49 protein-coding genes and 1 pseudogene (1 of these 50 only partly in view) are annotated in these 57,671 nt (G+C 32.5%); 34 read left to right on the top strand and 16 right to left on the bottom strand.

Annotated elements, in window-relative coordinates; genetic code table 11:
- Window positions 1–95: 95 nt before the first annotated feature.
- Window positions 96–1,298 carry a THUMP domain-containing class I SAM-dependent RNA methyltransferase gene (locus AC4PRO_RS00505; RefSeq protein WP_074723149.1) on the bottom strand — a complete coding sequence of 401 codons (1,203 nt, stop codon included), beginning with the start codon at window positions 1,296–1,298 and terminating at the stop codon, window positions 96–98.
- 162 nt (window positions 1,299–1,460) lie between these two features.
- Here AC4PRO_RS00505 and AC4PRO_RS00500 point away from each other — a divergent pair, with 162 nt between their 5' ends.
- Both AC4PRO_RS00500 and AC4PRO_RS00495 read left to right on the top strand, forming a co-directional pair.
- Window positions 1,461–2,225, top strand: a complete 765-nt coding sequence (locus AC4PRO_RS00500) for an SAM-dependent methyltransferase (protein ID WP_074723150.1) — start codon at window positions 1,461–1,463, stop codon at window positions 2,223–2,225.
- Between the two features lie 87 nt (window positions 2,226–2,312).
- Window positions 2,313–2,981: a ZIP family metal transporter gene (locus AC4PRO_RS00495; RefSeq protein WP_074723151.1), complete on the top strand. Its 669-nt coding sequence runs from the start codon at window positions 2,313–2,315 to the stop codon at window positions 2,979–2,981.
- Between the two features lie 57 nt (window positions 2,982–3,038).
- Here the strand turns inward: AC4PRO_RS00495 and AC4PRO_RS00490 are convergent, their stop codons facing one another.
- Entirely contained in the window at window positions 3,039–5,429 is a 2,391-nt protein-coding gene (locus AC4PRO_RS00490; RefSeq protein ID WP_492115889.1) for a TonB-dependent receptor, read from the bottom strand.
- A gap of 156 nt (window positions 5,430–5,585) precedes the next feature.
- A complete protein-coding gene (locus AC4PRO_RS00485; RefSeq protein ID WP_492115888.1) occupies window positions 5,586–6,728 on the bottom strand; it encodes a helix-turn-helix domain-containing protein in 1,143 nt (380 codons plus the stop codon).
- 213 nt (window positions 6,729–6,941) lie between these two features.
- Here AC4PRO_RS00485 and murQ point away from each other — a divergent pair, with 213 nt between their 5' ends.
- The 5 genes from murQ (at window position 6,942) to AC4PRO_RS00460 (ending at window position 9,827) form a co-directional block, all read left to right on the top strand.
- Window positions 6,942–7,754 carry an N-acetylmuramic acid 6-phosphate etherase gene (murQ, locus tag AC4PRO_RS00480; protein ID WP_492115887.1) on the top strand — a complete coding sequence of 271 codons (813 nt, stop codon included), beginning with the start codon at window positions 6,942–6,944 and terminating at the stop codon, window positions 7,752–7,754.
- Window positions 7,755–7,834: 80 nt separating this feature from the next.
- Window positions 7,835–8,056, top strand: a complete 222-nt coding sequence (locus tag AC4PRO_RS00475; RefSeq protein WP_492115886.1) for a DUF6095 family protein — start codon at window positions 7,835–7,837, stop codon at window positions 8,054–8,056.
- Entirely contained in the window at window positions 8,056–8,631 is a 576-nt protein-coding gene (locus tag AC4PRO_RS00470) for a pentapeptide repeat-containing protein (RefSeq protein ID WP_492115885.1), read from the top strand. Before AC4PRO_RS00475 ends, AC4PRO_RS00470 begins: the two co-directional genes overlap by 1 nt.
- 2 nt (window positions 8,632–8,633) lie before the next feature.
- Window positions 8,634–9,008, top strand: coding sequence for a DNA topoisomerase IV (locus AC4PRO_RS00465; protein WP_074723155.1), 375 nt, complete (start codon window positions 8,634–8,636; stop codon window positions 9,006–9,008).
- Between the two features lie 48 nt (window positions 9,009–9,056).
- Window positions 9,057–9,827 (top strand): TerC family protein, encoded by a 771-nt coding sequence (locus AC4PRO_RS00460; RefSeq protein ID WP_492115884.1) that lies wholly within the window; start codon window positions 9,057–9,059, stop codon window positions 9,825–9,827.
- Between the two features lie 60 nt (window positions 9,828–9,887).
- Here AC4PRO_RS00460 and AC4PRO_RS00455 read toward each other — a convergent pair whose 3' ends face one another.
- The 4 genes from AC4PRO_RS00455 to ychF all read right to left on the bottom strand — a co-directional run bounded on the left by AC4PRO_RS00455 (window position 9,888) and on the right by ychF (window position 16,534).
- Window positions 9,888–12,521 (bottom strand): DNA gyrase/topoisomerase IV subunit A, encoded by a 2,634-nt coding sequence (locus AC4PRO_RS00455; RefSeq protein ID WP_492115883.1) that lies wholly within the window; start codon window positions 12,519–12,521, stop codon window positions 9,888–9,890.
- Between the two features lie 52 nt (window positions 12,522–12,573).
- On the bottom strand, window positions 12,574–14,436 hold the full coding sequence (locus AC4PRO_RS00450) for a DNA topoisomerase IV subunit B (RefSeq protein ID WP_492115882.1): 1,863 nt from the start codon (window positions 14,434–14,436) through the stop codon (window positions 12,574–12,576).
- A 126-nt stretch (window positions 14,437–14,562) separates the two neighbouring features.
- Entirely contained in the window at window positions 14,563–15,090 is a 528-nt protein-coding gene (locus tag AC4PRO_RS00445) for an NADPH-dependent FMN reductase (protein WP_492115881.1), read from the bottom strand.
- A gap of 349 nt (window positions 15,091–15,439) precedes the next feature.
- The gene (ychF, locus tag AC4PRO_RS00440) at window positions 15,440–16,534 is read right to left on the bottom strand and encodes a redox-regulated ATPase YchF (RefSeq protein WP_074723224.1); all 1,095 of its coding nucleotides are present in this window, start codon (window positions 16,532–16,534) and stop codon (window positions 15,440–15,442) included.
- A gap of 225 nt (window positions 16,535–16,759) precedes the next feature.
- Here ychF and AC4PRO_RS00435 point away from each other — a divergent pair, with 225 nt between their 5' ends.
- The 3 genes from AC4PRO_RS00435 (at window position 16,760) to AC4PRO_RS00425 (ending at window position 21,044) form a co-directional block, all read left to right on the top strand.
- On the top strand, window positions 16,760–19,519 hold the full coding sequence (locus AC4PRO_RS00435) for a TonB-dependent receptor (RefSeq protein WP_492115880.1): 2,760 nt from the start codon (window positions 16,760–16,762) through the stop codon (window positions 19,517–19,519).
- Between the two features lie 158 nt (window positions 19,520–19,677).
- Window positions 19,678–20,421: a class I SAM-dependent DNA methyltransferase gene (locus AC4PRO_RS00430; protein ID WP_492115879.1), complete on the top strand. Its 744-nt coding sequence runs from the start codon at window positions 19,678–19,680 to the stop codon at window positions 20,419–20,421.
- 89 nt (window positions 20,422–20,510) lie between these two features.
- Entirely contained in the window at window positions 20,511–21,044 is a 534-nt protein-coding gene (locus AC4PRO_RS00425; protein WP_492115878.1) for a hypothetical protein, read from the top strand.
- A 99-nt stretch (window positions 21,045–21,143) separates the two neighbouring features.
- On the opposite strand, the gene AC4PRO_RS00420 is transcribed toward AC4PRO_RS00425, so the two are convergent.
- A complete protein-coding gene (locus AC4PRO_RS00420) occupies window positions 21,144–22,307 on the bottom strand; it encodes a hypothetical protein (protein ID WP_492115877.1) in 1,164 nt (387 codons plus the stop codon).
- A gap of 180 nt (window positions 22,308–22,487) precedes the next feature.
- Window positions 22,488–22,838 carry a 4Fe-4S dicluster domain-containing protein gene (locus AC4PRO_RS00415; protein ID WP_074723164.1) on the bottom strand — a complete coding sequence of 117 codons (351 nt, stop codon included), beginning with the start codon at window positions 22,836–22,838 and terminating at the stop codon, window positions 22,488–22,490.
- Window positions 22,839–22,973: 135 nt separating this feature from the next.
- On the opposite strand from AC4PRO_RS00415, the gene AC4PRO_RS00410 reads away from it, so the two are divergent.
- From AC4PRO_RS00410 to AC4PRO_RS00390, 5 genes are all read left to right on the top strand, one after another.
- Entirely contained in the window at window positions 22,974–24,032 is a 1,059-nt protein-coding gene (locus tag AC4PRO_RS00410) for an acyl-CoA reductase (protein WP_492115876.1), read from the top strand.
- A gap of 93 nt (window positions 24,033–24,125) precedes the next feature.
- Window positions 24,126–25,196 carry a 3-phosphoserine/phosphohydroxythreonine transaminase gene (serC, locus tag AC4PRO_RS00405; protein WP_492115875.1) on the top strand — a complete coding sequence of 357 codons (1,071 nt, stop codon included), beginning with the start codon at window positions 24,126–24,128 and terminating at the stop codon, window positions 25,194–25,196.
- Between the two features lie 171 nt (window positions 25,197–25,367).
- A complete protein-coding gene (locus AC4PRO_RS00400; protein ID WP_074723167.1) occupies window positions 25,368–26,318 on the top strand; it encodes a D-2-hydroxyacid dehydrogenase in 951 nt (316 codons plus the stop codon).
- Between the two features lie 121 nt (window positions 26,319–26,439).
- Window positions 26,440–26,874, top strand: a complete 435-nt coding sequence (locus AC4PRO_RS00395) for a DUF6146 family protein (protein WP_492115874.1) — start codon at window positions 26,440–26,442, stop codon at window positions 26,872–26,874.
- A gap of 32 nt (window positions 26,875–26,906) precedes the next feature.
- On the top strand, window positions 26,907–27,209 hold the full coding sequence (locus AC4PRO_RS00390; RefSeq protein ID WP_492115873.1) for a DUF6787 family protein: 303 nt from the start codon (window positions 26,907–26,909) through the stop codon (window positions 27,207–27,209).
- 6 nt (window positions 27,210–27,215) lie between these two features.
- Here AC4PRO_RS00390 and AC4PRO_RS00385 read toward each other — a convergent pair whose 3' ends face one another.
- A complete protein-coding gene (locus AC4PRO_RS00385) occupies window positions 27,216–27,515 on the bottom strand; it encodes a hypothetical protein (protein WP_074723170.1) in 300 nt (99 codons plus the stop codon).
- Window positions 27,515–28,063, bottom strand: coding sequence for a peptide-methionine (S)-S-oxide reductase MsrA (msrA, locus tag AC4PRO_RS00380; protein WP_074723171.1), 549 nt, complete (start codon window positions 28,061–28,063; stop codon window positions 27,515–27,517). Before msrA ends, AC4PRO_RS00385 begins: the two co-directional genes overlap by 1 nt.
- A 247-nt stretch (window positions 28,064–28,310) precedes the next feature.
- Between msrA and AC4PRO_RS00375 the strand changes: the two genes are divergently transcribed.
- Together AC4PRO_RS00375 and AC4PRO_RS00370 are read left to right on the top strand one after the other, a co-directional pair.
- Complete coding sequence (locus AC4PRO_RS00375) at window positions 28,311–28,973, top strand: ABC transporter ATP-binding protein (protein WP_074723172.1); 663 nt, start codon at window positions 28,311–28,313, stop codon at window positions 28,971–28,973.
- 159 nt (window positions 28,974–29,132) lie between these two features.
- Window positions 29,133–29,648 (top strand): annotated as a pseudogene (locus AC4PRO_RS00370) (DUF2400 domain-containing protein); the annotation flags it as partial.
- Window positions 29,649–29,663: 15 nt separating this feature from the next.
- Here the strand turns inward: AC4PRO_RS00370 and AC4PRO_RS00365 are convergent.
- The 5 genes from AC4PRO_RS00365 to AC4PRO_RS00345 all read right to left on the bottom strand — a co-directional run bounded on the left by AC4PRO_RS00365 (window position 29,664) and on the right by AC4PRO_RS00345 (window position 37,429).
- The gene (locus AC4PRO_RS00365; protein ID WP_492115872.1) at window positions 29,664–31,454 is read right to left on the bottom strand and encodes a recombinase family protein; all 1,791 of its coding nucleotides are present in this window, start codon (window positions 31,452–31,454) and stop codon (window positions 29,664–29,666) included.
- Between the two features lie 140 nt (window positions 31,455–31,594).
- Window positions 31,595–31,858, bottom strand: coding sequence for a winged helix-turn-helix domain-containing protein (locus AC4PRO_RS00360; protein WP_492115871.1), 264 nt, complete (start codon window positions 31,856–31,858; stop codon window positions 31,595–31,597).
- 20 nt (window positions 31,859–31,878) lie between these two features.
- Window positions 31,879–34,563 (bottom strand): hypothetical protein, encoded by a 2,685-nt coding sequence (locus AC4PRO_RS00355; RefSeq protein WP_492115870.1) that lies wholly within the window; start codon window positions 34,561–34,563, stop codon window positions 31,879–31,881.
- 469 nt (window positions 34,564–35,032) lie between these two features.
- On the bottom strand, window positions 35,033–35,614 hold the full coding sequence (locus AC4PRO_RS00350; protein ID WP_492115869.1) for a hypothetical protein: 582 nt from the start codon (window positions 35,612–35,614) through the stop codon (window positions 35,033–35,035).
- Window positions 35,615–37,162: 1,548 nt separating this feature from the next.
- Entirely contained in the window at window positions 37,163–37,429 is a 267-nt protein-coding gene (locus tag AC4PRO_RS00345) for a helix-turn-helix domain-containing protein (RefSeq protein ID WP_492115868.1), read from the bottom strand.
- Between the two features lie 282 nt (window positions 37,430–37,711).
- On the opposite strand from AC4PRO_RS00345, the gene AC4PRO_RS00340 reads away from it, so the two are divergent.
- From AC4PRO_RS00340 to AC4PRO_RS00260, 17 genes are all read left to right on the top strand, one after another.
- Window positions 37,712–39,904, top strand: a complete 2,193-nt coding sequence (locus AC4PRO_RS00340; RefSeq protein ID WP_492115867.1) for a toxin-antitoxin system YwqK family antitoxin — start codon at window positions 37,712–37,714, stop codon at window positions 39,902–39,904.
- A gap of 162 nt (window positions 39,905–40,066) precedes the next feature.
- Window positions 40,067–41,629 (top strand): type I restriction-modification system subunit M, encoded by a 1,563-nt coding sequence (locus AC4PRO_RS00335; RefSeq protein WP_492115866.1) that lies wholly within the window; start codon window positions 40,067–40,069, stop codon window positions 41,627–41,629.
- The gene (locus tag AC4PRO_RS00330) at window positions 41,626–42,867 is read left to right on the top strand and encodes a restriction endonuclease subunit S (protein ID WP_492115865.1); all 1,242 of its coding nucleotides are present in this window, start codon (window positions 41,626–41,628) and stop codon (window positions 42,865–42,867) included. Before AC4PRO_RS00335 ends, AC4PRO_RS00330 begins: the two co-directional genes overlap by 4 nt.
- A gap of 4 nt (window positions 42,868–42,871) precedes the next feature.
- Window positions 42,872–43,624 carry a PDDEXK-like family protein gene (locus AC4PRO_RS00325; RefSeq protein ID WP_492115864.1) on the top strand — a complete coding sequence of 251 codons (753 nt, stop codon included), beginning with the start codon at window positions 42,872–42,874 and terminating at the stop codon, window positions 43,622–43,624.
- A gap of 1 nt (window position 43,625) precedes the next feature.
- Complete coding sequence (locus AC4PRO_RS00320; RefSeq protein WP_492115863.1) at window positions 43,626–44,186, top strand: hypothetical protein; 561 nt, start codon at window positions 43,626–43,628, stop codon at window positions 44,184–44,186.
- Between the two features lies 1 nt (window position 44,187).
- Window positions 44,188–47,373: a type I restriction endonuclease subunit R gene (locus AC4PRO_RS00315; RefSeq protein WP_492115862.1), complete on the top strand. Its 3,186-nt coding sequence runs from the start codon at window positions 44,188–44,190 to the stop codon at window positions 47,371–47,373.
- A complete protein-coding gene (locus AC4PRO_RS00310; RefSeq protein WP_492115861.1) occupies window positions 47,366–48,058 on the top strand; it encodes a M48 family metallopeptidase in 693 nt (230 codons plus the stop codon). Before AC4PRO_RS00315 ends, AC4PRO_RS00310 begins: the two co-directional genes overlap by 8 nt.
- A 159-nt stretch (window positions 48,059–48,217) precedes the next feature.
- On the top strand, window positions 48,218–48,973 hold the full coding sequence (locus AC4PRO_RS00305; protein ID WP_492115860.1) for a LytR/AlgR family response regulator transcription factor: 756 nt from the start codon (window positions 48,218–48,220) through the stop codon (window positions 48,971–48,973).
- Window positions 48,951–51,980 (top strand): sensor histidine kinase, encoded by a 3,030-nt coding sequence (locus AC4PRO_RS00300; RefSeq protein WP_492115859.1) that lies wholly within the window; start codon window positions 48,951–48,953, stop codon window positions 51,978–51,980. Before AC4PRO_RS00305 ends, AC4PRO_RS00300 begins: the two co-directional genes overlap by 23 nt.
- A 96-nt stretch (window positions 51,981–52,076) precedes the next feature.
- On the top strand, window positions 52,077–52,640 hold the full coding sequence (locus AC4PRO_RS00295) for a hypothetical protein (protein WP_492115858.1): 564 nt from the start codon (window positions 52,077–52,079) through the stop codon (window positions 52,638–52,640).
- Between the two features lie 278 nt (window positions 52,641–52,918).
- Window positions 52,919–53,395, top strand: a complete 477-nt coding sequence (locus tag AC4PRO_RS00290; protein ID WP_492115857.1) for a hypothetical protein — start codon at window positions 52,919–52,921, stop codon at window positions 53,393–53,395.
- A gap of 298 nt (window positions 53,396–53,693) precedes the next feature.
- Window positions 53,694–54,251, top strand: coding sequence for a hypothetical protein (locus AC4PRO_RS00285; protein ID WP_492115856.1), 558 nt, complete (start codon window positions 53,694–53,696; stop codon window positions 54,249–54,251).
- A 142-nt stretch (window positions 54,252–54,393) separates the two neighbouring features.
- Window positions 54,394–54,678: a 7(1) septoil knot domain-containing protein gene (locus tag AC4PRO_RS00280; RefSeq protein WP_492115855.1), complete on the top strand. Its 285-nt coding sequence runs from the start codon at window positions 54,394–54,396 to the stop codon at window positions 54,676–54,678.
- A 158-nt stretch (window positions 54,679–54,836) separates the two neighbouring features.
- Window positions 54,837–55,151 carry a hypothetical protein gene (locus AC4PRO_RS00275; protein WP_492115854.1) on the top strand — a complete coding sequence of 105 codons (315 nt, stop codon included), beginning with the start codon at window positions 54,837–54,839 and terminating at the stop codon, window positions 55,149–55,151.
- Between the two features lie 653 nt (window positions 55,152–55,804).
- Window positions 55,805–56,287 (top strand): hypothetical protein, encoded by a 483-nt coding sequence (locus AC4PRO_RS00270; protein WP_492115853.1) that lies wholly within the window; start codon window positions 55,805–55,807, stop codon window positions 56,285–56,287.
- A gap of 4 nt (window positions 56,288–56,291) precedes the next feature.
- On the top strand, window positions 56,292–56,669 hold the full coding sequence (locus AC4PRO_RS00265; RefSeq protein WP_492115852.1) for a hypothetical protein: 378 nt from the start codon (window positions 56,292–56,294) through the stop codon (window positions 56,667–56,669).
- Window positions 56,670–56,805: 136 nt separating this feature from the next.
- A protein-coding gene (locus AC4PRO_RS00260; protein WP_492115851.1) for an XAC2610-related protein crosses the window boundary here: on the top strand, window positions 56,806–57,671 show its 5' portion. Its footprint extends 241 nt past the window's final position; 866 of the gene's 1,107 nt are visible here — the first part of the coding sequence; the start codon lies at window positions 56,806–56,808; its stop codon lies beyond the right edge, outside the window.

Raw genomic sequence — 57,671 nt, 5'->3', positions numbered from 1 at the left:
GAGTTTTATTGTCTCAATTTTTTGTTCTAACTGATATACTCTTTATTGTTCTAAAACTGTTCACTGTAAACCTATCACTTACTACTGCAAACTGATTACTGATCACTATTGTCTGAAATAGCCGCAGTATTATCTGGTTCCTGAGTCTGAAATTTTGTTCTTTTACTTCCTTCGTACATTTCGTATTTAACCAATCGCGCTTCAATACTAGCGTTGAAAAGTTTGATTTTTCTTGAAGGTTTTAATCCTACAAATTTCAATGCATCTAGATTTCCTGTGATGAACCAAGCATTAGTTCCAGGATAATTTTTCTTCAAAGTATCGCCAATATTTTTGTAGAATTCTTCCATATGAATATCCAATCGCTCATCATAAGGAGGGTTAAATACCATGTGTAATTTTCCTTGTGTCGTTTTCTCAGTGTCAAAGAAATTTTTCTCTTCAATGGTGATATATTCTTCTAAATTGGCATTCTTAATATTGTCTTTTGCTTTGCTTACCGCAGATGGCGCTTTGTCAAAACCTTTTATGGTGTAATGAAATTCTCTTACTCTTTTCAATAAACTGTCTGTGATATTGTCAAACAAATCATTGTCCCAGTCATGCCATTTTTCGAATGCAAATTCTTTACGGTTAATGTTTGCCGGAATATTACAAGCAATCATAGCTGCTTCAGCCAAGAAAGTACCTGAACCACACATTGGATCCAAGAAATCACCTTGCCCGTCCCAACCTGAAAGCAATAAAACACCTGCTGCCAATACCTCATTTATAGGAGCAATATTGGTTGCTGTTCTATATCCACGTTGATGCAATGAGTTTCCTGAAGTATCTAATGCAACAGAAACTTGGTCTTTGTCGATATGAATGTTGATTCTTAAATCTGGGTGTATTTTATCAATACTTGGACGTTGTCCTGTACGTTCTCTAAATTGATCTACAATCGCATCCTTACATTTTTGAGATACAAATTCAGAGTGATTGAAATTATCTGAATGCACTGTAGCATCAATCACAAAAGTTTGATTGGCATTGATGTATCTTGACCAGTTTACGCCAGAAATTCCTTTATATAAAGCTTGTTCATTGTTTGCCTTAAAAAAATAAATAGGCTTCAAAATTTTTAAAGCGGTACGTAATGACAAATTCGCTTTGTACATAAACCCTTTATCCCCTTTAAAACTTACCATTCTTACTCCCTGTTCCACATCTTGTGCGCCCAACATTTGTAATTCCTTTGCTAATATTTCCTCAAAACCAAAAAAGGTTTTGGCAACCATCTTAAAATTATTTTCCATTTGTGTGTATCAATTAAAACAGACCTTTTTCTGCTTTATGTTTAATCCGTGATCAAAATTAAAGGTTTCTCAACGAGAATCTTAGTGTATCTGCACGGTTTCGTTATTTTTCAGCAAAAATACACTAAATTTGCGGGACTTGAATTAATTGAAAAAGAATAAATGTCTGAAGAACAAAAACCAGCGAATATAAATCCAGAACAACCAACAGAAACTTGGTTCAGTTCATGGTTCGATACACCTTACTATCATATCCTTTACAAAGAGCGAAACGATACCGAAGCGCAGCTTTTTATGGACAACATAACGAACTACCTCAATCTTCCTGAAAACGCCAAAGTACTTGACTTGGCTTGCGGCAAAGGCCGTCACTCGATCTATTTGAACCAATTAGGCTTTGATGTTTTGGGAGCTGATTTATCTGAAAACAGTATTGTCGAAGCTAGTAAAAATACAAATGACACTTTGCATTTTAAAGTGCATGACATGAGAGAGCCTTTTGAAGAGAAATACGACGCCATTTTTAATTTGTTTACCAGTTTTGGTTATTTCGAAAAAGACGAAGACAATCTTACGACTCTAATAGCGATCAAAGAAAGCTTATCTGAATATGGTTTTGCCGTGATTGACTTCATGAATGTGAACCAAGTGCTTAATACGCTAGTTCCAGAAGAAACAAAAACGGTCGAAGGAATTCATTTTCATTTAAAGCGCTATTTAAAAGACGGACATATCTATAAAGAAATTGACTTTGAAGACAAAGGACAAAAATTTCATTTCACCGAAAAAGTAAAAGCCCTAACACTGCAAGACTTTGAAGCATTAATGGAAGAAGCCGGAATCTATCTTTTAGACACTTTTGGAGACTATAAATTGAAAAAGTTCTATAGAAATGAAAGCGAGAGATTAATAATGATTTTTAAATAATCTATTCGGCAATTCGTAAATTTATATAGTCGCCCCTATAAAGGAACGATTCGGGACTGCACCAAAACAACAATTCAACAACTAAGTATGAATTACCTTTTACCTTTACTCTCAGTACTACTAGGATATGGGATCGCTTTGTTTTTAAAACCTAATAACAAAACCAACCTAAAGTTACTATTGGCTTTTAGTGGCGCTTTTCTATTATCTTTAACTGTGATGCACTTGTTGCCAGATGTTTATGAAAGTAAAAATCCAAATATAGGAATTTGCATAATGCTTGGAATTCTATTCCAGATTATACTCGAATTTTTCTCAAAAGGTGCAGAACATGGACATACGCACGGGCACGTAAACATGGCCCACATTCCATGGTTGCTGTTCATCAGTCTTTGCATACATGCCTTTCTGGAAGGTTTTCCGGTAAGTCATCACCACGATTTAGCGGTTGGTATTGCTATCCACCATTTACCGATAGCGATTATCCTAACCACTTTTTTCATTAATTCACATCTGCACAAAAAAGCGATTTTTGGCTTCATGCTCACCTTTGCATTAATGACTCCTTTGGGGACGTTAGCATCTGATTATCTGCCATTACTAAATGATTATTACACTGAAATCACAGCCGTTGTCATCGGGATATTATTTCATATCTCCTCCACTATCATTTTTGAAAGTAGTGAAGGACATAAATTCAATATTGCCAAAGTTTCCATGATTGTTTTGGGAATTGCATTGGCTTATTTTTTATAAATTTATAAAGCTAGGAAACAGAAATAAAGAGGTTTCTGTTTCCCAGCTTTCAATTTTCTAATTACCTCCAGTCCTTTTATTCTCCTCCTTATTTCCAAAATCACGCTGTTGTACATTGATTTTTTTGTTTCCAAAATTATAAACCACAGATAAACGTACAAATCGATTACTTTGTTTCTCCTCATATACCTGTTTTACACCGTTTATAACTGAAGTAAAATCTTTTAAATAAGAGGTATTAAAAATATCATTTGCCAAAAATGCAATCTGCATGGTTTTATTAAACAAATCCTGTTTGAAACCAATATCAAAACTTGAGGCATATCCTACTTCATATAAACCGGATTTAAAAGGGTTTGTATACGTAAAATCGATTTGCAATTTTGTCATTTTACCTAATGAAAAAGTATTATTTGTCGAAAAATCAATTTGTAAACTGTTTGATGGAGTAGCATTGATAGCTGCAATAAATTCTGTTTTTGCTCCCAAAAGGTACAATGAATTTTCACTAGACCACCAATCTGCAAGACTTGTCGAATAACTTTCCCCTATTCCATAATTTAAGTTTTTAAAATAATTCTCACGGGTTACAATTTGTGTATTAGTTTCCGGATTTGAGGTAAACAAAACTCCATAACCGTTTGTGATTGCATTTACAAAAACACTTGTTCTCAAAATTTCTTTATAAGAATGTACCAACTCGAAATTATCACTAAATGAAGGCCTTAAAAACGGATTTCCTTCGGAATAACTATTGCTGTTGATGTAAATTCTGAACGGATTCAATAAATTAAAACGTGGCCTGTTGATTCTTTTTCCGTAATTCAAACTAAAAGTATTGTTTTCGTTTTTCTTGTAAGAAGCATAAAACGTTGGAAATAATTTCAAATAATTATTTTCTGTTTCCTGATTCATTGTTTCAGAAAATCCATTTGTTTGAATGTTCTCCAATCGTAATCCCATTTGGAAATTCCATTTTTCATTTAGTTTTTTATCCACATTTACATAAACCGCCTGATTGTTTTCAGTGTATTTAAATCGATTGGATTGATTCAGATCTAATTCCGGAGTTCCTGTAATTGTATTATAATAGACTACATCACTTACACTATTTGTAAAACTCATTTTTGCGCCATAAGACAAATTCAATGCTTGAAGCGGATGTTCCATATCTGCCTTAAAACTCCAATTGTCAATATCCTGATTCGAAATGTTTCTTCCCGACTGATTTACTTCTATAAATGACATATCTGGCGTGTAATTATTAGCGACAAAATTCCTATTGAATTTTGAACTGTAATTAAAATAATCCACATCAAAAGATAACTTCCTTTTTAAGGGATCTAGTTTGGCAATCAAATGTGCATTATACGTTTGATTTTTTGATCCTTTGTCAGTGAAGCTATTGTTCAGTGTAACATTATCCAATTCATTTTGAGAGTTGTAATTCTCAATTCTAATATCCGATTTAAAATCAGGGTTATTTCTATCGTTTAAATATTGAAATCCAATAGTAGTGCGTCCTGAAAGATCATAATCTAAAGCCAATTTACCGGAAAGATTTTCAGTTTTTACCTTTGTTACACTTTTCAACTTGGAAAGTCCATCAGGAAAATACATCTCTAAATTATCAGTAGCATTTAAATAACCTGTTTTCGCATTAACACTCGCAGAAAACCTAAACTTGTTTTTATTGTAAAAAAGGTTGTCTCTTAGAGTGTAGATACTGTATTTATTTTGATCATAAGAAACCGTAGTTGTGTTTTTCCAAGAATCACGAACTCCTTTTTTCATAATGATATTAATCAATCCACCCAATCCTTCAGCATCATATTTCGCCGGCGGATTGCTGATAATTTCAATATTTTTAATATCACTAGCCGAAATTGATTTCAAAAAATTATTCAGTTCCTCACCTACTAATTCAATCATTCGTCCATCTATCATTACACGGGAAGTTCCTTTCCCTAATATATTAATTATATTATTCTGAACGACAACTCCGGGAGCTGTATTAATCGCACTTAAAGCGTCTCCACCAACTGTTGTAACATTGTTTTCAAGATTATAAACCAAACGATCGGTTTTTTGTTCGATTGTTTTCTTTTTAGATTCAATGACAACCTCATTTAAATTGGTTGTGCTTTCTTTTAAAATGATTGTTCCTAAATCAGCATCATTCTCTATTGTAATCTCTTTATCATAATCTGTATATCCCAAAAGACTGATTCCTATTTTATAGGATCCTTTTTTAAGGTTGATTTCAAAAATACCACTTTGTTTAGATATTGTTCCGTCTATAATTTTTCCTTCTGAATTCGATATGGAAACATCTGCCCATTCTAATGGAATTGTTTCGTTTGCTATTTTTCCTTTTACTTTGAATGATGTTTGTGCTAAACAAAATAAAGGCAATACTAAAAAAATAAGGAGAGTCGCTTTTTTCATGATTTCTAATTTTAAAACTTGTTTTGATTAATTTGAAACAAAGTTGCCTTAGAAATTTTCAGAATTCGACCGACAAAAAAAAGTCGAACCAATTTCTAATCAGAAAATCAGTTCGACTTTATCAGGTATGAAGTACGACTTTTTACAAACTCCTTATTACAAGGCGTTTCTGTAAGATGTAGGTGTTAAATTGGTGTGTTTTTTAAAAGAGGTATTAAAAGAAGATTTGGAGTTAAAACCAACTTCGTATAAAATTTCTAGGACGGTAAGCTGACTTCTAGATTGATCTTTTAAAATACCCATCGCTTTTTGGATGCGATATTCATTTACAAAATCAAAAAAGTGCTGATCCATATGATGATTAATTAAAACCGATAACTCCCGAACCGGAATATCAATTTGATTTGCGAGTTCCTGAATAGTAAGTGACGGATCAAGAAAAGGTTCTTCTTCATTCATATATTTTTTCAATTTCGAAATTTGACTGAAAATCGTATCGTCTTGAACATCTTTAGATTCCATTTTTTCTTCGACTTCCGGCAGAATATATTTTGCTAATTTCAATTTAGAATTAACACCTCTAAAAAGTTCGGGATGATTGAGCGCTTTCATGATAAACCAGCATGTTATAAGCAAAGCTATAGCTCCTACAAGTACATTTGTCCAAAGAAAAATCTCTCTAAAACCACTATAACGCAATATATTTTTTAATCCCACAATAGAATGTGCGATAAGGAAAACAGTAGTTATCTGAAAAAGCCATTTATAAGTAGCAGTACTCGAATCAGCGTAATTTTCTAAATAGATTTCTCTATATTTTTTCAAAATCAAAAAAACACTGACGATATAAAATACATATTGAAATTCAATTAAAATCTGAATCAGGTATATCTCTGGCATTTGATTGAGTGTTGCCGCAAAACTATCTTTATCTATGTTTGTGCTAAGATAAATCCTTGGAATAAAAACCAAATTTATCAATAAAAAAGGAAGCAAATGCACTAAGTGTTTCCACTTTAATTTAAAATCAGAATAACAGACCGCCAGTACAAAAAGATAAAATAAAGGCATTCCAAACAAACAGGCTGTAGATCTAAAAATCTCTAAATTCAACTCATTACGAGTACCAGCGTCAATAAAAAATCCGCTAAGATCGATAGCAGAGAAAATAAAAAACCAGGCAAATAAACGATTTGCTAATTTATTTTCGGTTTTAACCGTTAATAAAAAAAACGCAAGCAATAAAGAAACAAAAACTGAGATGCGACCAGTCCCCTGCAGTAAGCTTAATCTATCCATTTATCTTTTAATATTTAACAAATATAGTATTTTACTTCACGTGACAACAATTTGAAAAGCTTTCTCCAGTCGAGAAATTAAAAACTAAAAAAAGTAAATCAATTTATATCAAATTTAAAGAAAATCGACAGTGAAAAAGCTAAAACTAAGAATAGAAAATTTCGAGATTGCGATAAAAAAGATTAATTTTGGCGTTGTCCAATTATACAAAAAATGACCTTCATAAAAACCACCGAAGAATCCTCAAAATACGAACATCTGGAAAAAATGTCCGTACAAGAACTGCTTGTTAACATCAATCAAGAGGATAAAACCGTTCCTTATGCTGTTGAAAAAGCACTTCCCCAAATTGAAACTTTAGTCACTCAAATTGTTATTAAAATGAAATTGGGTGGAAGATTGTTCTACATTGGTGCTGGAACTTCTGGACGATTAGGGATTGTGGATGCATCAGAATGTCCTCCTACTTTTGGTGTGCCTTTTGACTTGGTAAACGGAATCATTGCCGGTGGTGATATGGCGATTCGTAGAGCTGTAGAAAATGCCGAAGACAATGCAACTCAAGCATGGAGCGATTTACAAGAACAAAATATAACTGAGAATGATGTCGTAATAGGTATCGCCGCATCAGGAACAACGCCCTACGTCATCGGCGGTTTAGAAGCGTGTAAGAAAAACAATATTATCACGGGAAGTATTTCTTGTAATGCAGGAAGTCCGCTCTCTAAAACAGCACAATTCCCTATTGACGTTGTAGTAGGCCCGGAATTTGTAACCGGCAGCTCAAGGATGAAAGCCGGAACAGCACAAAAATTAGTGTTAAACATGATTTCGACCGCTACTATGATCCAACTCGGGAAAGTAAAAGGCAACAAAATGGTCGATATGCAACTAAGCAACACCAAACTCGTTGATCGCGGCGTAAAAATGATTATGGGAGAAATTCCAGTTCCTTATGAAGAAGCAGCTACGTTATTACAAGAACACGGAAGTGTCAGGAAAGCTGTTGAATTCTATAATAAATAAATACTGAAATTATAGCGTCGTGTGCTTTGCAAAAACTTAGCACTCTTTGCTGTTAAATCAAATCTTTTAAACTAAAATTAATGGCAACCAATAAAGAACTTTTATCCAAAGGAATTAAATACCTAACCGGCGCTTTGCCTCTGTTGTTTATAGGCCCATCTGTTATTTACAATGCATTCATCAACAAGCAAAATATTTGGCATTATCTCGTTCTAGCCATTGGTATTGCCGCCTGCCTGGGAGCAATGTATTTAATGTTTAAAGGACTAAATACTATTATGAAAGCTTTATTTAACGACTAATGGAAGACTTGATTCACATTCAAAAAACATTTGAAAAAATCGTTTTTATTGACAAAAAAGTCAGCAATCGGGAATTTGAAGATTGCGTCTTTAAAAATTGTGATTTCTCTAACAGTGATTTCTCAAACAATACCTTTATGGATTGCGAGTTTATCGATTGCAATCTTTCGATGACTAGTTTAATGGGAACCAGTTTAAAAACGGTTCATTTTACCAATTGTAAATTATTGGGCATTCAGTTTCAAAGCTGTAATGATTTCTTATTTACAGTGAGTTTTCAAGATTGTGTTTTGGATTACTCTTCGTTTGCCAATAAAAAAATGCCAAAGACAAAATTCAATAACTGTTCGATGAAAGAAGTTAGTTTCATAGGAAGCACGCTTTCTAATTCGGTTTTTGAAAATTGTAATTTAGACAACGCCATTTTTAACGATACCCAATTAAAGGAGGTTAATTTCCTGACAGCTTACAATTATAAAATTGACCCAGAATTCAATCCTATGAAAAAAGCCAGATTCTCCACACAAGGAATTCCTGGACTTCTCGATAAATATGATATTAAAATCCAATACTAAAAATGAAAAAATTACTATTACTTCCCCTACTTCTATTATTAATTTCCTGTTATAATGTAGAACGCAATTGCAAAGATTTTAAAACCGGTAAATTCAGTTTTGAATATGAAGTTAATGGGGTTAAAAAAACAACTGTTTTTGAACGTAACGACAGCCTGGAAATTGAAACTTACAATGGAAAAATAGATACGGCATCGATACGATGGATTAACGATTGCGAGTATATCTTGAAAAAATTACATCCAAAAAACATGGCAGAGGAAAAGTCAATAGACATGAAAATTTTGACAACATCAGGAAATACATATACCTTTGAATTTGGAATGGTAGGAGTCCCTGGAAAACAAAAAGGAACCGTAACAAAATTATCCGACTAAAAACGAGGACTTGAGTCTATTACAATCACTAAATCATAATAAAACAAAATGGAAGTATTTTTAAATCCTGATGCTTGGATCGCCCTATTAACATTAACATTTCTGGAAATTGTTCTAGGAATAGACAACATCATTTTCATTTCCATTGCCACGGGCAAATTACCTCCGGAAAGTCGCAAAAAAGCAACTAAAATAGGGATGTTTCTTGCTATGTTCATGAGGATCTTACTTCTTTTAGGGATATCTCACTTAATCGCAATGAAAAAACCTTGGTTTTCCATTGATTTTGATTGGTTTAGTGCACAAGTATCTGGCCAAAGTATCATCCTCCTACTTGGTGGTTTATTCCTTATTTATAAGAGTACCAGTGAAATCAGAGAAAAAGTGGATGAAAAAGGACTCGAAGAAAAGGAATTAGGTAAAGCCGCCACAAAATCATTTCAAAATGTGCTTTTGCAAATCATTATGATTGACTTGGTTTTCTCTTTTGACAGTATTCTTACCGCAGTCGGTATGACTAATGGTGTAGAAGGTGCTATATACATCATGATAACAGCAGTTGTAATTTCAGTTCTTATCATGATGCAGTTTGCTGTTCCTGTTGGTAATTTTGTCAATAAACATCCTTCGATACAAATTCTGGGGTTATCTTTTTTAATTCTTATTGGCTTTATGTTGCTTACAGAAAGTGCTCACTTATCAAATGCGCTTATTTTAGGCAGTCATGTAACACCGGTGCCAAAAGGATATTTGTATTTTGCGATCTCTTTCTCTTTGATGGTAGAAGTGATCAATATGAAAGTCACTAAAAAGAAGTAGTTAAATACTATTAGAACATAAAAAAAGCTCCTTCCGGAGCTTTTTTTTATGTTCTAATAATTAAAATAATATCACTTGTCCGTCATCGTCGAGTTGAACATCAGTACCGTCGTCGTTTGTGATTCGGCGCTCAGGAACAATTTCTTCAGGAACTTCATAAGGTAATGGGTCTAACATATTCACTTGTTTGATCTTATCTGTCGTTAATTGATTTCCCAGTGCCTTAAATCCTTTTACCGCAATAAAGTCTTCAATATCGACTGTCATCGATTCTTTTTGAACCCCTTTTATCTTTGGAAAAACCAACTCAACTACTGGACGGTAATCCGTTGATACAATTTCCAATTGTGAATTTGGATGCTCCGTAATAATCAACTCTTCTTTATTTTCGGTTTCAACCAAAAAGCGTTTGATGTAATAACGTTCTTTTTCTCCATCATAATAAATGGCCGAAATTGGTTTTTTAGGAACCCATTTTTCTAACACTACCATATCCGAATCAAAATGAGTAGACAATTCTGGCGTAATCACTTTTAATTTTCCTGAATGTTGGATAATCAATATTTTATCACTTGGCCTAAATTCTCCAAGCAACTCTCCTCGTCCATCCACATTTAATCGCTGAACAGTATCGTCATACCAAACTTTTCTTGGCAGTAAAGTCGATATTCCTTTTTCTTTAATTTCAATCTTCTTAATTGGATGTTTAGAGGCCAAATTCCCTTTCGAACTGCGTCCTTTAATAGCCATACTAGCAAAATCAATATCAAATTTCAATTTCTTGATACTTCCTATCTGACGCAAGAGAACCGTAATCACTTCAGCTTCTCCATTTGGATTGCAGGTGAAATACAAAATTTGTGATCCCTTAGTTCCATTTGTCAAATCATATAGTTTGTCTCTGGTTACGCCAGAAACATTAAATCTCTTTATATAAGACGGACCCGATTTACCATCACGATAAATCACGTTATAAATGGTACGCTTATCCCCTTTGTCGAAGATGGCGATATGAATAATATCTTTACCCACAAAGGTTTTGGCATCCACTTTAGTCACCATCATACTTCCGTCCCGAAGAAAAACAATTACATCATCAATGTCTGAACAATCTGTAACGTACTCGTCTTTTTTCAAACTCGTTCCTACAAATCCTTCTTCTCTATTAACGTATAATTTAGTGTTTCTTAAAACCACTTTTGTGGCTTCGATATCATCAAAAACACGAAGTTCGGTTTGGCGTTCGCGCCCTTTTCCGTACTTCTCTTTTAGCTTGATAAAATAAGCAATTGCAAAATCAATCAAATGCTCTAAATCGTGTTTTACTTGCTCTATATTTCCTTCAAGTGCTTCAATTTTATCTTGTGCCTTATTGCTATCAAATTTAGAGATACGCATGATTCGGATATCTAATAATCGGAGAATATCTTCTTCAGTAATAGCGCGTTTTAAATGTTTAACATGTGGTTTCAGCCCATCATCAACTGCTTGTAAAACGTCTTCTCTTGTGGTTTTTTCCTCAATGTCACGGTAGATTTTGTTTTCGATAAATATACGTTCCAAAGACAAGAAATGCCATTGCTCTTCCAATTCACTTAATTGAATTTCGAGTTCACTCTTCAACAAACCAACCGTTCTATTGGTCGAAATTTTCAACATGTCAGAAACACCAATAAACAAAGGCTTATTGTCTTCAATCACACAACCTAGTGGCGCTACGGATGTTTCGCAGGCAGTGAAAGCAAATAACGCATCTATTGTTTTATCTGGAGAAACTCCCGGAAAAAGATGAATTAGAATTTCGACATCGGCAGCGGTATTGTCTTCAATTTTTTTGATTTTGATTTTCCCCTTATCATTGGCTTTCAAAATACTGTCAATCAAAGTAGTCGTATTGGTCGAAAACGGAATTTGGGTAATCACAAGGGTGTTTTTGTCCAGTTGCGCAATTTTTGCACGCACACGCACACGACCACCTCGCAATCCATTATTATAGTTCGAGATATCTGCGATACCCTGGGTCATAAAATCTGGATAAATCGTAAACGGTTTCCCCTTCAATATTTTCACCGAAGCATCTATTAACTCGTTGAAATTATGTGGCAATACTTTGGTCGAAAGTCCTACCGCAATCCCTTCAGCACCTTGTGCCAAAAGCAATGGAAACTTAACAGGAAGGTTGTTAGGCTCTGCTCGTCTACCATCATAAGACATTCCCCAATCCGTGATTTTTGGACTATAAATAACTTCCAAAGCAAATTTAGACAAACGGGCTTCAATGTAACGAGAAGCTGCCGCACTGTCTCCGGTAAGGATATTCCCCCAGTTTCCTTGGCAGTCAATCAACAATTCTTTTTGACCTATTTGTACCATAGCGTCACCAATACTCGCATCTCCGTGTGGGTGATACTGCATAGTGTGCCCTACTACGTTAGCTACCTTATTATAACGACCATCGTCTAACTCTTTAAGCGAGTGCATGATTCTACGTTGCACTGGTTTAAAACCATCTTCAATTGCAGGAACAGCACGTTCCAGAATTACATAAGAAGCATAGTCCAAAAACCAGTCCTTGTACATTCCTGTAACTTTGGTAATGGTGTCCGCACCGTCTTCATTATTGTTATAAAAATGTCCTTCAGATTTTTGCGCTTCTTGTTGCTCTTCTGGATTTAAATTTTCTTCTTCGTCCATCTATTTTCTTTGAATTGTATAAGAAATGTTCTTATCAATTTAATATTATTTTTTATACCGCTTCAATCACGTCCAACTCCACTTTCAAGTTCTTGATGATAAATTCTTGTCGGTCTGGCGTATTTTTCCCCATATAGAACGATAACAATTGTTCTATCGAGGTATTTTTATCCATCATCACTGGGTCAAGGCGAATCGTATCTCCAATAAAATTTTTAAACTCATCTGGTGATATCTCTCCCAAACCTTTAAATCGGGTGATTTCTGGTTTAGGTTTCAGTTTTTCAATGGCTACTTTTCGCTCTTCATCAGAATAGCAATAAATAGTTTCTTTCTTGTTTCGCACCCTAAAAAGTGGTGTTTGCAAAATATATAAATGCCCATCTTTTATCAACTCAGGAAAAAATTGCAGAAAAAAAGTAATCAACAACAACCGAATGTGCATTCCATCAACATCGGCATCCGTAGCGATCACAATATTATTGTAACGTAGGTTTTCCATGTCATCTTCAATATCTAAGGCAGCCTGTAATAAATTAAATTCCTCATTTTCATAAACAATTTTTTTGCTCATGCCGTAGGAATTTAAAGGCTTTCCACGCAAACTAAAAACAGCCTGTGTATTCACATCACGAGATTTAGTAATGGAACCTGATGCCGAATCTCCCTCAGTAATAAAAAGCGTGCTTTCTAGATTCCTCGGGTTTTTTGTATCAGTAAGATGTGCACGACAATCTCTTAATTTTTTGTTGTGTAAATTCGATTTTTTAGCTCTGTCTTTTGCTAATTTTCGAATGCCCGATAATTCTTTTCTTTCTCGTTCTGCTTGAAGAATTTTGCGTAATAAAGCATCGGCAGTCGCCGTATTTTTATGTAAGTAATTGTCTAATTTAGTTTTAACAAAATCATTTACAAAAGTTCGTACAGATGGCATTCCTGGCTCTGATCCCATATCAGTAGAACCCAACTTTGTTTTAGTCTGTGACTCAAATACCGGCTCCATCACTTTGATACTAACCGCACTCACAATCGATTTTCGCACATCTGAAGCTTCAAAACTTTTATTGTAAAACTCACGAATGGTTTTTACAATCGCTTCACGATAAGCGGCAAGATGCGTTCCTCCTTGTGTGGTATTCTGTCCGTTTACAAACGAATGGTATTCTTCGCTATATTGTGTCTTACTGTGTGTTAATGCGATTTCGATATCCTCTCCTTTCAAGTGAATAATAGGATATTCTAAATCATCGGCATGAATTGTTTCTTCCAATAAGTCTTTTAGACCATTTTCAGAAAAATATTTTTCTCCGTTAAAGAGTATTGTCAATCCATTATTTAGGTAACAATAATTCTTCAACATCTTGATTACATACTCATAGCGGTATTTGTAATTTTTGAAAATGGCTTCGTCTGGAATAAAAGTTACCTTGGTTCCCTTTCTCTTTGTGGTATCAATAACATCTTCTTCCAACATCAAATTACCTGCTGAAAATTCGGCGGCTTTTTGTTTCTCATCGCGAACGGATTCCACACGAAAATAATGCGATAATGCATTTACTGCCTTTGTTCCTACGCCATTCAAACCAACTGATTTCTTAAAAGCTAAAGAATCGTATTTACCCCCCGTGTTCATTTTAGAAACCACGTCAATCACTTTCCCAAGAGGAATTCCACGACCATAATCCCTAACGGTAACCGTTTTATCCTTAATCGTCACCTCGATAGTTTTGCCAGCACCCATAACGAATTCATCGATACAATTGTCTAGTACCTCTTTTAGAAGAATGTAAATCCCGTCATCAGGCGAAGATCCATCTCCTAATTTCCCAATATACATCCCAGGACGCATACGGATGTGCTCTTTCCAGTCGAGCGATCGAATATTATCTTCGGTATACTGATTTTGATCTGACATTTTAAATTTTGTGGATTTTGTGCTAATATAGGGTATCTCAATATATTTTAATAGAGTAAGCCCTCAAAGTTATTAAGAATGTTTTTGACAAAATGATTTTAGACTTAAGATTAACGATTCTTGATTTTAGAATTGAAAACTACTAACAATCGCCTTCAATTGATTATCTAATTCAGGATTAGAAATCTCCCCTTTTTCAACATCAAAATTGCTATAAAAACTAGGCAATGAGAACGAAGCTTTTACATTGCCGCCATAATATGGGAATGCATTTTTAGCAATACCCAAAACATTTGCTGCTCCTTTCTTTCCGTCTGAGGTTGACATAAGAAGCATTGGCTTTTCTTGGAAAACTTTCCCCGAAATACGTGAACACCAGTCAAAAATATTTTTAAAAGCGGCCGAATAATTTCCATTATTTTCTGCCATCGAAACTACTAAAATATCTGCACCAGCTATTTTATCTAAAAATTGCTGCGCTAAAGGATGCTTCCCTATATATTCTTCAATATCTACAGTAAATATCGGCATCTGGTACGCATTTAAATCAAGCACTTCTACTTCACCATTTTCAAATAAACTGGCAGCATAGGTTGCCAATTTTTTATTGATAGAATTTTTACTGGGGCTTGCGCCAAAGGCTATAATTTTCATAATTGTGTTATTTCCTTAAAAATACTAAAAAAAAAAGCAAATAAAATAAGATTGAATAATCAACTATGAATTTTAAATCTTGAAACATTTTCAAAATTTATCAAAAATGATACTGTTTTTTTATTTACCCCAGATTGAAGTGGAAAGCATTTTTCTAGACCGATTTGTTTTTTTCTTGAGCAAAAAGAGCGACCAAAGGAAGCTCCTTTATGGTCTTAGAAAAAAGGAGGTCTGGAAAAATCTTGTAACAGAAAGCTGGAAATAGGTACTTAAGAAAGTATTCAGTAGGCATAAAAAAACTGCTGAATTTCTTCAACAGTTTATCTATTTTCTTTATTCAATTTTGTTCCTATACGTTAAAACGGAAATGCATTACATCACCATCTTTAACTACATATTCTTTTCCTTCTACTTTGAATTTTCCTGCTTCTTTACATTTAGCTTCTGAACCATAATGAACGAAGTCTTCATATGAAATTACCTCGGCACGGATAAATCCTTTTTCGAAATCAGTATGAATCACTCCAGCAGCTTGCGGTGCAGTTGACCCAACATCTATTGTCCATGCTCTAACTTCTTTTACACCTGCGGTAAAATAAGTTTGTTGTTTCAATAATTTATAAGCAGCTCTAATTAAAACGGAAGCACCTGGCTCCATTAAGCCCATATCTTCTAGAAAAACTTGACGCTCTTCGTAACTTTCTAATTCGGTAATATCAGCCTCAGCTCCAACAGAAAGAATTATAACCTCGGCATCTTCATCTTTTACTAATTCGCGAACCTGATCTACATATTTATTTCCGCTAACCGCTGAATTCTCATCTACATTACATACATACAAAACTGGTTTTGCTGTAATCAATTGAAATGCTTCCATTAAAACTTCTTCATCATGATTTTGAGGAACTACGATTCTTGCTGATTTAGCTTGAAGCAATGTTTCTCTGATACGGTCTAAAAGGGCTTTTTCTGTTTGCGCTTCTTTATTACCTGTTTTAGCTGCACGATTTACTTTCTCTAAACGTTTTTCAACGTTTTCAAGATCTTTCAACTGCAACTCAATATCAATAGTTTCTTTGTCACGAATAGGATTCACATTTCCGTCAACGTGAACGATGTTGTCATTATCAAAACAACGAAGTACATGAATGATAGCATTACATTCTCTAATATTACCTAGAAATTGATTTCCTAAACCTTCTCCTTTACTTGCTCCTTTTACCAAACCGGCAATATCTACGATATCTACAGTTGCCATTTGTACGCGTTCTGGCTTAACTAATTCTTCTAGTTTTTCCATTCTAGAATCGGGTACATTTACAACTCCTATATTTGGTTCGATAGTACAAAAAGGAAAGTTTGCACTTTGTGCTTTTGCATTTGATAAACAATTAAATAAGGTTGATTTTCCAACATTTGGTAATCCTACAATTCCTGCTTTCATGATATTTATGTTTACATATAGCATTTCATCGCTATAAGTTATACTATTTACTTTAAAATTTTGCAAATATAATATTTAATAAATGCTTCGTAAGAAAAAACAATAGATTAACACTCTTATGGTAACATTTTATAAAAAAACGGGATTTAAGCCAATGTTTTGTTAAAAAAAAAATTTATCTTGCAGCAGAAATTAAACTAAACCAAAAACCAAATTAACTAAATTATGAAAAAAATCACATTATTATTTTTACTGCTAAATGTCAGTTTTCTTTTTGCACAAAAAGAAATTTCTGGAGTAGTAAAAGATGGTTCAGGAGCAGCGCTTCCTGGAGTTAACATCATTGAAAAAGGAACCACCAATGGAGTATCTACTGATATGGACGGGGCTTACAAAATAAAAGTACAGGAAGGCGCCACAATTGTTTTTAGTTACATTGGATTTAACAAAGTAGAAAGAGGAACATCAAACTCTAAAGTTGATGTTGTTTTATCAGAAGAAGGTGGTCAAGCCTTAAATGAAATTGTTGTTACAGGGACAAGAACTGCTCAAAGGAGCAATACCACGACAGCTCTTCCTATTGATGTAATTTCTGCTAAAGACTTAGCTTCAACTGGACAAGCATCATTTGACAAAGCTTTACAATACAAGATTCCATCTTTTAACACGGTACAAACACCGGTAAATGATGCGACTTCTTTATTAGATCCTTATGAAATTAGAAACATGGGACCAAGTAGAACGTTAATCCTTATTAATGGTAAACGTAAAAACTTAAGTTCTTTACTTTATGTTCAAACGTCTCCAGGACGCGGTGAAACAGGTGCTGATATCTCAGCTATACCTACTGACGCTATCGAAAGAGTAGAGATTCTTCGCGATGGTGCATCTGCACAATACGGTTCTGATGCTATTGCTGGAGTAATGAATATCATCTTAAAAAAGAGTACTAACGGTGGATCAGTTACACTAAGAAGTGGACTAACTTCTGAAGGTGACGGTGAAATGTTAGGCGTAAGCTTAAACAACGGAGCAACTGTTGGAGACAAAGGATATATAAACTACACTTTAGATTTTTCTAAAGTAAGTCAGGCAAACAGACCCGGTACAGTTGATGGAGGAACAAAAAATCTTGGACCAGACAATGAACCGCTTTCTGGCGGAGAATACGCCGATTTTATTTATACAGACCCTAATGACCCTGACAAGTGGGTTAATGGAGCAAATCCAGCATCTATCCGAGCAGATAATGCTGCTGGAATAATACAAATAAACGATTTTCTTGCTAAGAAGCCAGATGCAGGTAATATTAACGGTTCTCCAGAAACTGCTGCAGCTAAATTCTTAGTAAACGGTGGTTTTGATTTATCAGAAAACACTTTAATGTATTATAACGCAGCTTATGTTTACAAAAAAGTAAATTCGTTTGCTAATTACAGAACCACATATTGGAAACAATTATCAAGTCTTCCTTATTTAAAGGATTTCTTTGGAGACGGAACGGCTGCATCTTACCAAGGATACGTACCAACATTCACAGGTGATTTAAACGACTATAATGCTACTTTAGGTTACAAAGCTGTTCAAAACGGTTGGAATACTGACGCCAGCGTTACTGTGGGAGGTAATACTCAAAGGTATAATGTAGATAACTCACACAATCCATCAGATATTCAAGATCTAAATGGTGAAAATGTATACAGAGAAAATAGTCCTATTTCATTTAACCCAGGAGGAACTTCTTTCAATCATGTTGTAGGTAACTTAGATATCTCTAAAATTTTATCAGATAAAATTAGTATCGGTTTTGGTTCTGAAATTAGATCAGAAACTTTCGAAGTAATTGAAGGCGACAAAGCATCTTGGGATGGATCTGGAGCCGATTCTTTTGCAGGAAATAGACCAGAAAACTCAGGAAAATGGAACCGTTATAACTTAGGAGGTTATTTTGATCTTGCCTATGATGTAACAGAAGATTTCTTGATTAACGGTACGGTTCGTTATGAAGATTATTCTGATTTTGGAGCTGCAACAGTTTGGAAAATAAGCTCTAGATATAAATTTGCTGAAGATAAAATTACTTTAAGAGGATCTTTATCTACTGGATTTAGAGCACCTACTTTACATCAAATCTACACTCAGAAATCGCAATATTCTTTTGTTGCAGGAGAAGGGATCCAAGTAAGTGGTATTATCAATAACGTATCTCCTCAAGCACGCTTAATTGGTGTTCCGAAATTAGATGCTGAAAAATCAACTAACGTAACTATTGGAATTGGTGCTAAACCATCCAGAAATTTTAATTTTACTTTGGATTATTACAACATCAAAGTAGAAGACAGAATTATTTTGGGTGATATTAAATCTACTCCTTATGGTAACGTAGCTTGGTTTGAAAACTCATTCGATTCTAGAACTTCTGGATTAGATGTAGTTGCCAATTACAATAATATTTTAATAGGTGAAGGTACATTAGGTTTTAATTTATCAGGAAACATCACTTTTCAAAATGAAAGAATTTCTCCGGTAAAAAGCGATAACTTCGGTCAAACGCTTGAATCTTTAATGTTTACTTCAAGACCAGTTACAAAATGGATTTTAGGGGCAAACTATGATCTTGGTAAATTTGCTTTTTCTCTTAACAACACTTATTTTGGAAAAACGACATTTAACCAAGCTGGACTAAGTTCAGACTTAAGAACTGAGTTTATTCCTAAAGTTGTTACAGATTTAGGAGTTAGTTTCTCAGCAACTGAAAAATTAACTTTATCATTAAATATAAATAACTTATTGAACGTATTACCAGAATGGGAATTCAAAGCTGAAAACGCGGCTGGTACTACTCTCTTAAGCGATCCTTTACAAGTACAAAATCAATCTAATTTGATTACTTTCAACCAACGTTATTCTCAAATGACATATGATGGATATCATTTCAGTCAATTAGGAACTATGTTCAACTTATCATTGAACTATAAATTCTAATTCTATAATCGAATAATTTTGAAAAGGGCTATCCAGTGGATAGCCCTTTTTTTATATCATAATTTTTCCTAAATTTATATTTTATTAAACTGAACTACAGTAGTTAACCCATTTCGACAACAAAACCCTTATTAGTAAATCACTCAAATTAACAGAACATGGCTACCCTATACGATGGAAAAATGGCTACTATATATGATGCCATGTATCAAACATTTGTTGACTATGATGAAGAATATAAATTCTACAATCAACTAATTCATGAATACAAATGCAAAACTGTACTTGAAATAGGAAGTGGTACAGGGAATTTGGCCAAACGATTCCAAGAAAACCATCAAGATTATATTGGTTTAGACTATAGCAGAAGCATGATCGCTATTGCCAAAGAAAGAACAAAAAATTGTCGTTTTATTCTAGGTGATATGCGGGACTTTAATTTAGAAAAAAAGGTAGACTCCATTATTATAACAGGTCGTTCCACTAGTTACCTTACTTCTAACGAAGATGTTAATGAAACCTTCAATTCGCTTCATAATAACATTACCGACGATGGCATTATCATTTTTGATTTCATAGATGCCAATAGATTTATCCCCTATGCAAATGAAAACCAGCTTATCATTCATAAAGCAGAACACGAAGGAACTGACTATTTAAGAGAAAGTACTTGGGAAACCACTTTACTTGAAAATTTCATGTTAGATTGGACCGCAAAATATTATATCATTCAAAATCAGGAAAAAGAATTGATTGCCACTGATTTTTCGACCGTTCGTGTCTTTACCTTAAATGAAATGCAGCTATTCTTGTATTTGAATGGTTTTCAAATCATAAAAACGATAGATAGAAAAACCTATGCGTATGATACTTATGTCATTGTAGCAAAAAAGAGAACGTAAATAATACAATCTTTTACAGAAATTATGTAACAGTTTTAAAGTGAGATACTTCTAAATTTGTAAAATACAAATCATTAAAATTAAATATCATGAAAATTATAATGCTAGGAATGGCTGCTTTTTTATTTTCTATAAATATTCAAGCTCAGAAAAAAAATGTAAAGTCAGAAGTTAAAACTAATATCACAACCGTAAAAGATTCTGATGGGGATAAAAAAGTAATTCAAACCAAGGAAATAGAAGAAGTCCAAATGATTCGACTAAAAGATGCTGATTCCAACGTTTTAAATAAAGATATAAAAGAAAGCCCAGTAGAAGTAACTGCTACGACAAAAATTACCGAAAACGGAGTAACCAAAATAATTGCCATTGACAGATCTGCCTATTATGAATTAGATGGAGTGAAATACCAAGTTACAAGTGATAAAAGTGGCTACATCATGTTAAATCCCAATGGTGAAAAATCGGCTGTTTTAAGAAAAACGTCAAATAATAATTATATCTACAAAGCAAAAGATAAAACATCTTATGGTTATTTTACTACAGATGGAAATCTAGTTCTGGAAAATTATGACGAAACTACTGATACGGTGACTATCACTACTTATTATATTGCAAAATAGCGATAAGTGTATTTTATTGGTCAAGTCAAAAAACAACAAAAATCCTATTCGCCCATGCGAATAGGATTTTTGTTATCAGATTTACAAAGGGTACAAAAATTACATCTTGTATGCTAAACCATTAACTATTGCTTTTTCCTCATCTGTAGCAATAAAACCGGATAGATCCCAGTAATTAGTTAGAATTTTATTGTTTTTATTAAACAGTGTTTCTTCTTTAAATACGTCATTTTCCTTATAGGTAAAGATTTCTTTATTAAAATCAGTAGTAATAAAACTATTGCGTACTTCAACACTTTTTAATTTATCTTTTACGGTCAAATCATAGGCAATTTCTTCATTTGCTTTCAGCAAATAATAGCCTTGATTATCTAACCTATAACTCACTTGCACAGAAGATTTAGTTATATTTTTAACATTTAATTTCTCTTTTTCAATTGAATTCTCTAACCTTTTAAATGCTATTTTGATAGTATATTCATTAATTATTTTTTTTACAGGATCGTAAATAATCTCAAAAGTATCTAGGATTCCTTTAGATTCATCTATTGGAATAATGGACATAATGTAAAATTTATCATTAGACTTATGTGCCTTAATAACAAATTCATATTCATTACCCATTTTTGTCTCTAAAATAGGCTCTAAATACTTAAATGTACAATAATTCTCCATTAAGTTATTCAAATTATAGCCCAATAGATCAGCTGCTATATTATCTTCTATTAGACCATAAGATCTATTCTGCTCTACTAGCAAAGTCGTAATTAATTTCTTTTGTTTTTTTGAAAACTGAAAATTCACTAGCCCGTCATTATAATATGCATACTGATGATTCAGTTTAAAAAATTCTCTAACGTAAACTTTTATCCGTGCAGGAACGGTTAATTTTTGAATAGAATTTGCTACAATTTTCTGAAGTGTTTTTTGCGGACTCTCTCTAGACAAAATAATTTCATCTAATTTATTACTCTTACTTTTTAAGTAAATCACAAAATCATTTTGTTCAAGCAATGCCCAACGAATATTTTGAGAGTAATAAGTTGGTTCAGAAATCTCGATACTAGATGCCCCCCTTAATTGAAAAGCTACCATACCGTCCTTATTACTTAATAAAATTTGATCTGTTTTTAGTATTATTAAAGTAGCGTTCTCGATAGGCAATTGCGTATCTATATCTTTAATCAAAATAGAATACGTACCATTTTGACTATAAACACTATAACTACAGAGAATTATTAATAATAAAAAGAGTCTTTTCATACCATTGAATAAAAATTTAACAAACAAATAATATGAAAATAGTTTTAAATTCCTATTTATTATGAAAATACCACTTAAACTACCATAAAATCAGTTTAAATGCAGGTTACGAAGTAAATAGAAACAAAAAAACCTGAATATTGCTATTCAGGTTTTTAAAATTTATATTTTCAAAAAAACTTATTCGTTGTGCAAGAATGCTTTTCTGCTCAATAAGGTGTCTTCTGTTTCTACATGATCGTCATCAGGAATGCAGCAATCTACGGGACATACAGCGGCACATTGTGGCTCATCATGAAATCCTTTACATTCTGTACATTTTCCTGGAACAATATAATATACTTCATCAGATATTGGTGTTTGTGCATCATCAGAATCTACCTCAGTACCATCGGGTAAAATTATTTTTCCCGTTAATTTAGTACCATCTTTATATCTCCAATCATCTGCACCTTCATATATTGCTGTATTTGGGCACTCTGGTTCACAGGCTCCACAATTAATACATTCGTCAGTTATTATTATTGCCATTTTACTATAGTATTTGTTATTTGAGCTAAAAAAAGTCAAGTTAAGTCACTTTTGACTTTAAGACTTTTGCCTTTCGACTTATTAAAGCTTATTTTTGTACAAAATTACAATCAAAACAATTCATAAGCAAACATTATGACATTAGAAACAAAAAAAAGTGTTTTTGTTGAATTAGGGAAATTCTTAAGCCAATTTTCTGAAGATAATACGATTAAAAAACCTGACGTTTTAAATAACGATCCCTTTTTTGATGCCTTTATCGATCTGATAAAACTATCACAATCTCATAATGGCTGGTATACCCCAGAACACGTATATTTTTCAATTCAATCTTGGGCTACAGCACTTACCGAAGAGAATTTGAATCAATGGTTATCAGATTATACTATAGACACGACAAAATCTAAAAATATTGCTTTAATACTAGCCGGAAACATTCCTTTAGTTGGCTTTCATGACTTCCTTTCTGTTTTAATTTCTGGAAATACTGTTTTGGTTAAAACATCGTCTAACGACCAGCACTTGCTTCCTTTTCTAGCAAAATACATCATAGCGATTGAACCAAAATTTGCTGATAAAATTACTTTTGTCGAAGGGAAATTAGAAAATTTTGATGCGGTAATAGCCACTGGAAGTAACAATACAGCCCGTTATTTTGAATATTATTTTAAAGATAAACCATCCATAATTAGAAAAAGCAGGAACTCGGTTGCTGTTCTAAGTGGAAAAGAAACTAAAGTTCAACTGATTGCTTTAGGGGAAGATATCTTCCGATATTTTGGTTTAGGATGTCGTAATGTTTCTAAACTTTTTGTACCAAAAGGATATTCTTTTAACGCCTTTTTTGAAGCTATTTTTGAGTATCAGGACGTCATCCATTATGAAAAGTATGCCAATAATTACGATTACAACAAGGCTGTTTTCTTAATGAGCAACTTCAAATTGTTAGACAATGGTTTTTTAACTTTAAAAGAAGATAAAAGCCACGCCTCTCCTATTTCGAGCGTGTTTTATGAATACTACGAAGACGTCACTGAATTGCAAACGCGATTAGAATCAGAAAGTGAGCAAATTCAATGCATTGTAAGTGACAATCTGATCCTGAATAGTATTGATTTTGGACAAACACAACATCCTCAATTATGGAATTACGCAGATAACGTCGATACTATTTCGTTTTTGTTAACAACATAGGCTAAATATGTTTAATAATTCCGAAATAATTAACGCTTTTTAAACTCCTAATCCCGAAATTTGCTTTTTAATTTTTTGGACATAAACTACACCATGAAAAAACACAACTACAGCGCAGGACCATGCATTTTACCGCAAGAAGTTTTTGAGAAATCAGCACAGGCCATTTTAAACTTTAATGATTCCGGCTTATCTATTTTGGAAATTTCGCACCGAAGCAAAGACTTTGTGGCAGTTATGGATGAAGCCAGAGCACTTGCTATTGAATTACTAGGTTTAGAAGGACAAGGATATAAAGCGCTTTTCCTTGCAGGTGGTGCAAGCTTAGAGTTCTTGATGGTTCCTTATAACTTAATGAAAGAAAACGGGAAAGCAGCTTATCTTGACTCAGGAACATGGGCTAGCGGAGCAATAAAAGAAGCTAAATTCTTTGGAGAAACAGTTGTTGTTGCCTCTTCAAAAGAAGAAAATTACAATCACATTCCAAAAGGATACACCGTCCCAGCTGATGCAGATTATTTTCACTGTACAAGTAACAACACCATTTTTGGAACTCAAATGAAAGAGTTTCCGTCATTAGACATGCCAATTGTATGTGATATGAGTTCTGATATATTTTCCAGAGTATTGGATTTTTCTAAATTTGATATTATCTACGCTGGAGCTCAAAAAAATATGGGTCCCGCAGGAACAACTTTGGTTATCGTAAAAGAAGAAATTCTGGGTAAATCAGGTAGAACAATTCCAAGTATATTAGATTATGAAAAACATATTAAAGCAGAGAGCATGTACAATACTCCAGCTGTTTTTCCTGTTTATGCTTCCTTATTAACTTTACAATGGTTAAAAAAACTAGGTGGAGTTGCTGCTGTTGAGAAATTGAACAACGAAAAAGCGGAATTACTTTATACTGAAATTGACAGAAATCCATTGTTTAAAGGAGCTGCAGCAGTTGAAGATCGTTCTAATATGAATGCTACTTTCTTATTGAATGATGCTGCGCATACAGACACTTTTGACACTATGTGGAAAGCTGCAGGAATATCTGGACTTCCGGGACATCGTTCAGTAGGTGGTTACAGAGCGTCTATGTATAATGCATTGCCAATAGAAAGCGTTCAAGTTTTAGTAGATGTTATGAAAGCATTAGAAACTAAAGTATAACAAAATAATATCATTACTGGGATTCCTAGCCCCGATAGCAGTGAAAATCCTTTATATTTTTTTCTTTAAAAAAATATAAAGATTGAAACGAATAGCGGGAAATAGCTCCTAAAAATAATAATATAAAATAGGAGGATAAGAATTTTTCTTTCCTCGAAATGAAATAAAATAATGAAAGTATTAGCAAATGACGGAATTTCAAAAAGTGGAATTCTAGCTTTAGAAAAAGGTGGATTTGAAGTAATTACTACAAAAGTAGCGCAAGAACAAGTAGCTAACTTCGTAAACGAAAATAACGTTGACGTAGTTCTTGTAAGAAGTGCAACTAAGGTTCGTAAAGACATTATTGATGCTTGTCCTGGATTAAAAATCATTGGTCGTGGTGGCGTAGGGATGGATAATATTGATGTGGATTATGCTAAAAGCAAAGGGATTCACGTGATAAATACTCCAGCATCATCATCAGAATCAGTGGCTGAATTAGTTTTTGCTCATTTATTTTCTGGTGTACGTTTCTTGCATGATTCTAACAGAACAATGCCTCTTGAAGGAGATTCAAACTTTGATGGTTTGAAAAAAGCATATGCTAACGGAATCGAATTAAGAGGTAAAACTCTTGGTATTGTAGGTATTGGTCGAATTGGTCAAGCTACTGCTAAAATGGCTCTTGGATTAGGTATGAAAGTTATTGCTGCGGATAGTTTTATTGATAAAGTGGACGTGAAAGTAGTATTCTTTGATGGGCAATCAATTACAACAACTATCGTTTCTCAACCATTAGAATCTTTATTTAAAGACGCTGATTTCATTACTTTACACGTTCCTGCTCAAGATGGGTATATCATTGGAGACAAAGAACTAGCGATCATGAAAGATGGTGTAGGTATTGTAAACTGTGCTCGTGGTGGCGTTATTGATGAAGTGGCATTAGTAAAAGCATTAGACAGCGGAAAAGTATTATTTGCTGGATTGGATGTTTTTGAAAACGAACCAAAACCAGAAATGGCAATTTTAATGCATTCTAAAATCTCTTTGACTCCACACATTGGAGCTGCAACTGGAGAAGCACAAGACAGAATTGGTACTGAATTAGCATCACAAATAATTAGCTTGTTGAGCTAATCATCTAAAATTATAAGGCTAAAATGGATTCATTAAGATTGTTTAATGAATCCATTTTTTTTGATACCACATTGATAATTGGCTGATTAATATGTAACTTTATATATCAAAATTTTTGACCATGAAAAAAAATATATACATAGTATTAATAATGTTGGCTATTATAGTTGGCTGCACTACTTCAAAACCAGTTGTTTCGAAAGCAGAAAATTCAAACCCCACAGCAAACGACACAGTAAGGATTGCCAATGATGCATTGGAATATGAAGTAATTATAATTGATCCTGGTTTCAGTACCTGGCTAGTATCAAGGGCTTTTTCGCGAAATTATCATACTCAATCCTATTTAGAAAACAAAAATAGATTATGGATTAGTGAATGGAACAGCAGGGTATTACAACCATTTCGTTACAATACAAATCTCTACGAAATGACTATTAACTATGATCCAACTATTGATTATGGCTATGAAGTAAATTATTTAATTTATAACTATATGGTCTATTTTCAAAATACCTATAAACAAAAGCTTTGGGGTTATGTTCCTCCAAGATAATGTTACTATATTTGTAATCATTATAAATAAAAATGAAGGAATTAAAAAAGCGTTGGAAAATTGAATCCAATTTTCAACTTACCATAATATTTATCGTCTTTGCGATAACCGGTTCTACTTCGGCCTGGTTGTCAAAACCTGCTTGTTTTTGGTTGGGAATAATCAAAGAAGACTTTGGATTTTGGTACACACCTATTCGGTTACTTATAATTTTTCCGATATACCAATTGCTTTTGGGCTTAATCGGATCACTTTTGGGGCAATTTAAATTCTTTTGGGCTTTTGAAAAGAAAATGCTTAAAAGTATGGGATTGGGTTTCCTTTTTAAGCAATAAACAAACTTAACTCCCGCTCTCCTTTTTTATAATATAATTGTATACCCACATTAGTGTAAAAGAGGGAATGAAATCTGTAAAAGGAAATATTTCCTCAAGAAATGTTACTACTCCCCCTACTTTTCCTGCCGTTCCTTTATACATTCTCGTCATCAAATAAGCCGCTACTGGTGCCCAAATAACATCCGAAAACTCACCAACCATAGGCACCGTAAAGGACAGCATTCCTATCGCATCAAACAAAATGCCTAAAAATAAATTTTTATTTTTAGTGTTTTCACTAATCTCAATGACTTCTTTCTCCATTACTTTTTAAGTTTATCTTTATAAACTTTCTTTAACTTTTCTATTTTGGGAGTAATGATATATGAACAATAACCTTGATTTTTATTATCATTATAATAATTTTGATGATACTCTTCCGCTTCATAAAATTTTGATGCTGGCGAAATCTTAGTAACAATACGTTTCCCAAAAGTATCCTCAGTTGTCATTAAATCAATATAGTCTTCGGCTGTCTTTTTCTGCTCCTCGTTGTGATAAAAGATTTCGCTGCGGTACTGCGTTCCTACATCATTACCCTGACGATTTATTGTCGTAGGATCGTGAGTAGCAAAAAATATTTCCAAAAGTGCTCCAAATGAAATTTTTTCAGGATCAAAAGTGATCTCAATTGCTTCTGCATGCCCTGTTTCGCCTCCACATATTTCTTTGTAAGTTGGATCAATCGTCTTTCCGCCAATATAACCTGAAATAACGCTATTTACGCCTTCTAATTCCAAAAACACAGCTTCTGTACACCAAAAACAACCTCCTGCAAACGTAGCTACTTCTATTCCTTCTTGTATATTCATTGTATTAGTTTCTTTAATTTGAGGTAAAACAACCTCCTTTTTATTTCTACTGATGTGAAATTACAATTATTATCAGCTTAATTCTAATATACCTGTTCCCAATAACACATTATAAATCAAATTTAGGCTATTAAAAAGACTCCCCTATTTCTAATTAACTAAATTTTATAGTTTGTGTGATGAAAATTATTTTGCCTGCCATTTAATATTCATTTAAATCTTTGTTTCTTTGCAGAAATAGCTTCTTATGATATATGCCAAAAATTTGCACAAATATTACGACCAACTCCATGTTTTAAAAGGAGTGGATTTACATATTAAAAAAGGAGAAATTGTTTCGATTGTGGGCGCTTCCGGAGCCGGTAAAACAACTCTTTTGCAAATCCTTGGTACTCTGGACAAGCCTTCAGTAGAAAAGGAAATTGAACTTCGCATCAATAATGAAGATACTCTAACGATGAATGATAAAAGCCTATCCAAATTTAGAAATTTGAACCTCGGTTTTATCTTCCAATTTCATCAATTATTACCTGAATTTACAGCATTAGAAAACGTGTGTATTCCCGCCTTCATTGCTAACAAACCCAAACAAGAGACGGAAACTGAAGCCAAAAAGCTATTAGATTTTCTTGGCTTATCACACAGGTTGAACCATAAACCTAATGAGCTTTCAGGAGGAGAACAACAACGCGTGGCAGTAGCCCGAGCATTGATAAACAAACCAGCAATAATATTTGCAGATGAGCCATCTGGTAATTTAGATACTGCATCGGCAGAAAACCTGCACCAATTATTTTTTAAATTGCGTGATGAATTTGGGCAAACTTTTGTGATTGTAACCCATAATGAGGAACTAGCTAATATGGCCGACAGAAAACTGGTCATGGTTGATGGCCAAATTAGTAATTAGGAGCAACTTCCAGCTATCCGCTACAATCTTTTTACCTCGTCCTAAAAACGAGTTAAAAAGGATTTTCACTTCTATCTGGGCTAAGCTAATTTGCTATCATTAGTAATTTTTAAACAATTTGTGTAAATCTGTTTTAATCCATGTTATCCAGTTCCCGTAATGAATAAATCAGAACTTAAAGATTTTCTCGACGAAAAAGTACTTCAATACAACACACTCGATTTCATAGAAAGTGATCCAGTGCAAATTCCTCATCTCTTTTCTCGAAAAGAAGATATTGAAATTGCAGGCTTTCTAAGCGCAACAATTGCCTGGGGGAATCGTACCATGATTATCAAAAATTCTCATCGCATGATTGATTTGATGGGTAATGCGCCTTTTGACTTTGTGATGTCGCATTCTGAAGAGGATTTACAAAGACTAGAGACTTTTGTGCACCGTACTTTTAACGGACAGGATTTTAGCAGTTTTATAAAAAGTCTGCAGAATATTTATCTAAACCACAACGGTCTTGAAGCTGTTTTCTCTAAACATCAAGAACGAGTATCAATTCAAAAAAGCATCTCTGAATTTAAGAAAACATTTTTTGAAATCCCACACCAATACCGAACACAAAAACACGTATCGGATCCTATGAATGGATCTGCGGCAAAACGCATTAATATGTTAATTCGTGTAATTAAGGTAGCATTAATTAAATACTATCAAATTATCTTTATCCAGTTTGATAGTGTCAAGTCTTTGTCCAAAATTTAAATTAGTAGTACCAATAAAAGCTGTTGCCACTGGCTTCGATTTTAAATCACTAACAACTGCCTCAAAAAAATCTTTTCTATCTGGGTCACTATTCATATACTTGGTAAAAATTTCTGGTTGATGAAAATCTATTATATCATCACCAATTGTCTCAGCTAATTCCTTTGATGCTTTGTGATACCCAACTAGTATATATTCATTCAATTCTTGATTAGATTTCCATATGGATTTTTCATTAAAACCTTTGTAACTAATTATAAAGTGGAAGACGCCATTGTTTTCTAATGGTTGATAGGTAACTTCAATCCTTTCAATAAGTCTCTGTACTGACTTTTGAATCGTATCAAATCCAGCATCAAGGTCAAAGCCCTTAATTACATTATTAATTCGGCTCAACCTGTTATCGTCTAACTGGTCTAGAAGTTTATTTTCAACAACCAATAAATCATCTTTTAACCTTGATAACTTTATTTTATCTTCTCGGTACTTTTCTTTTAGTCTTATGTCATCATCTAAATCTGGGTCAAGCATTAAATTAAAAGCTTTGGTTACCATTTTATTTTGTGATGTAACCTTCTTAATTAATTGATTTTTTTTTAGAGTAAGTATGTTTACTTCCTCACTACTTTTTTCTACACTATTTAAAAACTTTTGTAGGTTCTTAGATAGAAATAAATGCTGAATAATAAAGGTCTCAAATCTTGGAATATTAAGAGCACGTGAATTTTTACATATAAACACTGGTGCTGCCTTACCCGTGCACTTATATGAGTTATCTCTACTTTTAATTTTTCTAACCCCTCTTATCATCGACCCGCAGTTATTACAGAATATCAGTCCATTTACTAAATAGTTATACACTGCTTTTTTACCACTTCTCTCACTCTTATTCTTCTTGAAGTTCTTTTGTACGTTGTCAAATTCTTCATCAGTTAGTATCGCTAATTTAGGTAATTTAACCCTTTCTTCACTCCATACATGCACACCTCTATAAATCTCTTTTTTTAAAATACCAGATATTGTTGACCCGTACCATAGATTACTTTTATTGGAGTACAGTTTACCTGTATTAGTCTCTTTTCTAACTGGTATAAAACCTAATTTACTATATCTGGTAGGCACTTTCATCTCATTTAGTTTTTTTGCGATACTATAAGCTCCCATGCCATCTAATGACCATTTAAAAATATCTTTTACAACTTCTATTTCTTCAGGTTCGTGAATCATTAAACCAGCATCGTCATAAGTAATGCCATAAGCTCTAACTCCATGACCTTTTCCTTTTAAGGCGTTCTGTTTAAATGCTTTTTTAACGGCATCAGAAGTATTATCTGAATGAAATTCATTTATAATTGACATCATGTTAGCCATTAATCTATTTGTAGTATTGTCTAAATCAAATAGTTTACCTTGTGGATACCATTTAGAGCCAGAATTTAAGACAGTAGCAACAAAAATCTGCCATGTTTTAGGACTTCTTTCAATCCTTGACTGGTTTATAGCAAATATGTGTTTAATTTTCCCTCTTTGAATATCTTTAATAAATACTTTAAAATCATCCCTATCTTCAACTTCCGCTTTTCCAGATACCCCAACGTCTTTATAAACTTTGTACTCTTCGTTTATACTATCTGCAAAGTTGATACCTTCTTCTATCTGAGTTTCTATCGATGTATCTTTATCATCATCTTTCTTTCCAGATATTCTACAATAAATTCCTACCATAATAATTTTTATCAAATGCAAATATAGGTTTTAATGGTCAATTAGGCTGGCAGTGTAATGAATTTTCAGTACGCTCAACATGCTTTGTTTAGCTAACCAACTTATTGAAAACAAAACATGAATTTTGCATAATAGTAACTCTATCCTTCTTCTTCTATTAACTGTTTAAACTCGTTGGTTAACTCTGTGTATCTGAATGGTGCACTTACTTTAGTGTTTATAAACCCAGCATCAGCTAGCTTACCTAATGACTCGATGACTACCTTCCTTGTTGTTCCAAGTTTTGACGCTATATCGCCAGCTGTTAAGTTAAATGTTAAGAACTGTGGGTAATCCATTATAAGCATCAATATTAGTTTTTGTGTACTGCTGATTGTTTTCAATTCTAATAATTTTGGGTTCATAGTTGATAGGTTTTATTATTTTATATTTCCTTCATTTCAAATTCGTAATCACCAACCTTAGTAATTATTTTTTTCTTACGAGGTATGTTATAGATAAATATAGCATCATGTAATCTTATAGCTGTATTATCTAAGTCATTTAAAGCTTTAAAAGTTCGTATCAATTCTTCCTCCATCTTTGTCATTTTTCTGTAGAAGCTACCTTTTTCTTTTGATGTCAGATTAGTGATTTTTTCAACTTGTTCTTTTGAATAACCACAATTTTTAAAGAAAGCCTTTGCTTCAAAAACATTTCGTGTATTATCATTGAGCATCATATTAAACTTAGTTTTTGCTTCATCTCTTGTTATTTGCTCCCTATTCATTAAGTTTTGGTATACATCCTGCGAAATTTGGCTACCAACGATTGTATCTAAAAATGACGCAAATGCACTTTTAATATCAAATTGTAAAAGCTGATAAGGTATATACGGCCTTAACTGTCTAGTTGTCTTGGTCACTGAGTTGAACACCCGATTGTCTATACTAGTTGTTTTAAACCCAAAAGTGTGTCCAGCGGCCGAAAGAGAGAGAAGCGATAAAACGTAATACTTATGTCTTTCATTCTGAGCCTCCAAACTATAAGTATTCATTTTAATAGTGTTAAGTAATCCATGCTTACAAAGTAATAATGAGGTTTTTATGGCTTGAGCTTTGTCCATAATTTGCGTTATTTCTGCAATGGTGTATCCCTCTCGTTCCTTAAGTTTTTGCGTGATAGTCCTGTTGGTATTATTAAATATTTTTTTTCCTTTCAATGAATTAACAAAGTTTTTTTCTATTAATTCCAATTGCTCTTTTTCATTATTTTCTAATAAATCATTAATATCTCTACCTGAAATTGTAGATAATGCCTTTATATAATCTGTTATAATGCAGGAGCTAACTATACTGAGGCCATATACAATCCTTTTGGTCTCATCATCGTATAATCCTTCTTTTACCATATAGATACTATATAAACTATTGATGATGTGTTTAGCTTTCGAAAAAGTATCATCGTAGAATAGATTTGAGTTTTTTGTGTACTCAGTTTCGTCAAAGTTCTCAATGTTTTTAATTTTATTGTTCACTATAACCATCGTAGATGTCTTTATTATTTTACATATGGCACCCGTATTTATTGCTGTATTCATTGCATGTTGGGATACCCTGAATTTAGTAATCTTATCCATACGAGTCATTTTATCTGGAAACGCAAGGTCATTAACGTCTATAAATGTTTTTACGGTTAATAGTAGTCTACTGTACCGTTCTGCACCAGCGTTCAATAAGAATTCCGATTGTGTTTGCACAGCAATATATGCAGTTGCCCATAACAACAATTCCTTTGGAGTATAACCATGGGAATATGGGTCGTCTCCTTTAATCTTATTTAAGACCGCAATTAGCTCTTTTTTGAGAATAAATGTATCTTGGTCTTCCTGATTTATTAAAGTTCTATATTTTGTACGGAAATCACTTGTTGATGTTTGAATCGACTCTCTTTCTTCGTTCTCTTCTACAGTAAAACCATATTTACGTAAAGATTCGGTAAGGCAAAGCCTTGGATAGCTTAAACCATGATTAATCTCATTAATAAAAGGCTGAATATTTTTTAAATAATCATTGTTATATACCACATCTCCAATGGATTTCTCAAGTTTAGTAATATCTGTTTTTATATCTGTGTTGCTGTGATAAAAAATTTTGGCTTCAATAACATTTTTTCTCACTCTTCCATAAGCTTGCACTACTTGATTAACATTAAAGCTGTCTGTAATCGAATGCTCATTCATAATAATACCAACAGCTGCATCAAATTTTAAATCGAAACCAATTAAATATTTGGTGGACAGGATATAGATATCTGCACTATCATCGATTTTAGATTTGACTAAATAGTCATATTCTTGAAATGTCTTAGTCTTTATACCGCTAGTCTTAACGGCTAAAGTTTCCCCAACTAGGAGTTGTGATTTGTAACCAATATTATCTTGATTAATGATATTTTTTATCTTAGTTAAATCATTTGTAAACAGAACTACTTTAATTCCTTTTTCACAATTAGATTTAATAAAATTCCAGTAATTCTGTAGTGGGGTTATACCTATTTTTTTAGTTCTTTTTTCACTAAGACTAATATGAATAATTTCAATCTCTGCAAGAATGTGTTTAGGAATATCTAGATTGTTATGACATGGTGTTGCTGTTGATAGCGTAAAATGTCCTCTGTGCTCATTAAAAAGGATGTTATAAAAAATGGGCATACTGGCTCTATAATCACTTTCTGAATACACTTGGGATTCATCCACGAAAAATGGAATATCCATAATCCTATTATATAATCCAGGATTATGCTTCTTAAGCTCAATGATTTGTTCAGGTGTAGTATTCAGTACAATATTGTTCCCTATTCTTATTTCATATTCGTAGTTATTCCATCTGTCTTTAGAACCTTGATAAATAAACATTTGATGTGATTGCCTATCGTTCTCTTTGCCAGCTATCATCCCAGATATCGGTGAGATAATAATTATATTCTTATCTGTTATGTTTAGAATTGAGGTAGTACCGCCAATACCAGTGTCACCTTTAATAACTAATTTATTGTTATCAAAGTTTGTGATTTTTTTGTTAGCATATTCATGATTGCTAACAAAGTCTTTAATTTTAATTATTTCCATTTATGTTTGTATATTGGATTATATGTTATTGTATTTTTTTTTTTGGTTATGGGATATCGGTGTTCCAATCGTAAGCTGGAACAAACCCTTATTTTAAGTAAGTCACTTTTAACTAACTCATTTGCCACTTGTTATTTTTATACAGGATATGTAAAGTCTATCCCATATAAAAAAACAAGATGTTAGGCCAAAGTGAATGATGAAAATTCTTCGTTTTTCAATAAAAAAATCTAGTAGGTGGATGTTGTTGATGATGACAAATCGTCATCACCTATTTCATTGTAATTATCACGTTAAGTACTGAAAAACAGCATGTATTAGTAAATAAACAACTTGACAGAATTAGATATTATTATAAAAAAGAAAGCTAATTTGTCAACCTAGTATATCAAGCCCATATAAATCTCCATTGCTGAAAATTAATTCCGAAATACGTTTTTTAACTGACCACTAATTGACTTATGATTTGCTAGGGCTTGAATACGTCTTTTTTAACTGCTTCCAATTTTTTAACATCGAAACTCAAGATACTCACAGCCATTGCGTCTAGTAGCACATTAAAATTATCTTTATTAGCTGACCATCTAGCAAGTGGAATTCCATCATCTGAATCAACTTCAAAGACAATAAAATCATTCCCCATCGTTTGCGACATCATTAAAAACTCTAAATCTGACATTACGTTGTAATCACGTTCTAATGGGGCTTGACTCTCCTTTTTAAAATTTGAGATTTCTAAAAGTTTTTCTGATGGTGATTTCCTGTTCAGTTGTTTGTAATTACACGCTTTATCTGTACCCCAGAAATTATCTGCATCAATAATTAAATTCACAAGCTGGCTATCAGTCATCAAAAAAAGCTTTTTAAAAATAAGTGATTCATCTATTCCTACTGATTTATTTTCCGATATCCCAGCAAGTATATCTTGCATGAAATTATAGCTCCAATTTATACTATCTAGTTCCGTTATTTTGCCGTTAAGTATACTATATACTCCGTTTAATTCTGCTTGGGTCAATTTTTCATAACCGTTTTTTTCTGTGTTTTTCATTTTTATTTTAATTTATTTTTTGACATAAGTCATCCCTGTACCTTAATTAAAGGCATTTAGTATTACGATAAAATTTGTCTGATTATCATTTCAGACTTGAAATGATTTTTATTGAATTTAATCTTACTTTATTGTGTTATTCCATCGATTTAATAGTTTAACAATTTGATTTATAGCTTTTTACATATGTTGTTTATTTAGTTGTTTACTTTATATTTTATTTAAGTCTAGACAATAGATTTCTACCCCATATGAATGAGGTCGTTTTTTAAAGACCGTTATATTTTTATTGATAAAAAGCTTGTCCAGACAAGGAAAGCCCTTAAGACCGCATCTAAACTATCCCATGGATAGCTAAATGTTTTGTTCCGCTGAGAGAAACCTGCATATTATATACTTATTTCATAATTTGACCATTTTAAATTACTAACATTTTGATTATTTATCTTGCTCACAACCACATAAAAAAAAATACCCTAAAAAATAAGTCAGTCTATATCGACTAACGAACTAATTATGATATTTCATCCAAAAGATAAATAATCTTTATTTAATCACACTTTATATCAGTGAAAAGGTTTAGATGCGAGCTATAACATATTAACACTACAAATATATTATTAAATTACGAATATAGCAACTACAATGATATAAAAATAAATATTATATAACAATTTTGTTGTTTTACTGAGAATAATGTGCAAATATTCTACAAGTATTTCAGTTGTAGTTTCTCAATGAAAATGCCTGTTAAGCAAGTAACCCAATTTTCAAAGACATACTTATGCATTAAAAAGTATAAATAAAAATTAACAAAAAATTAACATATTAATTACGGGTAAGTGATAAGTAAACAGATTAATTACTGATGTTTGTGCAAATTATATATAGTGTAGTAAACATCAAAATTGCTCCTCATTGAGAGCTTACACGTGACATTAAATTTTTTTAAGGTCGGGTAAGGTAAAAGTTATCTAACCTTAAAATTTATATTATAAACTAAGACGCAACCTATTAATAAATTTTTGTCACAATGGAGAAACTTATACGAAAACAAAGGGTATGCTTAAATTTTGTATAATGAGCACACATATTATTAATACGTTAGTATTGAGTATTTCTTTAGATAATTATGCTTTAAGGTATAAGCTGAACTAGGTTTCCATTTTAATTGAGCGAAATATATGTTGCATAAATGTACTGTACTTTTATTACTCTGTATTTTTAGGTACCAAAATGTACCTAATTGGGTGTATGTTAGCACGTATTCATTACTGTTACGTATTCCCAAAATGTGCCATAGAATAACGGATTACAAGCAATTCAGTTTAAACAAACAAGTTAATTTTTATATTTTAATATAAGTTATCCCTGTTTGACTGCATTATAACACGTTTTTACTAACGATTTGACGTTTAGTAACAATGGAGCCTCACATTAATTACCTTGCTCGTAAATTAATGATATTGAAGCTAAAAGATATGATATGCTGTGCGTGTTCTTTGATTTTTTTATGTCGGTAAACTACGCCAAATAAATGGTCAATTTTTAGTTTATCCTAACCAAGCTATTCATCAGCTCCGATTTTTTGTATAACACTCTATTACCTATTCCATAAGCAATAATTTTCCCTTTTTTAGTCCACTTCCAAAGACTAGTCAAGTTAATTTTTAACAGTAAACAAGCTTCTTGTCTGGTCAATAACACATCTGGATTATCAATTGGAGCATTATTAAGAACCTCTTCAACTATTTTTTTAATTAATATCTCCAATTCCTTTGGAGATAAATTGTGTAACATGATTGCGTTTTCCATTTGGAATATGTTTTATAGTTATTATTAATAATTGAAATATCACCAAAAGTGGGTATTGGCATCCCCATAGATTAAGCCTAAATTCGGCTTTTTGTTCCTATATATAATATCAAATAAAGTATAAAAAAGCTCCATAATGAGGAAAACCGTAAAAATTAATTCTCAGATTTTTATACTATTGTAAAGTTAGATTATCGACTAAAAGAAAAATAACTTTTCAATTAGATTACCTAATAATAATTTGGCGGGTTAGAAATTACCAGACTTACAAAAACAAACATTATGAAAAAAATCATTGCTCTAATTCTATTAACACTATTTATTAGTTCCACACTGTCTGCACAAAAACTTAGTTTAACCGATTTGTCCACATTATGTAATAAAAAAAATTGGCAAGATGTAAATCAATTTATGTTAGTGAAAGGATGGACTTACTATAATTCCGCAAAAGGAGACTCTGATAGTTACAGCACAATAACTTGGTCATATAACAAGGAGGAATATAGCGACAAAGCGCAAGCATGGTTCTATTTATTCAATTTTGATGGGTATCCTAATAAAATCTCCTATTCTATTTTTAATAAAACCTCTTATTTATTAATTCAAAACTCCTTAACTGCTAATGGATTTAAAGTAGTTGGCAGTGAAATTGAAGATGAGAAAGTAATTTCAACCTATGCCAACTCTGGATATAAGCTAATCATTACAAATGCGAAAAGAAATGATGATGATTGGTCAGATAGAAGCATAGTTTCTTACAACATAACACTTATCAAAAAATCAGGAATCTACGATGAAAGTAATGGAAAGAAAACCGATTATTATGATGATGGGACTATTAAGTTAGAATACTCTTTAGTAAACGGAAAGATAAATGGAGCTGTTAAATTTTATGATGAAAACGGAACTATCAAAAAGACTGCAAGTTTTAGCAATGGTTCAATGTTAGGAAAAGTGATTGAGTACGATGCAGATGGTTTAAAAAATGTAGATTATTATTTAGTCGATGACAAAATGAATGGACTATTTAATTCGTACTATTACGATGACTCGACCAAAGCTCTATCGCTTAGAGAGTTTGGTCAGTATGTTGATGATGAGAAAAATGGAATTTGGAAAACAAGCATTATGGACGAAAAAACAGAAAAAACTTTATTTTACACAAATTATATAAAAGGGATTAAAGAAGGTGAGTTTCAAGAAGTAAAAGGTGATACTCTTATCGTGGGTAATTATAAAAGCGATAAACTTCATGGTAGTTACGAAGTATTTTTAGACCCAATGAAATCTCTTTTTGGAGGTACTATTAACACAAAAATTGCTGATTTGACATTAGTTCAACAAGGTCAATACAACAATGGGAAAAAATCAGGTTACTGGAAAAATTATGATATATCAGCAAGTTTAACAGCTGAAGGGAATTATAGTGATGATGAAGAAAGTGGAGAATGGAAATTTTACACTCCAAATTATGTTAAAGAAAACGGAGAACCTGAGCCGTTTGCAAAAAAGCTAGAAACAAAAGCGACTTATTTAAATGGGAAATTAAATGGGAAATATGAACAATTTTATTTAAGAGAAGAAGTCCAGTACCCTTGTGACAAAGTGGACGATGATGGTAATAAAATTGATGGATGTTCTAAGATTAAATTTAGCAAAATTCATTTGCTTTCCTACTATAAAGATGACGAGCTAAATGGGATGTATGAGATTAGAGACTCAATAAATCAAATTGTTTTAAAAGGGCAATATGAAGATGATTTAAAAGAGGGTAAATGGTTTTCTTATAGACAGGGGAATAAAATAAACAAAGAAACTAATTATAAATATGGCTTACTTGATGGTGAATACATCGAGTTTAACGACAATGGCAAACCCATAGGAATAAAACAATTTGAAAGTGGTAAATTAAAACAAGCTGCTCTCTATAACAATATCAGCCTTGACAAAAAATATCAACTAGATATTATTCAACGAACAGACTACTATTTAAAAGTCAAGAAAACGACCTTTGTAGATAGTGGAATAGTGTCACAAGTCTATTGGTTAAAAAATGATATAAAAAATGAGGAGTCTTTTGATTTAGATTTTTTACTTCTAACTAAGAACGATGTACATTTAGATATAGTTTACCCAGATGGTGAATATCTTCTTACCACATTAAATAATGAGCCTATTGTTTCTGGAAAATTATACAAAGACAATAAGGTTGATACATGGACAAAATATTATTATGAGCAAAAGGTCAAAATAGAAGAGAAATATAGTAGTAATGCTGTTATTGATGAAGTGTACTTGAATCTAGATAGCACTTTGTTTTCTGGTGATTTTGAGTTTTTAGATACTGATAAAAACATCAAAGAAGTTAGAAAAATCAAAAACGGCTTACGTAATGGTAAAACAACGTTCACTGATATTGCAACCAACAAAACTATCAATAAGGACAATTATAAAGATGGAAAATTAAAGGTATAGCCTTAAGAATCAATAGATGCAAAAATATCAGTTAGAAGCTTGAAATATAAAAACATTTCTTTCTGTGTCATCTTCAGCAAAATGAAAATATTTACCCTATTTTTAACCTTTAATTAATTATAACTAGAGTGCAAACTCAAATAAAATATACTAACACATACAATGTCTGATAAGAAATTAACACTTGACACACTCGAAAGCTGGCTATGGGATTCTGCTAACATCCTTAGGGGAAGTATCGATTCATCTGACTTTAAGAATTACATATTTGGCTTGCTGTTCCTAAAGCGCTCCAATGATGTGTTTGAAGAAGAAGTAGAAACCATAATGAAGCGTGACGGTGTATCTCGTCAGGATGCCGAAGAGGAAACGTATTTTCAACTACCTATAGAGTCTCGTTGGGAAACCATCAAGAAGGAAACCGAGAACATAGGTATTACACTAGATAAAGCATTTGCGGCTATTGAACGTGAAAACACAAGCCTTGAAGGTGTAATGACCGCTACTAAGTTTGGAGACAAAGAGAAGCTATCTGATGAGCTATTACAACGCTTATTAAGGCATTTTAACCAACATTCATTACGTAATGAACACTTAGCTTCAAATGAATTATTGGGTGATGCTTATGAGTACTTAATCAAGCAGTTTGCTGATGATGCTGGTAAAAAAGGGGGAGAATTTTATACGCCTAGAGGTGTGGTTCAGTTGATTGTTCAATTGATTAAGCCTGAACCAAAACAGAAGATATACGACCCCACTTGTGGCTCTGGTGGTATGCTAATTGAATCAGCACGTTATGTCGCTAATTTACCTGATGGTAAGGTGGGTAACAATGTTAATGTATCGCTTTATGGACAAGAAAAGAATCTTGGTACATGGGCAATTGGTAAGTTGAATATGTTACTTCATAACTTTAGTGATGCTGATATTCGTAAAGGAGACACCTTAGTTGACCCAAAGCACCGCAATGACCAAAACGACTTAATGCTGTTTGATAGAGTGATTGCTAATCCTCCGTTCTCGATGGATGGATGGTGGACTCCAGCAGAAAACTCTATTGAAGTAAAGCTGGATAAAGCTGGTAAAGAGAAAAAAGTAACTCCTGATTATAAAAAAGTAGTTTCTGACCCTTATGGACGTTTTCAATATGGTGTACCTCCCAGAGGGTACGCTGATTTAGCCTTTTTGCAGCACATGATTGCAGTATTGAAACAAGACGGTAAAGCTGGTGTAGTATTGCCTCATGGTACGTTGTTTAGAAGTGGTGCTGAGGGTTTGATTAGAAAAGGTTTATTAGAAGCGGACTTGGTAGAAGGAATTGTAGGTTTACCATCTGCGTTGTTCTATAACACTGGCATTCCAGCCTCCATTTGGATTATTAATAAAAACAAAACCGAAGCTCAGAAAGGTAAAGTAACCATTATTGATGGCAGCAGCGATTATAAAGAAGGTAAGAACCAAAATGAGTTATTAGCAGAACATATTGCTAAAATAGTAACTGCTTATGATGGTGCTACCGATGTAGATAAATACATGCGTGTGGTGGACGTAGCAGAATTAGCAGAAAACGATTACAATCTAAATATTTCTCGTTTTATTGATACTTCTGAAGCGGAAGTGGAAGTTGATATTAAAGCGGTTCATGTTAAATTGGATGCCTTAGAAAAGAAAGAGACAGAGATTGATGCTAAGTTGGCTGAATTTTTAAAGGAGTTGGGGATATGAAAAATTTACCAACGGATTGGAAAGATTATTCTTTTGGAGATATTGTGAAATTCTCAGGTGGTGCGCAACCACCTAGGAGTACTTTTAAGTTTGAAGCAGAAGATGGTTATGTTAGACTTATACAAACGAGAGATTACAAATCTGATAAATATGTTACGTATATTCCTGAAGAATTTGCAAGAAAAAAATGCAAGAAAAATGATATTATGATTGGTCGATATGGACCGCCAATATTTCAGATATTAAGAGGTCTAGAAGGAGCATACAACGTAGCTTTGTTAAAAGCTATACCTGACGAAGAGCAATTGATGAGAGAATATCTTTTCTATTATATTAGTCAATATGATGTGTGGTCTTTTGTTGAGAACCTATCACAAAGAAGTGGTGGGCAAACAGGTGTAGACTTGACTAAACTTAGAGAATATCATTTTCCACTCCCACCCCTCCCAGAACAACAAAAAATAGCCGAAATATTAAGTACGGTAGATGCTAAAATTGAAATCATAGACCAGCAAATTACCCAAACTCAAGAACTCAAAAAAGGCTTAATGCAACGTTTGCTTACCAAAGGCATTGGTCACACCGAGTTTAAAGATTCGCCTTTAGGGAAGATTCCTAAGAGTTGGGAGGTTGTTGATTGGGAATCAATTGGAATAGAATTAATTGATGGAGATAGAGGAACTAATTATCCTAAATCAACTGATTTTAGTAACATAGGACATTGCTTATTTCTTTCAGCAAAAAATGTCACTAAAAATGGCTTTAAGTTTCAAGAATGTCAGTTTATTGATGAAAAACGAGATAAGCTTTTAAGAAAAGGAAAGCTTTCAAGATTTGATTTTGTAATAACAACAAGAGGAAGCGTTGGACACATCGCTTTTTATGATGATTTAGTCCCTTTTGAACATATTCGATTAAATTCAGGAATGGTAATTCTTAGAGATAATACAAGTAAATATAATCACGAGTTCCTTTATCAGTTTATGAAAAGTCCAGTTTTTGAGTCACAGATTGAATTTATCACAAGTGGTAGTGCTCAACCCCAGTTAACAATTGGAGGCTTAAAAAAAGTTAAAATACCAATTCTTCCTTTGTCTGAACAGTTAACCATTGGAGCTTTTTTAAAAGAAACATCTAATAAATTAGAAGTTTTAGCTGAAAAGAAAGTCTACTATCAAGAACTAAAACAAGGCTTAATGCAGCAATTGTTAACGGGGAAGATTAGGGTAAAAATATAAAGTTATGGAAAATGACATAGCTAATATTGAAGCCTTAATAAGTGAGTACGAAATGGTAAAAAATAATTTCGAGCAAGAACGCATTACCGAGGATATCCCTAAATACGGTTCGCTTCTGGATGACTATACTGCCATGAGAAAGGAGTATTACCGCTGGAATCGAAAAAAAGCAGAACGTTATAATATTTTTCAAGTACTCAACATTCGCCATGCAGAAACTAAGACACATACCCCTTTTTTAATTAATTTATTAAATCCAAAAGGGTCACATGCGCATGGATTGTTGTTTTTTAATTTGTTTATCAATGCTATAGCTCCAGAAAGTAAAAAGCATCTTTATAAAGATTTAACCATTTCTAATCTTCGAGTAAAAGAAGAAAAATCAACTGAGGACGGACGGCTGGATATCTTTATTGAGAGTTTTGGTCTTAAAGAACGATTTGTAATCGTTATTGAGAACAAAATAAACGCTGGAGACCAAAACCAACAATTGGAAAGGTATTATAACCATTGTCTAAAAGAAGGATATAATGATGATAATATTCTTTTGGTTTACTTAACCAAATTCGGATACAAAGCGAGCGAAACATCAATTAATAAAGTAGAACGAAAACGATTAAAAAAAGTAGATGTACTGGTTAACATGAGTTATCGCACTGATATAAAAAAGATATTAAAGACCTACATAAAGCAATTAAATTCCCGAAAAGTGAAATTCATTACCAAACAATACTTAAGCATTATAAAAACATTCTAACATGAGCGAATACGAAAACAGAATTTTTGATACTCTAACTGCATCCGAAGATAAGTTTAAATCAGCGCATGAAATAGTCGGGCATTTTAATGGCGTTAAAAAAAAGTTGATAACACAGTTTTGGAAAAGTGTTGAAAAAGAACTTAATGAATTAGTTAAAAATAGCGATGAGACTTTTAAAGTAGTGTTAGATAATGATGTGTTTCACCCTACTTCAAAATGTTATTTATACGATGGGAGAAATAAATCTGTACGGGTTTTATTTGAAATATTATCACAGAAACAAACTTTTGGAATTTGGTTTGAAGATGAGAAGATAAATTATGACAAAATAAGTGAATATAGAAAGCAGGTAAACTCGGAGTTTAATCAATACTCTTTTAATCATTGGTGGTTTGCAAAAGCACATTTACAAAATGATTTTAATTCTTTTGATTCATTACTGATGATTTTACCAACTAAGATGAATGATTATAGTAAGTCAAAAGCCCAAGAATTATTTGATTTTGCTGTAGCGAATAAAGTACATACGGAATACATTATTAATAATTGTCTTAAATAACATGAGTCAAAATCCTGAATACATTCACAGCGAATTACCAGCCATAAAGCTATTCCAGCAAATGGGGTATCAATACTATGATGCCAGTAAGGATGATGAGCGTGAAGACATTACTGAGGTAATTCTTAAAAATAGATTGCTTAAGGCTATCCACAAGTTAAACCCTTGGATAAACGAGAACAACCTTAATAAAGCCTATTCAGAAATCACCTCTGTAAATGGGGCTTCGCTTATGGAGATTAACCAGAAGATATGGGAACTTATCAGAGGTGGAACTTTTACCGTTAAACAAGTTATTAATGGTGTTGAAGAATATAAAGCAGTACATTATATAGATTATCTACATCCTGATAATAATGATTTCTTGGTGGTGAACCAAATGAGTTTTCACAACCGAGTAGGAAGAAAATCGAGACCAGATTTGGTTGTTTTTATCAATGGTTTACCTATTTCAGTTATCGAATGTAAATCACCTGTAGCACCTAACGCTTGGGATTCTGGTTACAATGATTTAAAAGAATACCAAGACCTTAATGAGAAGCTATTTCATTTCAATCAAATATGTGTCGCCATTTGGGGTATTAATGGTAAGTATGGAGCTATTAATTCACCACAACAATTTTACTCTGTCTTTAAAACCAGTAAAAAAGACGATTTAAAGGTAATAGGAACAAAACTAACAGAACAAGATAAACTGATTCAAACCTTGTTTACTAAGGACAAAGTAGTAGACATCATACGCCACTTTGTGCTTTTTGAATTAGATGAAGGCAGAACCATAAAGAAATTACCAAGGTATCAACAAATAAGAGCAACCAACAAAACAATCGAACGCTTACAAGCTGGTGAAGGTGGAGTTGTTTGGCATACACAAGGTTCAGGGAAATCACTAACAATGGCTTATGTTACCCGTAAACTACAAGCTCCTGAATATGGATTTGATAACCCTACGGTGATGATAATGACTGACCGTAAAGACCTAGACAGACAGATAACAACCACATTCCAGAACGTAGGTTTCAAGAATGTAAATCAAGCTTCGTCAGTTGTACATCTTGATAAGTTATTACGAAATGATTATGGTGGTATTATTACCACTACACTACAGAAGTTCCAAGAAACGGATAAAGAAGCAACCGCATCTTCAGACCAAACAGAAATAGAAGAACGAGGCAATTTGTTGATTGAAAAACACATCAATGACAAAACACTTATCAAGATAACTAAAGAACTACAAAAAGGAAAATGGATTGAGATTGAACGGGAAGAAATAGAACTGGAGGAACTCTCAAAAAAAGAAAACCTGTATATTCTAGTAGATGAAGCCCACCGAAGCCATTATGGGTTCCTAGCCTCGTTTATGAGAACCGTTTTACCTAATGCTAAGTTTATAGCCTTTACAGGAACACCAATATCCAAAGAAGATAAATCAACCCTAGGAGAGTTCTATGGTGGTGATTATATAGATGTATATACCATTACAGAAGCCGTTGCTGATGGTGCTACAGTAGAGTTACTTTATGATGAAGGTATTGCTTTACTAAGTATCAAAAAAGAAGAATTAGATAAGGAGTCCGAAGAAAAATTTGGTGATGCATCAGAAGAGAAAAAAGACAAGTTAAAGCGAGAAGCCTTAAGAAAATACCAACTTTCTAAAGCACGTATCAATGATATTTCAAAGCATATAATTGACAATTATAGAAACAAGATATACCCAGATGGGCATAAGGCTATGATAGTGTGTAGTGGTCGTCCACATGCGTTAAGATACCAGCAGGCCTTCGAGCAATTAAAGGCAGATGGTTATCATGACTTCGAGTCCAAGGTAGTGATGAGTATTGGGTCTCCTAAATCGGATAAAATTGCCAAAGAATACTTTGAGACTTTAGAATGGAATAGAAATAACCCAACCGATAAAAAATCCGTTTTTGTAGTGCCTCCAGAGGATATAAAAACAGTGACAGATAATTTTAAATTACCATTTGGTAATGAGAACGAAACTGAAAAATCAGGTAAAAAGAAGTTTGATAACACAGCATTCATTATTGTGTCAGACATGTTACTTACAGGATGGGATGCACCAATAGCTTCTTGTTTGTATCTGGATAAGCCACTTAAGGAACATAATCTACTTCAAGCTATTGCGAGGGTTAACCGTTCCAGAAAAGGAAAAAGTGCTGGTTTTATAGTTGATTATAATGGTATCACTGCTTACTTGATTCAGGCATTAGAAATCTTTTCAGGTGACATACGACCTGATGATATTCTAAAGAACATAAACGAGGAATTTCCTAAGTTGGAGATGAATCACACCAAGTTGGTTGACTCCTTTAAACCAATGAAAATTGATAGGAATTATCAACGTGATGAGTATATAGATGCAGCAGTCCGTTTCATTGAACCCATCAACAAACGAGATGATTTTAAGGTGTTTTTAAAGGACTTTAACAAGTCAATCAACATTGTGTTACCAAACACAAAAGCGATGAAGTACCAAGCTGATTTCAAGCTATTCAATGAGATTAAACTGCGAGCTAGAAATGCTTTTCCAGATGACGATGAGTTAAAGATTACCAAAGATGAAAGTAATATGCTCCAAGAAATGATTGATGAGCACTTGAAGTCTGAAGGTATTGAAAGCTTATTAGCAGAACCGATTTCAATTATTGATAAGGATAAGTTCAAAGAAGAAATCATGAACGCATCACCAGCTACCAAGGAGTTAAAATTGCGTAATAATCTAAAACATACCATCAAAGTAGGATTAGATAAGAATCCTGACTTTTACAAGCCATTGGCACAACGGTTAGATGAATTGTTAAAACTTAAGAAAGAGGAACGCATCACACAACTAGACTTGTTAAAAGCGTATGCTGACATACAAGACGAAATCATAGCGGAACAAAAAGAAGGAGAAGACAAAGGCTTTAAAACAGAGCGTCAGAGAGCCGTTTACAACTCCATGAAGGTTCTGTTTGATGAGAATGCAGAAGACGCTACAAAGACTTTATTTGACCTAATTGAGGGTGAGTTAAATATCATTGGCTGGCAAGCAAAAGGTCAAGTACAGAAAGACATTCAAAACAAGATAATGAGGTATTTAACAACAGCTAAAATAGACCGTGAGGAAGCAAAAATTAAAGCCAAAGAATTGTCAGATGTTATAATTAAGAATAAAGATGTCTAGCGTTCAATATGGTGATAAAACCATCGAATATACGTTCCTTGAAAAAGAGGGGTTGAAATCGCACTATATCACCGTTCAGAAGGGTGAAGGGGCTATTCTAAAGGGTAAAGCTATCCCATTAGAACAAGCCAATAAGCTCATTCTAAAAAAAGCCAAGTGGATACTGGATAAACTGGAGCTTGTTAAATTCATCAATGAAGAAGACATCGTTACAGGTAGTCGCATTCAATATTTGGGTAGAAAGTATTATGTCGAATTAATTATTAACGAGAAGCTAAAGGAGATAACAATCGATTTCACCGAATCTAAATTTGTACTTCATTTACCCACTTCATTGAATACTCAGCATTATCTAAAAGAGGCTTTTATAACATATCAGAAAGAGAAAGCCATCGAGAAAATCAAACCACGAATCAAGAAATGGTCGAGGACTACTGGCTTGTCTTTCACTGATGTTAAATTCAGGAAACTAGATAAGCGATGGGGAAGTTGTACACCAACCAACACTATCATTATAAACCTAGACGCTATTAAATTACCTTTTAGTTTAATTGATTACCTCATAGTTCACGAACTGGTTCACACCAAGATAAAAAGCCACTCCAAAGAATTTTGGGCTGAACTATCGAAACACATCCCCAACTGGAAAGAGCTAGATGAGAAGATGTATGGGATGAAGATGTGATAGAAATGGCTACAGGTATAAACTCATTAAAGGGGACAAAGTAATTTTATAAATACATTATCTAAAAAAGAAGCTTAATTCAAATACGATTACCACCATTGTTATAACGTTTACTAATTCCAAAAACATACACATGATATTTTTACCTACTTTTAAACTATGATTAAGACAATAATAGTTGATGATGAATATAATGCTAGGGAGTTTTTAGAAAAACTCCTAATGCGCTATTTTCCAGATAAATTTTTAGTTTTGGCGAAGTGTGAAAGCATAGACGAAGCAATTCTGGCAATAGAGAAATTTAACCCACAATTGGTTTTTCTAGATGTTCAGATGCCGAACAAAAATGGATTTCAACTTTTCAAAGAAATCAAATCAATTAATTTTGAGGTTATTTTCACAACAGCACATTCTGAATTTGCTCTTGATGCCATCAAATGCAGTGCTTTAGATTATTTATTGAAACCTATAAATTATATCGATTTATTGGAAACCATAAATAAATTTGATGTAAAAACGCATAAAGCATCACACCAAGAAAAATTCAAGCTTCTGCTAGAGAATTTAGATACAGGAAATTCAGATTTTAAAAAAATAGCTTTTCCCACTGAAACAGGATATGAGTTATTAAAAACCAACGCCATTTTGTATTGTGAAGCAGATAGTAACTACTGCAAAATAGTATGCCTTGACGGTAAAAAAATTGTCTTGTCAAAAACGCTGAAGTTTATTGAAGAACTACTTCCTTCTTCAATTTTTCAGAGAATTCACAAATCCTATTTGGTGAATTTAAATTATGTTACCCGATTTAACAAAACCAATGAGTTACTTGTAGAGCTTTGCAATGGGCAGACTCTACCTGTATCAGTAAGAAAAAAAGAAGACTTTATCAATGCTATTATTCAAAAGAAATAATTTACTACTCGCTTTTTTTCTATTTTTAGAAATAGTTGTAGCACAAACAATTCCAAGTAAAAACATAACCATAAATGATGGTCTACCTAGTAATGACATAAAGTGTTTTTTTAAAGACAGTAGAGGTATAATGTGGATAGGTACCGAAGCTGGGTTATGCCGTTATGATGGTTCAACATATAAAGTTTTCAATGAAACTAATGGATTAAAACACAATAGAGTTTGGTCTATTGTTGAAGATGAAAATAAAAATCTCTGGTTATCATTATATGGAAAAGGATTGGCAAAATATGACGGTAAAAAATTTACCTATTATGATGATTCTGATGGATTGATACATAATGCCATCCGTAAAATACATTATTCTAAAAAATACAAATGCTTAATTTTAGCCACTGAGGATGGTTTGAGTTTATTTGATGGTAAGAAGTTTAAATCATTCAAACAAAAGACTGCTTCAGGGCAGAACTTTCAAGCAGTTGGTATTGTTGAAACACCAGATAAAATCTTAGTTACATTTTCATATAATAACGTGTTTACTCTTAAAATTCAAAGGGATATCCAAAAATCAACATTAGAAAAAGTTTTCACGCCACCAGCGTCTTATTCTTCTTTTATAAATAACAGTACTTACTTTTCAGGAGCCGAAAACCACAATTTATATCTAAAAAATCTAATCACAAATGTTGAATCCACTATTCCATGTCCGATTATTTGGGATTATGCAAAAGATGATAAAGATAATATCTATTGTGCTGCTTGGAATGTGAATGACCCAGACGGTGGTTTATTTAAATATTCAAACGGCACGCTAACTGATATAACTTTACAAGCCAATATAAAATCTACGGGTTTATGGTGCTTGTATTTTGATAAAGATTCCCAACTACTCTGGGTAGGTACTATCGATAAAGGAATTTATTGTGTAGATTTAAGTGGGCGTATTAAATATTTAGAACCTTCTTATTTTGGGTTGAAAGAATTAAAAATTCAAGAGTTATACAATAACGCCAACAATAGCACTTGGATTGGAGCGAGAGATTATATTATTATTCTTGACAAAGACTTGACTCATACTATCCTTAACAAGGAAACTTTGTGGAAAAAAATGGTGGTTTATTTCAAAAAAAATGGATTAAACCCAGATTTAGAAACTGTGTTTCCTGCAGCCAAAAGGAAGAATGGTTTTTCTTCATTCAATATTTTGTCCGATAATGACGGAAATACTTGGGTAAATACGACTTGGGGTGTTTACTGTTTTGATAAGAATTACGCAATTCTATTTTTTAAATATTTTTATGAAGGCGGTCACTTGATTTTCGATAAAAAAAACCAAGCCTACTATGGTGTTATGTACTCCGACCTCTTATTTATGCCCAATAAATTCGATTGGACTAAATACACTACTTTTTCGCCTAAAGATTCATCCGTTCCAAAGGATATTATTAAAATTGTAAAAGACGGTAATAGGATTTGGTTTGCCTCTCATCTAAAAGGGTTGTATTTGCTCAATAACGATAAATTTTATTCTTTGAACTTCAAAGAAAATTACATCAAAGATTTACTTATTAATGAATCAGGACAATTGGTTTTTGGAACCAATAGTGGAAGAGTTTATGTTACTAAATGGAATGGCAAAACCCTCGATATTCTAAATGTTTACAAGCCTAATAAAGAGATTTACGGTACTACCATTTCCTTCATAGAGGAATCAAACGGCACTTATTTCATTGGTACCAATAAAGGAATCAACCTAATCCGAAATAATAAGTTCATCAAACTCATCAATAAATCCGAAGGGATACAAGATGTTCAGTTTAACAATTGCACCAAAGATAAAAACGGTAATTTATGGGTTGCAACCAATAGCGGATTAATTCAATTGGATATAAAAGAATTTACTAAAGATGAAAATCCAAAAAATACTCCAATAAGAATAAGCTCGATTACAGTGAATGGTAAGCCATACGCTAAATCCGATTCTTTAACTCGTTGGGGCAGTTTTGGCAAAAATAAAATAGAACTAAATTACGATGAAAACGATATAGAACTAGTCTTTGCATCCAACAATACCTTTAATGCCAATAAAAATGTATATCGCTATAAAATTGTTGGTTTAACAACTACGTGGAGCAGTTTTGAATCAAATGGAAAAATACAGTTGCTTGGAATCCCCAATGGCAACTATAAAATACTATTACAAGGTAAAAACATTGGTACTGGAGAAATATTTCTTCCCAATACTTTTTATTTAAACATCAGACCTCCATTTTGGAAAACATGGTGGTTTGTTTCTTGTAGTCTAATTTTGTTGTCCCTAATTGGTTTTATGTTGTATAAAAAAAGAGTACATCTTATTGAAAAACAAGAACAAGCCAAAGGTGTAATCCAAAAGCGTTTAGCGGAAACAAAAATGGAGGCCTTACAAAGCCAAATGAATCCTCATTTTATATTCAATGCAATGAATTCCATCCAGAATTTTATTATTGATAATAACACTGATGATGCGCTAATGTACATGGGTGAGTTTTCAAAACTAATTAGACAAACACTTGACAACTCGTCCAAACAACGAATTAATTTATCTGATGAAATTCAGTATTTGCAGTCCTATATTAAATTGGAAAACATGCGTTTAAAAGACGATGTGAATGTAACGATTCAAGTAGATGATACATCGGAGCTATTAGATATTGAAATACCACCAATGCTAATCCAGCCTTTCGTGGAAAATGTGTTTGTACATGCTTTTGATTCTAATTCAAAAAGTCCAACACTTACACTTTCTTTCAAACAAACTATGGATGTCCTTAGTATTACAATTGAGGACAATGGTAAAGGAATGGTTTCTGAAAATTTAAACAAACTACATACATCCAAAGGTATAAAGTTAGCGAAAGAGCGCATCTCTTTATTTCAACTAGAAACAATAGCTCCAGTTGTTATTACCACAAAACCAAATAGTGGTACAACTGTAGTTTTAAAATTAAAGATTAATCTTCCTTAAACGATAAGTCGTGAAAAGAATACGGCAACTAATTGTTAAATTTTAAGAAGTTTATATAGTATATTTTTGACTTCAAGAACCTAAAATTATAACATTATGAAAAAAATAATCCTTCTATTATCCATCCCTTTTTTATTAACAAATTGTACAAAAGAGGATGTTGATACAATAAATGCTTTATCAAATCCAGAATATCCAGACTCTCGAATTACAATGAAATTAAACGGGAATGGTTATCATGAAAATGTTAATTACTATCCTCCAAATAACGCAATAGAGCATACAATGGAATGGGGTAAAACTGAAAAAGCCGTAGGTAAATTTAGTTATTCAGTTTTTGGTGATGTAGAATCCGATGTTTTGAGCTTCGGAGTGGGATTAGGAATATACATGGAATTAGGTGAAAATATTAAAAACGGTCAAATAATAAATGCTACATCATCCGAACTTACTCTAGAAATATTTGACCTAGGGATGTCAAATCTACGATATCGTTTAGTGAAAGGATTAACAACAGGTCAAATAAAAATAACATCATTTGATGGAAAAAAAATGAGCGGGACTTTTAATTTTAATTCTCTAGAAAGGAGCCAGAATGATAAAATAACAACAGACAATACATTAGTAGGTACCTTTACTTTAATTGAAAAACAAAATTAAAAAATATTGTTATACAAAACTCAGTAGTACAAAGCCATTGTTCAAACAAAATAAACGGCTAGTTTTGATTGTATAATTTGAGATTAGTAAAGTAGAAACACTACGATACTTCCTCATACAAACAAAATCTTATTTCCTATAAAAACACTCCAAATCGGGGTGTTTTTAAATTAAAACCCAAACGGTAAATTAAGAAAAGGCTACGGTTACTAATTGATGCATTTTTATTGCCGTTGTTGATTTATTTTTGATTGTATTAACATATTAATCTTACTAAAATGAAAAAAAATATTGCATTATTACTAATAACTTTTATTATTCTATTTGTTTTTAGAAAAGCTTTTCTATCTGAGAATCCTTCAGAATATTTAAGAGAAAAAGTTAACACCTTTTTCTCGAATGATAACTCTTACAATTCACAAAATGTTAAAAATAGAGATGATAGCCAGACTATGAATGAAAGTTGGGAACCGTTTTTAGAGGAATTTAGAACATCTTTAGTTAATAAGGATAAAGCAAAAATTTTAAGTATGACAGACGCAAATAATTTTTTTGATGGTGGTGGCGGTGCTACTATTAATGAATTTTTAAATGATGCTGACCATAACACAGAACTAGGATGGAATAATCTCATTAATTCTTTAAAATATAGAATTGATGGCACAAATGAAAAACAAACCGTAGGAGGTTATCCTAGTTTGTATTTCAAATATAAAAATGGCAGATGGTACTGGATGGGTATTGTAGGAGATTAATTTTTTAGCTCTTATTTAAATAATTGGATTTAATTATCTTGTGACCAAAAGTGGACTCTCTTTTATTTTTACCATCCACAATTGTGAAAAAATTGATTACTTAAGACTTAAAATTTTTAGGATAGTCTTCCCTGTACAAACAAACGCTTAGTTCCCATAAAAAACGCACCTAATTGGGGTGTTTTTAAATTAAAATTCTAACGATAAATCAAGAAAAAGCTACGGTAACTAATTGTTAAATTTTTATTTACTGATTTGATTTATTTTTGATTGTATTAACATATTAAATCTTACTAAAATGAAAAAATATACTTCAATAGTAATTATATTCTCGATACTCTTTTTTGTTTTTATAAGTGCAATTCTATTTGAGAACCCATCAGCTTTTTCAATAAAAGAGAGAGATAATTTAACGGTTTTAGATTCAAGCTCTTTAGGACAAGACAACACATCCTATGATAGTTCTAATAATTCCATCACAGAAAAAACTTATAATGAATGCAATATTTGTAACAGAGATTTTGTTGGAGCTGGATACACTGAGGTCTCAAACGGTGTTTGGAGACCTTTAAATGATGGAAATCAATCTTTTATTTGTAGTCCAGAGTGCGGTAGAAAATTCACTCAAAACTTTAATGCCGCTGCAAGAAAATATGGAGTTGAGTTAGATGGCCGAGAAACCAACTCAACAAATAATGGAGATTATAGTAGAGGTAATGATGGCAGAATTTATGAAAAGGATGCATGCACATTATGCAAAGGGACTGGAATTGAAACAGGACGTAATGTTGCTACAGGAGTAATGGAAGGTAGAACATGTCCTATGTGTGATGGTAGAGGAGTTAGGTCTTACTAAAATGTATACGTAATGGATTGTTCCAAAACTAAAACCTCCATGAGTTTCTTTACTAACAAATAGTACGTTAGCGAGCGTAACAGTAGTGTCCAATATGAGAAATAAACATACTTTTTTTCTATTATTCTTTGCAAATATCTGTTTGTCACAAACAGTATATTCAGTTAAATATGCTAATCAAGCTGATGTTAAAGTTTTAGTTGTTAACCATGAGAATCAAGCTGACCTAAAAGTGTTCAAGGTAAAATATAAGAATGAAGCTGGAGAAAATGATGGGAATTGGTATTTTGTTGACCATCAAAACCAAGCTTCAAAAAAGATATATTTTGTTCAATATGAAAACCAAGCTGACTTCAAGATATTTTTTGTGAAGTATAAAAATCAAGCTGGGTGGAGAAGTAGGAAGAAAATGTACCTTATGTTTTAGAACTATTTATTTATCATGTTCATACTACGAATCAACCACACACGGTGCGTGATTGTTTTGTTTGATATAGATTTGGTATAAAATAAAAAAACTTTAGTGGAGACTAGAAATCACTCAAAAAAACGATATAATATTTTACAACAGTTAAAAACAAAAAAATGGCAACATCAATTAAAGCATCATTTAATCATTCAGCAGATAAAATATTCAAAGGATGTTTGTCTGCGCTAGCGACATTGGGTTATAGTGTTAATAATTCGCAAAAAGACAGCGGTATAATTTCGTTTGAAACAGGGCGTTCTTTGTGGACTTGGAAAGGGCAGAAAATGACTTGTACTATAATTGAATTATCAGATACAAAAACGGATGTTATTATAAGTGGTGTAATGGCTGGGTTTCAAGTTACCGATTGGGGTGAAGCTGAGAAAATTGCAAACAAAGTTTTAATACAAGTTAAAAATACATTAAGCTAAAAACATGCCGTTATTATTCTGTCCAGACTGTAGCGTATCAATTTCCGACCAATCTAAAAAAATGTCCAAAATGCTCTTATCCGATTAAAAATTGGTTAAACCTGAATTGAAAATTCAAGTTTTAAAAAAGAGTAATGCTTTATGATATTCGGTTTAATAATCGGAATTGTAAACATTACAAGAAATGAAGTTAGACATGGGATTACTCAAATTCTGCTTTCTGTAATTTTCGGTATATTAAGGACTTTTCTTAGCGTATAAGTACTACTATTTTAAGAGTTTAAAACAAATAATCTAAAAAAAAAATAAAAAAAATATTCTTCAATATTTCTGGCCTTAATTCTTTGTATCGTTTACATAGGTGCAATTCAATATGAAAATTACTCGACCTCTTCAGAGAAAAAAAGATAACATAACTGTTAAGGGTTCAAGCGTGCAATCAAATGATTTAGATGCTTCTTCAAAAAACTGTTCGTCCTCAAAGGCTTGTACTTGCAGACTTAAATCTGACCCAAATTTAAGTAGAAAAAGGAAAAACTAAAAAATATAAATGTTTGCCGATGCAATTTCTAAAAAAATACAAAATAATTTGGTAAGAAGTTCAGCACCCAAAAAACTAATAATAAAAATTAAGTTATTAAATAAACTGTAATATGGCTCTAATATTTTGTCCCGAATGTGGAAATCAAGTTTCCGAACAAGCAATTCAATGTGTAAAATGTGCTTATCCAATAAAAAATAGAAATAGTAATCACGCAGACAACACTAAATACTTTAATGACTCCGAAACATTAAATAATATAGAAGTCAGTAATGCTATAGTGTGGTTATTGGCATTCGTGCCATTTATAGGTGCATTTTCACAAGGTCTTGTATATGGCTTTATAACATCATTAACTCACAAGTACTATGATTTTAATAGTTTTTGGTGGGTAATTTGTTTAATAAATATTATGTTGATTTTTGCTGACAATAAAAATCTAAAAAATATCGGCATTGATACTAAGAAAATATTTACTTTTTGGGCGGTATTAATTGTGCCAATTTATTTATATAATAGAGCCACTCAACTAAATCATAAACAATCTTATTTTTGGGTTTGGGTAATTACATTTTTCGTATCAATTCTCCTTTAATATAATGGCTCTAATCTTTTGTCCAGAATGCGGAACTCAAGTTTCAGAACAAGCAATACAATGTGTTAAATGTTCCTATCCCATCTATAAGTTGAATCGAAGTAACCAAAAAACTATTTTAAATAATCATTTAAACACAAAAAACGTTAATAATGAAATAGGAGCTGATATTAACTTAATTATATCTGGATACATTGTAGCTTTTTTTTCTCTTTTCCTATTTCCAGTAATTTTACTAATAGCAGGAATTGTAATTGGAATAGCAACAATATCAAAAGGTAATGTTGGTCATGGCGTTACGCATATTATTTTGTCGATAATATTTGGAACAATTGGGATGATTATAGCTTTTTTAGGGGCTTTTGCATATTTTTTTTTATAAAATAACAAACGTGGATGCAGAATTATAATATATAACACAATTGCCAATATTTTAATATCAATATTTATTTGTATGCTAACTTGTAGCTTATAAAAGGTAGAATTTTTAATGAAGCTTAAAACAAAAAATATTTAATATGTATAATAATTTTGAAAATGTAAAGAAGTGTAAAAAATGTAATTTTAACGCCTTAAACACTGATAACTATTGCATGAAATGTGGGAACTCTGAATTTGAAACTTACGCAGAAAACAAAATAGAAATAATTAATGAAATTCGTAATATTGAAAAAGAGTGCCCAAATTGTAAATCATTGGTTAATACTACAAGTTTAAAATGTAACAAATGTGATTATAATTTTCTCACCAAAAAAAATGCCGTTGAAGAAAATGATTTAGACATCCAAAATCAAAAGATAGATATTGGATTAAACGAAAAACCTAGTGATACAAATCGTCATGAAGTTGAAAGCGGAAATATATACAATAATAATTTAATTCAAAAATCATTGATAATGTTAGCAGCAATTGTATTGATGGTTTTTTTGGGAATTTGGTATTATTTCGAAAGTGAAACAAAAAATAAAAAAGCAATTGACAAGGATGTCGTAAAGATAGAGCAAGTGCTTAATGATTCCGTGTCAAATATGAAAACCGAGAGCCTTATAATAAAATCTAGCAAATCACAACAAGTAGAATATAATCAACTTTCTAATATAAATAATTATAGAATTTCTTTAGAAAAGGTAAAAGATGAAAATAATAATTTAATAATAGGCAAAATTAATCTTGAAGTAATTAATAAATCCACAGGGGAAATTAAGCAATCGATTTTAATAGACATTGAAGACACTGCTTCTTTGGGTGATGCATATTCCAGTAATCAAACTAGTCAATCATTGATTACGGGATTTAATATTAACCAAAGTAGTGATGGAGATTTTGGAGACCTAGTTGTAGCCGACTTCAATTTTGATGGCAAAGAAGATATTGCAGTAAAAAT

This window comes from Flavobacterium sp. DW-iso2, from assembly GCF_058725285.1.
The sequence above is the reverse complement of the archived record's forward strand: the minus strand, read 5'-3'. Positions and strand labels throughout refer to the sequence as shown.

Excerpts from the sequence above, each read along its gene's own strand:
- AC4PRO_RS00505 (WP_074723149.1), bottom strand. The coding sequence starts at position 1,298 with ATGGAAAATAATTTTAAGATGGTTGCCAAAACCTTTTTTGGTTTTGAG.
- AC4PRO_RS00500 (WP_074723150.1), top strand. The coding sequence starts at position 1,461 with ATGTCTGAAGAACAAAAACCAGCGAATATAAATCCAGAACAACCAACA.
- AC4PRO_RS00495 (WP_074723151.1), top strand. The coding sequence starts at position 2,313 with ATGAATTACCTTTTACCTTTACTCTCAGTACTACTAGGATATGGGATC.
- AC4PRO_RS00490 (WP_492115889.1), bottom strand. The coding sequence starts at position 5,429 with ATGAAAAAAGCGACTCTCCTTATTTTTTTAGTATTGCCTTTATTTTGT.
- AC4PRO_RS00485 (WP_492115888.1), bottom strand. The coding sequence starts at position 6,728 with ATGGATAGATTAAGCTTACTGCAGGGGACTGGTCGCATCTCAGTTTTT.
- murQ (WP_492115887.1), top strand. The coding sequence starts at position 6,942 with ATGACCTTCATAAAAACCACCGAAGAATCCTCAAAATACGAACATCTG.
- AC4PRO_RS00475 (WP_492115886.1), top strand. The coding sequence starts at position 7,835 with ATGGCAACCAATAAAGAACTTTTATCCAAAGGAATTAAATACCTAACC.
- AC4PRO_RS00470 (WP_492115885.1), top strand. The coding sequence starts at position 8,056 with ATGGAAGACTTGATTCACATTCAAAAAACATTTGAAAAAATCGTTTTT.
- AC4PRO_RS00465 (WP_074723155.1), top strand. The coding sequence starts at position 8,634 with ATGAAAAAATTACTATTACTTCCCCTACTTCTATTATTAATTTCCTGT.
- AC4PRO_RS00460 (WP_492115884.1), top strand. The coding sequence starts at position 9,057 with ATGGAAGTATTTTTAAATCCTGATGCTTGGATCGCCCTATTAACATTA.
- AC4PRO_RS00455 (WP_492115883.1), bottom strand. The coding sequence starts at position 12,521 with ATGGACGAAGAAGAAAATTTAAATCCAGAAGAGCAACAAGAAGCGCAA.
- AC4PRO_RS00450 (WP_492115882.1), bottom strand. The coding sequence starts at position 14,436 with ATGTCAGATCAAAATCAGTATACCGAAGATAATATTCGATCGCTCGAC.
- AC4PRO_RS00445 (WP_492115881.1), bottom strand. The coding sequence starts at position 15,090 with ATGAAAATTATAGCCTTTGGCGCAAGCCCCAGTAAAAATTCTATCAAT.
- ychF (WP_074723224.1), bottom strand. The coding sequence starts at position 16,534 with ATGAAAGCAGGAATTGTAGGATTACCAAATGTTGGAAAATCAACCTTA.
- AC4PRO_RS00435 (WP_492115880.1), top strand. The coding sequence starts at position 16,760 with ATGAAAAAAATCACATTATTATTTTTACTGCTAAATGTCAGTTTTCTT.
- AC4PRO_RS00430 (WP_492115879.1), top strand. The coding sequence starts at position 19,678 with ATGGCTACCCTATACGATGGAAAAATGGCTACTATATATGATGCCATG.
- AC4PRO_RS00425 (WP_492115878.1), top strand. The coding sequence starts at position 20,511 with ATGAAAATTATAATGCTAGGAATGGCTGCTTTTTTATTTTCTATAAAT.
- AC4PRO_RS00420 (WP_492115877.1), bottom strand. The coding sequence starts at position 22,307 with ATGAAAAGACTCTTTTTATTATTAATAATTCTCTGTAGTTATAGTGTT.
- AC4PRO_RS00415 (WP_074723164.1), bottom strand. The coding sequence starts at position 22,838 with ATGGCAATAATAATAACTGACGAATGTATTAATTGTGGAGCCTGTGAA.
- AC4PRO_RS00410 (WP_492115876.1), top strand. The coding sequence starts at position 22,974 with ATGACATTAGAAACAAAAAAAAGTGTTTTTGTTGAATTAGGGAAATTC.
- serC (WP_492115875.1), top strand. The coding sequence starts at position 24,126 with ATGAAAAAACACAACTACAGCGCAGGACCATGCATTTTACCGCAAGAA.
- AC4PRO_RS00400 (WP_074723167.1), top strand. The coding sequence starts at position 25,368 with ATGAAAGTATTAGCAAATGACGGAATTTCAAAAAGTGGAATTCTAGCT.
- AC4PRO_RS00395 (WP_492115874.1), top strand. The coding sequence starts at position 26,440 with ATGAAAAAAAATATATACATAGTATTAATAATGTTGGCTATTATAGTT.
- AC4PRO_RS00390 (WP_492115873.1), top strand. The coding sequence starts at position 26,907 with ATGAAGGAATTAAAAAAGCGTTGGAAAATTGAATCCAATTTTCAACTT.
- AC4PRO_RS00385 (WP_074723170.1), bottom strand. The coding sequence starts at position 27,515 with ATGGAGAAAGAAGTCATTGAGATTAGTGAAAACACTAAAAATAAAAAT.
- msrA (WP_074723171.1), bottom strand. The coding sequence starts at position 28,063 with ATGAATATACAAGAAGGAATAGAAGTAGCTACGTTTGCAGGAGGTTGT.
- AC4PRO_RS00375 (WP_074723172.1), top strand. The coding sequence starts at position 28,311 with ATGATATATGCCAAAAATTTGCACAAATATTACGACCAACTCCATGTT.
- AC4PRO_RS00365 (WP_492115872.1), bottom strand. The coding sequence starts at position 31,454 with ATGGTAGGAATTTATTGTAGAATATCTGGAAAGAAAGATGATGATAAA.
- AC4PRO_RS00360 (WP_492115871.1), bottom strand. The coding sequence starts at position 31,858 with ATGAACCCAAAATTATTAGAATTGAAAACAATCAGCAGTACACAAAAA.
- AC4PRO_RS00355 (WP_492115870.1), bottom strand. The coding sequence starts at position 34,563 with ATGGAAATAATTAAAATTAAAGACTTTGTTAGCAATCATGAATATGCT.
- AC4PRO_RS00350 (WP_492115869.1), bottom strand. The coding sequence starts at position 35,614 with ATGAAAAACACAGAAAAAAACGGTTATGAAAAATTGACCCAAGCAGAA.
- AC4PRO_RS00345 (WP_492115868.1), bottom strand. The coding sequence starts at position 37,429 with ATGGAAAACGCAATCATGTTACACAATTTATCTCCAAAGGAATTGGAG.
- AC4PRO_RS00340 (WP_492115867.1), top strand. The coding sequence starts at position 37,712 with ATGAAAAAAATCATTGCTCTAATTCTATTAACACTATTTATTAGTTCC.
- AC4PRO_RS00335 (WP_492115866.1), top strand. The coding sequence starts at position 40,067 with ATGTCTGATAAGAAATTAACACTTGACACACTCGAAAGCTGGCTATGG.
- AC4PRO_RS00330 (WP_492115865.1), top strand. The coding sequence starts at position 41,626 with ATGAAAAATTTACCAACGGATTGGAAAGATTATTCTTTTGGAGATATT.
- AC4PRO_RS00325 (WP_492115864.1), top strand. The coding sequence starts at position 42,872 with ATGGAAAATGACATAGCTAATATTGAAGCCTTAATAAGTGAGTACGAA.
- AC4PRO_RS00320 (WP_492115863.1), top strand. The coding sequence starts at position 43,626 with ATGAGCGAATACGAAAACAGAATTTTTGATACTCTAACTGCATCCGAA.
- AC4PRO_RS00315 (WP_492115862.1), top strand. The coding sequence starts at position 44,188 with ATGAGTCAAAATCCTGAATACATTCACAGCGAATTACCAGCCATAAAG.
- AC4PRO_RS00310 (WP_492115861.1), top strand. The coding sequence starts at position 47,366 with ATGTCTAGCGTTCAATATGGTGATAAAACCATCGAATATACGTTCCTT.
- AC4PRO_RS00305 (WP_492115860.1), top strand. The coding sequence starts at position 48,218 with ATGATTAAGACAATAATAGTTGATGATGAATATAATGCTAGGGAGTTT.
- AC4PRO_RS00300 (WP_492115859.1), top strand. The coding sequence starts at position 48,951 with ATGCTATTATTCAAAAGAAATAATTTACTACTCGCTTTTTTTCTATTT.
- AC4PRO_RS00295 (WP_492115858.1), top strand. The coding sequence starts at position 52,077 with ATGAAAAAAATAATCCTTCTATTATCCATCCCTTTTTTATTAACAAAT.
- AC4PRO_RS00290 (WP_492115857.1), top strand. The coding sequence starts at position 52,919 with ATGAAAAAAAATATTGCATTATTACTAATAACTTTTATTATTCTATTT.
- AC4PRO_RS00285 (WP_492115856.1), top strand. The coding sequence starts at position 53,694 with ATGAAAAAATATACTTCAATAGTAATTATATTCTCGATACTCTTTTTT.
- AC4PRO_RS00275 (WP_492115854.1), top strand. The coding sequence starts at position 54,837 with ATGGCAACATCAATTAAAGCATCATTTAATCATTCAGCAGATAAAATA.
- AC4PRO_RS00270 (WP_492115853.1), top strand. The coding sequence starts at position 55,805 with ATGGCTCTAATATTTTGTCCCGAATGTGGAAATCAAGTTTCCGAACAA.
- AC4PRO_RS00265 (WP_492115852.1), top strand. The coding sequence starts at position 56,292 with ATGGCTCTAATCTTTTGTCCAGAATGCGGAACTCAAGTTTCAGAACAA.